The organism is Rhodanobacter koreensis (genome assembly GCF_054782855.1).
The window spans coordinates 793,531-849,269 of the sequence record NZ_BAAGRR010000012.1; the positions used below are offsets into that span (position 1 = coordinate 793,531).

57 protein-coding genes (2 of these 57 only partly in view) are annotated in these 55,739 nt (G+C 64.4%); 35 read left to right on the plus strand and 22 right to left on the minus strand.

Features of this window, described 5'->3' with window-relative positions:
- The 5 genes from ffh to rplS all read left to right on the plus strand — a co-directional run.
- On the plus strand, positions 1–978 hold the 3' portion of the coding sequence (gene ffh / locus ACYVKM_RS17270; RefSeq protein WP_460878845.1) for a signal recognition particle protein. 411 nt of this gene lie to the left of the window's left edge; only the last 978 of its 1,389 coding nucleotides appear in the window; the start codon falls outside the window, past its left edge; its stop codon occupies positions 976–978.
- 173 nt (positions 979–1,151) lie between these two features.
- The gene (gene rpsP / locus ACYVKM_RS17275; RefSeq protein ID WP_056386481.1) at positions 1,152–1,406 is read left to right on the plus strand and encodes a 30S ribosomal protein S16; all 255 of its coding nucleotides are present in this window, start codon (positions 1,152–1,154) and stop codon (positions 1,404–1,406) included.
- A gap of 11 nt (positions 1,407–1,417) precedes the next feature.
- Positions 1,418–1,939, plus strand: a complete 522-nt coding sequence (gene rimM / locus ACYVKM_RS17280) for a ribosome maturation factor RimM (protein ID WP_460878846.1) — start codon at positions 1,418–1,420, stop codon at positions 1,937–1,939.
- Between the two features lie 35 nt (positions 1,940–1,974).
- Entirely contained in the window at positions 1,975–2,748 is a 774-nt protein-coding gene (trmD, locus tag ACYVKM_RS17285) for a tRNA (guanosine(37)-N1)-methyltransferase TrmD (RefSeq protein ID WP_460878847.1), read from the plus strand.
- Positions 2,749–2,793: 45 nt separating this feature from the next.
- Entirely contained in the window at positions 2,794–3,189 is a 396-nt protein-coding gene (rplS, locus tag ACYVKM_RS17290; protein WP_460878848.1) for a 50S ribosomal protein L19, read from the plus strand.
- Positions 3,190–3,277: 88 nt separating this feature from the next.
- Here rplS and ACYVKM_RS17295 read toward each other — a convergent pair whose 3' ends face one another.
- The gene (locus ACYVKM_RS17295; RefSeq protein ID WP_460878849.1) at positions 3,278–5,320 is read right to left on the minus strand and encodes an EAL domain-containing response regulator; all 2,043 of its coding nucleotides are present in this window, start codon (positions 5,318–5,320) and stop codon (positions 3,278–3,280) included.
- A gap of 134 nt (positions 5,321–5,454) precedes the next feature.
- On the minus strand, positions 5,455–6,465 hold the full coding sequence (gene epmB, locus ACYVKM_RS17300) for an EF-P beta-lysylation protein EpmB (RefSeq protein WP_460878850.1): 1,011 nt from the start codon (positions 6,463–6,465) through the stop codon (positions 5,455–5,457).
- An 88-nt stretch (positions 6,466–6,553) separates the two neighbouring features.
- Between epmB and efp the strand changes: the two genes are divergently transcribed.
- The 7 genes from efp (at position 6,554) to folE2 (ending at position 12,536) form a co-directional block, all read left to right on the plus strand.
- A complete protein-coding gene (gene efp / locus ACYVKM_RS17305) occupies positions 6,554–7,135 on the plus strand; it encodes an elongation factor P (RefSeq protein ID WP_460878934.1) in 582 nt (193 codons plus the stop codon).
- Positions 7,136–7,345: 210 nt separating this feature from the next.
- Positions 7,346–8,677, plus strand: coding sequence for a TRZ/ATZ family hydrolase (locus ACYVKM_RS17310; protein ID WP_460878851.1), 1,332 nt, complete (start codon positions 7,346–7,348; stop codon positions 8,675–8,677).
- 14 nt (positions 8,678–8,691) lie between these two features.
- Positions 8,692–8,946: a YciI family protein gene (locus ACYVKM_RS17315; RefSeq protein WP_460878852.1), complete on the plus strand. Its 255-nt coding sequence runs from the start codon at positions 8,692–8,694 to the stop codon at positions 8,944–8,946.
- Positions 8,947–8,974: 28 nt separating this feature from the next.
- Positions 8,975–9,682, plus strand: a complete 708-nt coding sequence (gene ubiG, locus ACYVKM_RS17320) for a bifunctional 2-polyprenyl-6-hydroxyphenol methylase/3-demethylubiquinol 3-O-methyltransferase UbiG (RefSeq protein ID WP_460878853.1) — start codon at positions 8,975–8,977, stop codon at positions 9,680–9,682.
- Complete coding sequence (gene gph, locus ACYVKM_RS17325; RefSeq protein WP_460878854.1) at positions 9,679–10,359, plus strand: phosphoglycolate phosphatase; 681 nt, start codon at positions 9,679–9,681, stop codon at positions 10,357–10,359. The genes ubiG and gph overlap by 4 nt, the downstream gene beginning before the upstream one ends.
- Before the next feature lie 280 nt (positions 10,360–10,639).
- On the plus strand, positions 10,640–11,479 hold the full coding sequence (locus ACYVKM_RS17330; RefSeq protein WP_460878855.1) for an isoprenoid biosynthesis enzyme family protein: 840 nt from the start codon (positions 10,640–10,642) through the stop codon (positions 11,477–11,479).
- A 109-nt stretch (positions 11,480–11,588) separates the two neighbouring features.
- Positions 11,589–12,536 carry a GTP cyclohydrolase FolE2 gene (gene folE2, locus ACYVKM_RS17335; RefSeq protein WP_460878856.1) on the plus strand — a complete coding sequence of 316 codons (948 nt, stop codon included), beginning with the start codon at positions 11,589–11,591 and terminating at the stop codon, positions 12,534–12,536.
- Positions 12,537–12,785: 249 nt separating this feature from the next.
- On the opposite strand, the gene yidD is transcribed toward folE2, so the two are convergent.
- The gene (yidD, locus tag ACYVKM_RS17340) at positions 12,786–13,130 is read right to left on the minus strand and encodes a membrane protein insertion efficiency factor YidD (protein WP_460878857.1); all 345 of its coding nucleotides are present in this window, start codon (positions 13,128–13,130) and stop codon (positions 12,786–12,788) included.
- Positions 13,131–13,174: 44 nt separating this feature from the next.
- Between yidD and dksA the strand changes: the two genes are divergently transcribed.
- The gene (gene dksA / locus ACYVKM_RS17345; protein ID WP_460878858.1) at positions 13,175–14,353 is read left to right on the plus strand and encodes an RNA polymerase-binding protein DksA; all 1,179 of its coding nucleotides are present in this window, start codon (positions 13,175–13,177) and stop codon (positions 14,351–14,353) included.
- 96 nt (positions 14,354–14,449) lie between these two features.
- Here the strand turns inward: dksA and ACYVKM_RS17350 are convergent, their stop codons facing one another.
- Positions 14,450–14,896, minus strand: coding sequence for a SufE family protein (locus tag ACYVKM_RS17350; RefSeq protein WP_460878859.1), 447 nt, complete (start codon positions 14,894–14,896; stop codon positions 14,450–14,452).
- Positions 14,897–14,984: 88 nt separating this feature from the next.
- Positions 14,985–16,358, minus strand: coding sequence for a cysteine--tRNA ligase (cysS, locus tag ACYVKM_RS17355; RefSeq protein ID WP_460878860.1), 1,374 nt, complete (start codon positions 16,356–16,358; stop codon positions 14,985–14,987).
- 179 nt (positions 16,359–16,537) lie between these two features.
- Between cysS and ACYVKM_RS17360 the strand changes: the two genes are divergently transcribed.
- The 15 genes from ACYVKM_RS17360 to ACYVKM_RS17430 all read left to right on the plus strand — a co-directional run bounded on the left by ACYVKM_RS17360 (position 16,538) and on the right by ACYVKM_RS17430 (position 30,855).
- Positions 16,538–17,083: a glycine zipper 2TM domain-containing protein gene (locus ACYVKM_RS17360; RefSeq protein WP_460878861.1), complete on the plus strand. Its 546-nt coding sequence runs from the start codon at positions 16,538–16,540 to the stop codon at positions 17,081–17,083.
- Between the two features lie 325 nt (positions 17,084–17,408).
- A complete protein-coding gene (locus tag ACYVKM_RS17365) occupies positions 17,409–18,416 on the plus strand; it encodes an N-acetylornithine carbamoyltransferase (RefSeq protein ID WP_460878862.1) in 1,008 nt (335 codons plus the stop codon).
- 23 nt (positions 18,417–18,439) lie between these two features.
- A complete protein-coding gene (locus ACYVKM_RS17370) occupies positions 18,440–19,066 on the plus strand; it encodes an FMN-binding negative transcriptional regulator (RefSeq protein WP_460878863.1) in 627 nt (208 codons plus the stop codon).
- Positions 19,063–19,542 carry an OsmC family protein gene (locus ACYVKM_RS17375; protein WP_460878864.1) on the plus strand — a complete coding sequence of 160 codons (480 nt, stop codon included), beginning with the start codon at positions 19,063–19,065 and terminating at the stop codon, positions 19,540–19,542. The genes ACYVKM_RS17370 and ACYVKM_RS17375 overlap by 4 nt, the downstream gene beginning before the upstream one ends.
- A 28-nt stretch (positions 19,543–19,570) precedes the next feature.
- Positions 19,571–20,779, plus strand: a complete 1,209-nt coding sequence (locus tag ACYVKM_RS17380) for an argininosuccinate synthase (protein ID WP_460878865.1) — start codon at positions 19,571–19,573, stop codon at positions 20,777–20,779.
- Positions 20,775–21,224 carry a GNAT family N-acetyltransferase gene (locus tag ACYVKM_RS17385; RefSeq protein ID WP_460878935.1) on the plus strand — a complete coding sequence of 150 codons (450 nt, stop codon included), beginning with the start codon at positions 20,775–20,777 and terminating at the stop codon, positions 21,222–21,224. Before ACYVKM_RS17380 ends, ACYVKM_RS17385 begins: the two co-directional genes overlap by 5 nt.
- Positions 21,221–22,321, plus strand: a complete 1,101-nt coding sequence (locus ACYVKM_RS17390) for an acetylornithine deacetylase (RefSeq protein ID WP_460878866.1) — start codon at positions 21,221–21,223, stop codon at positions 22,319–22,321. The genes ACYVKM_RS17385 and ACYVKM_RS17390 overlap by 4 nt, the downstream gene beginning before the upstream one ends.
- Before the next feature lie 37 nt (positions 22,322–22,358).
- The gene (locus tag ACYVKM_RS17395; protein WP_460878936.1) at positions 22,359–23,624 is read left to right on the plus strand and encodes an acetylglutamate kinase; all 1,266 of its coding nucleotides are present in this window, start codon (positions 22,359–22,361) and stop codon (positions 23,622–23,624) included.
- Between the two features lie 3 nt (positions 23,625–23,627).
- Positions 23,628–24,584 (plus strand): N-acetyl-gamma-glutamyl-phosphate reductase, encoded by a 957-nt coding sequence (gene argC, locus ACYVKM_RS17400; protein ID WP_460878867.1) that lies wholly within the window; start codon positions 23,628–23,630, stop codon positions 24,582–24,584.
- Positions 24,585–24,639: 55 nt separating this feature from the next.
- Entirely contained in the window at positions 24,640–25,962 is a 1,323-nt protein-coding gene (gene proS / locus ACYVKM_RS17405; RefSeq protein WP_460878868.1) for a proline--tRNA ligase, read from the plus strand.
- A gap of 51 nt (positions 25,963–26,013) precedes the next feature.
- Positions 26,014–27,309, plus strand: coding sequence for an argininosuccinate lyase (locus tag ACYVKM_RS17410; RefSeq protein WP_460878869.1), 1,296 nt, complete (start codon positions 26,014–26,016; stop codon positions 27,307–27,309).
- A 12-nt stretch (positions 27,310–27,321) separates the two neighbouring features.
- Positions 27,322–27,684, plus strand: coding sequence for a cupin domain-containing protein (locus ACYVKM_RS17415; RefSeq protein WP_460878870.1), 363 nt, complete (start codon positions 27,322–27,324; stop codon positions 27,682–27,684).
- Positions 27,681–28,835, plus strand: coding sequence for a glutamate 5-kinase (gene proB / locus ACYVKM_RS17420; protein WP_460878871.1), 1,155 nt, complete (start codon positions 27,681–27,683; stop codon positions 28,833–28,835). Before ACYVKM_RS17415 ends, proB begins: the two co-directional genes overlap by 4 nt.
- Positions 28,832–30,094, plus strand: a complete 1,263-nt coding sequence (locus ACYVKM_RS17425) for a glutamate-5-semialdehyde dehydrogenase (protein WP_460878872.1) — start codon at positions 28,832–28,834, stop codon at positions 30,092–30,094. Before proB ends, ACYVKM_RS17425 begins: the two co-directional genes overlap by 4 nt.
- 350 nt (positions 30,095–30,444) lie before the next feature.
- Positions 30,445–30,855 carry a hemerythrin domain-containing protein gene (locus ACYVKM_RS17430; RefSeq protein WP_460878873.1) on the plus strand — a complete coding sequence of 137 codons (411 nt, stop codon included), beginning with the start codon at positions 30,445–30,447 and terminating at the stop codon, positions 30,853–30,855.
- 66 nt (positions 30,856–30,921) lie between these two features.
- On the opposite strand, the gene kynU is transcribed toward ACYVKM_RS17430, so the two are convergent.
- The 6 genes from kynU to ACYVKM_RS17460 form a co-directional block, all read right to left on the minus strand.
- Positions 30,922–32,199, minus strand: a complete 1,278-nt coding sequence (kynU, locus tag ACYVKM_RS17435) for a kynureninase (RefSeq protein WP_460878874.1) — start codon at positions 32,197–32,199, stop codon at positions 30,922–30,924.
- Between the two features lie 119 nt (positions 32,200–32,318).
- Positions 32,319–32,843 carry a hypothetical protein gene (locus ACYVKM_RS17440; protein ID WP_460878875.1) on the minus strand — a complete coding sequence of 175 codons (525 nt, stop codon included), beginning with the start codon at positions 32,841–32,843 and terminating at the stop codon, positions 32,319–32,321.
- Positions 32,840–33,874, minus strand: a complete 1,035-nt coding sequence (locus tag ACYVKM_RS17445; protein WP_460878876.1) for an amidohydrolase family protein — start codon at positions 33,872–33,874, stop codon at positions 32,840–32,842. The genes ACYVKM_RS17440 and ACYVKM_RS17445 overlap by 4 nt, the downstream gene beginning before the upstream one ends.
- A gap of 51 nt (positions 33,875–33,925) precedes the next feature.
- Positions 33,926–36,040 carry an FUSC family protein gene (locus ACYVKM_RS17450; protein ID WP_460878877.1) on the minus strand — a complete coding sequence of 705 codons (2,115 nt, stop codon included), beginning with the start codon at positions 36,038–36,040 and terminating at the stop codon, positions 33,926–33,928.
- A gap of 133 nt (positions 36,041–36,173) precedes the next feature.
- Positions 36,174–36,737: an elongation factor P-like protein EfpL gene (gene efpL / locus ACYVKM_RS17455; protein ID WP_460878878.1), complete on the minus strand. Its 564-nt coding sequence runs from the start codon at positions 36,735–36,737 to the stop codon at positions 36,174–36,176.
- Positions 36,738–36,858: 121 nt separating this feature from the next.
- Positions 36,859–37,626: an SDR family NAD(P)-dependent oxidoreductase gene (locus ACYVKM_RS17460; protein ID WP_460878879.1), complete on the minus strand. Its 768-nt coding sequence runs from the start codon at positions 37,624–37,626 to the stop codon at positions 36,859–36,861.
- Positions 37,627–37,879: 253 nt separating this feature from the next.
- Between ACYVKM_RS17460 and ACYVKM_RS17465 the strand changes: the two genes are divergently transcribed.
- Both ACYVKM_RS17465 and ACYVKM_RS17470 read left to right on the plus strand, forming a co-directional pair.
- Entirely contained in the window at positions 37,880–38,239 is a 360-nt protein-coding gene (locus ACYVKM_RS17465; protein WP_460878880.1) for an RcnB family protein, read from the plus strand.
- A gap of 347 nt (positions 38,240–38,586) precedes the next feature.
- On the plus strand, positions 38,587–39,012 hold the full coding sequence (locus ACYVKM_RS17470) for an RcnB family protein (RefSeq protein ID WP_460878881.1): 426 nt from the start codon (positions 38,587–38,589) through the stop codon (positions 39,010–39,012).
- A 70-nt stretch (positions 39,013–39,082) separates the two neighbouring features.
- Here ACYVKM_RS17470 and ACYVKM_RS17475 read toward each other — a convergent pair whose 3' ends face one another.
- The 7 genes from ACYVKM_RS17475 to ACYVKM_RS17505 form a co-directional block, all read right to left on the minus strand.
- The gene (locus tag ACYVKM_RS17475) at positions 39,083–39,652 is read right to left on the minus strand and encodes a GNAT family N-acetyltransferase (protein ID WP_460878882.1); all 570 of its coding nucleotides are present in this window, start codon (positions 39,650–39,652) and stop codon (positions 39,083–39,085) included.
- Positions 39,653–39,665: 13 nt separating this feature from the next.
- Positions 39,666–40,283 carry a YdeI/OmpD-associated family protein gene (locus tag ACYVKM_RS17480; protein ID WP_460878883.1) on the minus strand — a complete coding sequence of 206 codons (618 nt, stop codon included), beginning with the start codon at positions 40,281–40,283 and terminating at the stop codon, positions 39,666–39,668.
- Between the two features lie 9 nt (positions 40,284–40,292).
- Positions 40,293–40,793 (minus strand): GNAT family N-acetyltransferase, encoded by a 501-nt coding sequence (locus tag ACYVKM_RS17485; RefSeq protein ID WP_460878884.1) that lies wholly within the window; start codon positions 40,791–40,793, stop codon positions 40,293–40,295.
- A complete protein-coding gene (locus ACYVKM_RS17490) occupies positions 40,790–42,109 on the minus strand; it encodes a metal-dependent hydrolase family protein (RefSeq protein ID WP_460878885.1) in 1,320 nt (439 codons plus the stop codon). Before ACYVKM_RS17490 ends, ACYVKM_RS17485 begins: the two co-directional genes overlap by 4 nt.
- Positions 42,110–42,169: 60 nt before the next feature.
- The gene (locus tag ACYVKM_RS17495; RefSeq protein ID WP_460878886.1) at positions 42,170–43,069 is read right to left on the minus strand and encodes a hydroxymethylglutaryl-CoA lyase; all 900 of its coding nucleotides are present in this window, start codon (positions 43,067–43,069) and stop codon (positions 42,170–42,172) included.
- A 63-nt stretch (positions 43,070–43,132) separates the two neighbouring features.
- Positions 43,133–45,139 carry an acetyl/propionyl/methylcrotonyl-CoA carboxylase subunit alpha gene (locus tag ACYVKM_RS17500; protein ID WP_460878887.1) on the minus strand — a complete coding sequence of 669 codons (2,007 nt, stop codon included), beginning with the start codon at positions 45,137–45,139 and terminating at the stop codon, positions 43,133–43,135.
- A 114-nt stretch (positions 45,140–45,253) separates the two neighbouring features.
- A complete protein-coding gene (locus tag ACYVKM_RS17505; RefSeq protein ID WP_460878888.1) occupies positions 45,254–46,054 on the minus strand; it encodes an enoyl-CoA hydratase-related protein in 801 nt (266 codons plus the stop codon).
- 119 nt (positions 46,055–46,173) lie between these two features.
- Here ACYVKM_RS17505 and ACYVKM_RS17510 point away from each other — a divergent pair, with 119 nt between their 5' ends.
- From ACYVKM_RS17510 to ACYVKM_RS17520, 3 genes are read left to right on the plus strand one after another with little or no spacing between them, the layout of a single operon-like run.
- Positions 46,174–46,419: a FeoA family protein gene (locus ACYVKM_RS17510; protein ID WP_460878889.1), complete on the plus strand. Its 246-nt coding sequence runs from the start codon at positions 46,174–46,176 to the stop codon at positions 46,417–46,419.
- Positions 46,416–48,254, plus strand: a complete 1,839-nt coding sequence (gene feoB, locus ACYVKM_RS17515) for a ferrous iron transporter B (protein WP_460878890.1) — start codon at positions 46,416–46,418, stop codon at positions 48,252–48,254. Before ACYVKM_RS17510 ends, feoB begins: the two co-directional genes overlap by 4 nt.
- Positions 48,251–48,553, plus strand: coding sequence for a DUF6587 family protein (locus ACYVKM_RS17520; RefSeq protein WP_460878891.1), 303 nt, complete (start codon positions 48,251–48,253; stop codon positions 48,551–48,553). The genes feoB and ACYVKM_RS17520 overlap by 4 nt, the downstream gene beginning before the upstream one ends.
- Before the next feature lie 334 nt (positions 48,554–48,887).
- Here the strand turns inward: ACYVKM_RS17520 and ACYVKM_RS17525 are convergent, their stop codons facing one another.
- The 4 genes from ACYVKM_RS17525 to rpsT all read right to left on the minus strand — a co-directional run bounded on the left by ACYVKM_RS17525 (position 48,888) and on the right by rpsT (position 51,595).
- A complete protein-coding gene (locus ACYVKM_RS17525; protein WP_460878892.1) occupies positions 48,888–49,784 on the minus strand; it encodes a tetratricopeptide repeat protein in 897 nt (298 codons plus the stop codon).
- A 51-nt stretch (positions 49,785–49,835) separates the two neighbouring features.
- On the minus strand, positions 49,836–50,096 hold the full coding sequence (locus tag ACYVKM_RS17530; RefSeq protein WP_460878893.1) for a hypothetical protein: 261 nt from the start codon (positions 50,094–50,096) through the stop codon (positions 49,836–49,838).
- 68 nt (positions 50,097–50,164) lie between these two features.
- On the minus strand, positions 50,165–51,070 hold the full coding sequence (locus ACYVKM_RS17535) for an SEL1-like repeat protein (protein ID WP_460878894.1): 906 nt from the start codon (positions 51,068–51,070) through the stop codon (positions 50,165–50,167).
- A 261-nt stretch (positions 51,071–51,331) separates the two neighbouring features.
- Entirely contained in the window at positions 51,332–51,595 is a 264-nt protein-coding gene (gene rpsT, locus ACYVKM_RS17540; protein WP_072760571.1) for a 30S ribosomal protein S20, read from the minus strand.
- A gap of 341 nt (positions 51,596–51,936) precedes the next feature.
- On the opposite strand from rpsT, the gene ACYVKM_RS17545 reads away from it, so the two are divergent.
- Both ACYVKM_RS17545 and ileS read left to right on the plus strand, forming a co-directional pair.
- The gene (locus tag ACYVKM_RS17545) at positions 51,937–52,890 is read left to right on the plus strand and encodes a bifunctional riboflavin kinase/FAD synthetase (RefSeq protein WP_460878895.1); all 954 of its coding nucleotides are present in this window, start codon (positions 51,937–51,939) and stop codon (positions 52,888–52,890) included.
- A gap of 107 nt (positions 52,891–52,997) precedes the next feature.
- Positions 52,998–55,739 carry the 5' portion of an isoleucine--tRNA ligase gene (ileS, locus tag ACYVKM_RS17550; protein WP_460878896.1) on the plus strand. It continues 120 nt past the right edge of the window, so 2,742 of the gene's 2,862 nt are visible here — the first part of the coding sequence; the start codon lies at positions 52,998–53,000; its stop codon lies beyond the right edge, outside the window.

Below are 55,739 nucleotides of genomic sequence, written 5' to 3' on the forward strand. Positions count from 1 at the left end.
GACGTCTATCGTCCGGCGGCGATCGAGCAATTGCGTACGCTGGCCGAACAGGTCGGGGTGAAGTTCTTCCCGTCCGAGGCCGGTCAGGATCCGGTCGCCATCGCCAAGGCCGCCGTGGCTGCAGCCCGGCGTGAGGTGGTCGACGTGCTGATCGTCGATACCGCCGGCCGCCTGCACGTGGACGAGGCGATGATGGCCGAGATCAAGGCGTTGCACGCCGCGATCACGCCGATCGAGACGCTGTTCGTGGTCGACTCGATGACGGGCCAGGACGCCGCCAACACCGCCAAGGCGTTCAACGAGGCGTTGCCATTGACCGGTGTGGTCCTGACCAAGACCGACGGCGATGCGCGCGGCGGTGCCGCGTTGTCGGTGCGCTATGTCACCGGCAAGCCGATCAAGTTCCTCGGCGCCGGTGAGAAGAGCGATGCGCTGGAGCCGTTTCATCCGGATCGTCTGGCCCAGCGCATCCTCGGCATGGGCGACGTGCTGTCGCTGGTCGAGGAGGTCGAACGCAAGGTCGACCAGGACAAGGCACAGAAGCTGGCCCAGAAGGTGATGAAGGGCAAGCGTTTCGACCTGAACGACATGAAGGACCAGCTGGAGCAGATGGGCAACATGGGCGGCCTGGCCGGCCTGATGGACAAGCTGCCTGGCGTGGCCGGCCTGCCGGACAGCGTCAAGTCCAAGGTCAACGATGGCGAGATGAACCGGATGGTCGCGATCATCAACTCGATGACCAAGAAGGAACGCCGCCATCCCGATCTGCTGAACGGCTCGCGCCGCGCCCGCGTGGCACGAGGCTCGGGCACCCAGCCAGCCGACGTCAACCGCCTGCTCAAGCAGTACATGCAGATGGAAAAGATGATGTCCAAGCTGTCCAAGGGTGGCAGCAAGGGCCTGATGCGCCAGATGCGCGGTGCCATGAAGGGCATGGGTGGGATGGGCGGCATGGGTGGTTTGCCGCCACCGCGCTGATCAGTCCGGGCAGGATGGCCTGAAAATCGGGAAAGCATGCCTCGAGAAGAGGTTGCCATGGCCCTCGAACCCCATTCCCTATTCCCTTTTCCCGAAAAACCGCTAAAATGCCCCGTTTACCGCGCACGTCTCTCGTGCGCCTGCCGCTCATTCGGCAATTCTGGAGTTCTACTATGGTCAAGATTCGTCTTTCGCGCGGTGGCGCCAAGGGCCGCCCGTTCTACCACGTCGTTGTGACCGATCAGCGCAGCAAGCGCGACGGCCGCAACATCGAGAACATCGGCTATTACAACCCGGTCGCGTCGGGCAAGGACAAGCGCCTTGAGCTGAACGTCGAGCGTGTCAAGGAGTGGGTGGGCAAGGGCGCCCAGCTGACCGACAAGGTCGCCGCGCTGGTGAAGGAAGCCGGCAAGCAGCAGGCTGCCTGAGTACGGTACGTATGAGTGGTGCGGCAGCTGGTCGGCGCGTGCTGATCGGACGCATCGTCGGGCTGTACGGTGTGCAGGGCTGGCTCAAGATCGAATCCTGGGCTGAGCCGCGCATGCGGATCTTCGATTACCAGCCATGGCTGCTCGGTGCAGCGCCTGGCGCGGAGAAGGAGATCACGGGAGCAATGGGTCGTGCGCAGGGCAAGGGCATGGTGGCCCAGCTGCCCGGAGTGGACGATCGGGAACAGGCGGCAGCGTTGGTCGGTACCGACATCTATGTCGCCCGCGAACAGTTGCCCCCTCCTGCGAAGGATGAGTATTACTGGGTCGATCTCGAAGGGCTTGAGGTCGTCACCACGCAAGACGTGAAGCTGGGGCGGGTCAGTCACCTGTTCGCCACCGGTGCCAACGATGTCGTGGTAGTGAGGGATGGCGAGCGCGAGCGGCTCATTCCTTTCATCCAGGGTTCGTACGTGCGTTCGGTGGACTTGTCCGCAGGGCGCATGGTGGTGGACTGGGATCCCGAATTCTGACGTTGCATCGCATCGCGACAAGGGCTTGAGGATTCATGCGCATCGACGTCGTCACCTTGTTTCCCGACTTCGTGCGCCAGTGTGCCGCCGTCGGTGTGGTGGGCCGCGCTCAGCAACGCGAGTTGCTGCAGGTGGAAACCTGGAACCCGCGCGACTACGCCACCGACAAGCACCGCACCGTTGACGCCAGCTCGTATGGCGGCGGCCCCGGGATGGTGATGATGATCGAGCCGTTGCGCACGACCCTGGCAGCCATGCGCGAGGCTGTACCGGAACCGGTGCATCTGATTTATCTTAGTCCGCAGGGAGCGCGACTGACGCAGGGCAGGGTGGAGGCGTTGGCAAAGCGGCCGCGCATCGCCTTGCTTTGTGGGCGTTATGAAGGTGTGGACGAGCGTTTGCTGGCGCACGAGGTCGACGAGGAGCTGTCGATCGGCGATTATGTGCTGTCCGGCGGCGAGCTGGCTGCTGCGGTGATCATCGACGCAGTGGGTCGGTTGCAGGACGGCGCGTTGAACGACGCGCAGTCGGCCGAGCAGGATTCATTTTCGGATGGCCTGCTGGATTGCCCGCACTATGCGAAACCGGTGCACGATGCGCTGGGTTCCGTGCCGGAGGTGCTGTTGTCCGGTGACCATGCGGCGATTGCCCGTTGGCGCCTGAAGCAAGCACTGGGACGGACCTGGCTGCGCCGACCGGAGTTGTTGTCGCAGCGTGGACTGGATGCTGCATCCAGGGCCTTGCTGGATGAATTCCGTCGTGAACATGCTTCGCAAGAGCAGACACGACAAGACGATGCGACCGAGTGACGGCCGCAACATTGATATAGCAAACGTGAACCGAACAGGTGCGCCATGAACAAGATCATTGAACAGTTCGAATCCGAGCAGATCACCCGCCAGTTGCCGGAATTCAGCCCCGGCGACACCGTGGTGGTCAACGTGAAGGTGAAGGAAGGCAACCGCGAGCGCGTGCAGGCGTTCGAGGGCATCGTCATCGCCAAGCGCAGCCGTGGCCTGCATTCGGCCTTCACGGTACGCAAGATTTCGCACGGCACCGGCGTGGAGCGCGTGTTCCAGGCGCACAGCCAGGCGATCGATTCGCTCACGGTGAAGCGCAAGGGCAAGGTGCGCGGCGCCAAGCTGTATTACCTGCGTGGTCTGGAAGGCAAGGCTGCCCGCATCAAGGAAGATGTCGCTGCTGCTGCTGCCGCCAAGGCCAGCGCAAAGGCTGCCGCTGCCGCCGAGTAATCCTCGCTGCGGTTGTTCCGGTATTGAAAAGCCCGCGGAGCGATCCGCGGGCTTTTTGCTGCAGCCGTCTCGGGCAGGGCGTTCGCTATCAGTCCAGTCGTTGCGGCTGCTGCAGGAAGTTGCCCTGCACGAAATCCACGCCGCAAGCGAACAGCAGCGATGTGCTGGTGGCGTCCTCGACCCATTCGGCAATCGTCTGGCGCTTCAGTTCGCGCGCCTGCTGGCAGATCTCGGCGATCTTCTTCTGGTTTTCCGAGTGCTGCGGCAGTTCGGCCATGTAGCTGCGGTCGATCTTCAGATAGTCGGCATCGATGTGGTTGAGTATCTGGAACGAGTTCAGGCCCGAACCGAATTGTTCCAGGGCAAAACGGCCGCCCAGCTTCTTCCAGCCATTGACGAACTCCTGGGCCGGGCGCAGCAGGGTCATCACCTTGCTCTCGGTCATCTCCAGCACGAGCTGCCCGCGCTTCAGCGCCGCCTTGCGCAGCCGCTCGTCCAGCCAGGGCAGCAGCGTGTTGTCTTCCAGCGAAGCAGCAGTGAGCTTGATGAAGAACGTGGTCTGCTGGCCCTGGTTCTCGCGTGCCTGCAGCGCAGTGATGGCGCGGTTGAGTACCCAGCGGTCGATCGCGCCGGTGAGATTGTGCTTTTCGGCAATCGGCATGAAGAAGCCGGGCAATACCTCACCTTGCGGGCCGTTCATGCGCAGCAGGATTTCGGAATAGTCGCCTTCGGCATCCTGCAGGCTGATGGTCTGCTGGTGGTAGAGCACCAGGTCGTCCTGGGTCAGGGCCTTCTGCAGCAGATCCAGCCAGTAGCGGTCGCGCTCCTCGTCGGCCTTTTCGCGTGCGGCCGGGTCGTGCAGCTCCACCTTGCTGCCGCCGAGGCTCTGCGCTGTGCGCAGGGCTTGGCTGGCCTGGTTGAGCAGCAGCTCGGTGTTGGCGTTTTTCTCGCCAAGCAGGCTGCCGCCGATGCTGGCGGTGACCGTGATCGAACGCGTACCGGCATCGAAAATCTCGTTGCTGACGCTGTGCTGCAGCTTGGCGATCCATTCCCGGATCAGCTCGTCAGAGCGCGAGTCCAGCACTACGCCCAATGTGTGCTCGGCGAGCATGCCGGCGACATCATCGCTACCCAGCAGCATGCGGATGCGGTCGGCAAAGCCGGCCAGCAACTCATCGGCCTTGCCCAAGCCGATGCCGGCCACGATCGCGGCCCAGTTGTCCGGTTCGACCAGCAGCAGCGCCTGGCCCTTCTTGCCCTTGGCAGCCGCGGTAACGGCGTCGTCGATGCTGGTCAGCATGCGGGCGCGGTTGAACAGGCCGGTGACCGGATCGCGCTGCAGCTGTTCCAGCACGGCCTGATCGACCAGCTGGCGGCGGAACACGATCTGCAGACAGGGCTCGCCCTCGAACGTGGCGGGCGCAAATTCCACGGTGGCGTCGAACGCGCTGCCATCGGCCCGGCGTGCGTGCAGGGCGAGCTGCGAGGGCAGCTTTTCCTGTCGCGCATGCCCCCGCAGCAGCGCCTTGAACTCGTCCGCGTTGGCCGAGTCGATCATGTCCAGCACCGGCAGCCCGAGCAGATCGTCGAAACTGTCGTAGCCAAAGGTTTCCAGATAGGCGTGGTTGGCACGCACATGCATGCCTTCGTGCACGTAGGCGATCGCATCGGTGGAGGAATCCAGCAGCGCATCGCAGCGGCGCTCGGATTCACGCAGCGAGGTTTCCAGCCGGCGCACCTGGCGGCGTGTCTGAAGTGACTCGAATTCGCGCTGCAGCACCGCAATCAGCTGTTTTGGCTGGTTGCGTGAGGCTACACCGCGGACACCATGCACAAACATGTCCGCGATGACCTGGTTTTCGAAGTTGTTGACCAGACCAAGCAACGAATAGTCGCGCCCATACGCATCGAGCACTTTCACTGCCTCGGCCAGGCCAAGGCCGGTGACCGCCGGGTCGAACATCACCACGTCCGGCTCCAGCTCGTTCACCGCGGACTGCAACTGCTCGACGTTGGTGGCGCGAGCCGGCCGCACGGCGATGCCGGTGTTGCGCAGCAGGCTGATGATCTGCTCCGCCTCCTCAAGCGAGTTCTCGATGAAGAGGATCTTGATGACGTAGTCTTTTTTCATGGGGCGTTGAGCTGTCCGTTGATCACCGCGGGCTGGGCGAAGTGGCCTGCAGGGGAGTTCGCCTTCGTTGTTTGTAACGGATTCCGTCAATGGCCGCCAGCGAAAAACCGCACATCGGTGGCCATGCCCCGGATTTACAGCGGTCGCTTGGAGGCGTCACCACTCACCTCACGAACCAGTTTCGGCACCAGATAACCCGGCAGCCGCGCGCGCAATGCATCCATCAACGCCAGTGCGTGGGTATCGTTGACCTCGAAATGGGCGGCCCCCTGCACGCGGTCGAGTTGATGCAGGTAGTACGGCAGCACGCCGGCGGCGAACAGGCGCTCCGACAGGTTCACCAGGGTGTCCGCATGGTCATTGATGCCACGCAGCAGCACCGACTGATTCAGCAGGGTGGCGCCGGCATCACGCAACCGGGCGCAGGCCGCATCGACATCGGTGTCCAGCTCATGAGCGTGGTTGGTATGCAGTACGACCACTTTCTGAAGTGGTACGGCATCAAGCCAGGCCAGGAAGGGTTCGTCGATCCGTTCGGGCAGCACCACCGGCAGGCGGGTGTGGATGCGCAGGCGGATGACATGCGGCAGTTCGGCCAGGCCCTGGCTCAGTTCCTCCAGCTTGCTGGTGGCCAGTGCCAGGGGGTCGCCGCCGGACAGGATCAGTTCGCGGATCGAGTGATCCTCGCGTACGCGGGTCAGCGCCTCGCGCCACTGCCCGGCTGCCGCGATCTCCTCACCATAGGGAAAGTGCCGTCGAAAGCAGTAACGGCAATTCACCGCACAGCTGCCGCTGGCGATCAGCAGCGCGCGACCGTCGTACTTGTGCAGCAGGCCGTGCGCAGCCTTGGAGGCCATGTCACCCACGGCATCCGTGGTGAAACCTTCGGCGCGATCATGCTCAATCCGCTGCGGCAGCACCTGCAGCAGCAGCGGATCGGCGGGATCGCCGTGACGCATCCTCGCGGCAAATCCACGTGGCACGCGCAAGGCAAAGCCGGCATCGTCGGCGGGCAGGAGGTCGATGCGGTCGCCCAGACCCACGGTCCGCAGCAGCTCGCCAGCGTCAGTGATGGCGTCCCGCCACAGTTCGCGCCAGTCGGTGGCGGGTGAAGATAGGCGGGCACTGGGGCTTGCGGTTATCATGGCGGGCCTTGAGCGGGCCGTGGTGCCCGTGACAGATACCCATTTTAACCGCCCAGCGGGGTGGTTTTACCTTTGGAGCAGACAGCGCATGGCGACCCTTGGCCTCAATGATGTCAAAACGGGCAAGAAGATCCTTCACAACGGTGATCCGTGGATCATCACCGAAGCGGACTTCATCAAGCCGGGCAAGGGCCAGGCGTTCACCCGTATCCGTATCCGCAACCTGAAGGACGGCCGCACCACCGAGCAGACGCTGAAGTCCAGCGACTCCTTCGAGGAGGCGGACGCCACCGACACCGACATGCAGCTTTCGTTTATCGACGGCATCGGCAAGGACCGGGTGTGGCACTTCATGAACATGGAGACCTTCGAGATGGTGCCGGCATCCCTGGCGGCCATGGGCGACGCGTGGAAATGGCTCAAGGGCGAGGAGGAGTGTGTGATCACGCTTTTCAACGGCGGCATCATCGCCGTGCAGGCACCGAAGTTCGTCGAGCTGAAGATCACCGAGACCGACCCGGGCGTCCGCGGCGATACCTCGGGTGGCGGTGGCAAGCCGGCCACGCTGGAGACCGGCGCCGTCGTTCGCGTGCCGCTGTTTGTCAACCAGGACGAAGTCATCAAGGTGGATACCCGTACCGGCGAATACGACAGCCGCGTCGGCAAGTGACAAACCTCTGCTCGCGCCTCTGCCAGTTCGTCATCCCTGCGCAGGCAGGGATCCAGTAAGACACTCGTGCGAAGCACACAAAGCCTCGCAGTCACTGGATTGAGGCCTTTGCCGGAATGACGATCAAAGGCTAGCGACGAACAAGCATGGGGCGGCCACCGCGAGGTACCGCCCCTTGTCGTATCCGAATCGAGATAGAGCGAGTCCATGATGAACCAGATCGCACCGCAACCCATCGACCTGCTGATCGAGGCCCGCTGGGTGGTGCCGGTCGAGCCGCACGCCGTGGTGCTGGAGAACCATGCAGTGGCGGTGCAAGACGACCGCATTGTCGCGCTGCTACCGATTGCCGAGGCCCATGCCGCCTATGCGCCGCGCGAACGGGTGGAGCTTGGCGAGCACGCACTGATCCCGGGTCTGGTCAATGCCCATACGCACAACCCGATGACCCTGCTGCGTGGCCTGGCCGATGACCTGCCGCTGATGGCATGGCTGCAGCAGCACATCTGGCCGGCCGAGGCGAAGGTGATCGGGCCGGAGTTCGTGCGTGACGGTGTGGAACTGGCGGTGGCCGAGATGCTGCGTGGCGGCACGACCTGCGCCAACGAGAACTACTTCTTCCCTGATGTGATCGGCGCCACCTACCGCAAGCTCGGTTTCCGTGCGGTGGTGGGTTTGCCGGTGATCGACTTCCCCACGGCATGGGCAAGGAGCCAGGACGAATACTTCGAGCGCGCCGGTGAAGTGCATGACAGCTTCCGCGGCGATGCCCTGATCGGCACAGCCTTCGCGCCGCATGCACCGTATACGGTGTCGGACGAAAGCTTCGAGCGGATCCGCATGCTGGCCGACCAGCTCGACATTCCGGTGCACCTGCATACGCACGAGACCGCGCACGAGGTCGAGGAAGAAAAAAAGAAGAGTGGTCTGCGTCCGTTCCAGCGCCTGCAGAAACTCGGCCTGGTCAACGATCGCCTGATTGCGGTGCACATGACCCAGCTGACCGACGGCGAGATCGCCGCCTGTGCCGAAGCCGGCGTGTCGGTGGTGCATTGCCCGGAATCCAACCTCAAGCTGGCCTCCGGTTTCTGCCCGGCGGAAAAGCTGCGTCAGGCCGGTGTCAACGTGGCGCTGGGCACTGACGGCTGCGCGTCGAACAACGACCTGGACATGTTCGGCGAGATGCGTACCGCCGCGCTGCTGGCCAAGGCCGTCGCCGGGGACGCGTCCGCGTTCGACGCGGCCTACGCGTTGCGTGCCGCCACCCTCAACAGCGCCAGGGCGATTGGTCAGGAAGCAAAGATCGGTTCGATCGAAATCGGCAAGCAGGCCGACCTCACGGCTGTACGACTGAGTGACCTGGAAACCCAACCGCTGTTCCACGTTGCCTCGCAACTAGTCTACGCCACGGGTCGTCACCAGGTCAGTGACGTGTGGATCGCCGGCAAGCGCAAGCTGGCCAACCGCGTGCTGATCGACATGGACACCGACGCCATCCTCGCCCGTACCCGCGCCTGGCGCGAACGCATCATCGCTGGTTGAGCCGGAGGAAATCCGTGAACCGCTATCTCGTCATCCTGCTGCGCAAGCCGCATGTCGACCCAGCCATGGTATCGGCGCATCGTGACTTTCTCGCCGAACTGCGCGCCCAGGGCCGCAATGAAATGAACGGCCCGTTCGGTGACGGGTCCGGCGGTGCGTATCTACTGCGCGCGAACGATCTGGACGAAGCCATGGCCATCGTGCAGCGTGATCCGGCGCACACCAGTGGCGGTTGGGAGATCACCGTCCATGAATGGCAGGCCAGCTAGGCTGCCCGTACTTCTTGAGCACACGACCATGTCACAGACCGCCAATGTCAGTCCCGAGGAAATCGCCCGTTTCGACCAGCTGGCTGCACGCTGGTGGGATCCGGACGGCGAATCGCGTCCGCTGCACGACCTCAACCCGGTGCGCGCGGCCTATATCGCGGCACGCGCCGATCTGCGTGGTGCCCGCGTGGCCGATGTCGGTTGCGGCGGCGGCCTGCTGAGCGAGGCGCTGGCGCGCGCCGGTGCGAAGATCACCGGTATCGACCTGGGGCAGAAGGTGATCGACGTTGCCCGGTTGCATCTGCACGAGTCGAACCTCGACGTCGATTACCGCGTGCAATCCTCGGCCGAGCTGGCCGCGACGGAACCAGCCAGTTTCGACGCCGTATGCTGCATGGAACTGATCGAGCACGTGCCTGATCCGGCGGCACTGGTGCATGATCTGGCGACGATGCTGAAGCCCGGCGGTCGGCTGTTCATGTCCACCCTGAATCGCACGCCGGCCGCATTTGGCGCAGCCATCCTCGGCGCCGAATACATCATGCGCATGCTGCCGCGTGGCACCCATCACTACGCGCAATTCCTGAAACCGTCCGAACTTGCCCGGCTGTTGCGACGGGCCGGCCTGGAGTTGGAGGATGTCTCGGGACTGGGCTACAACCCGTTGCAGCGCAAGGCGTGGCTCAGCCGTCTCACCGCGGTCAACTACTTGCTCAGCGCTCACAAGCCAGCATGAAATCGCTACCGGAAAACATCCAGGGCGTGTTGTTCGATCTGGACGGCACCTTGCTCGACAGCGCGCCCGATCTGTATGCCGCACTGGTCGCGCAGTGTGTGGAAGAGGGCGTGCCGCCGCCGCCGTATGCGCCGGTGCGTGAAGTGGTTTCGCGTGGTGCACGTGCTGTCCTGCGTTGTGCCTTCGCCGATCGGGGCGAGCCTGCGCTTGCTGAACTGGTGCCGCGTTATCTCGAGTTGTACCAGCAGGTGATGGCACAGCAGACCAGCGCGTTCGAAGGCATCGACGACCTGCTCGCGCGGATCGAAGCGCAGGGTCTGCGCTGGGGCATCGTCACCAACAAGGCGGCCTTCCTCACCGACGAGCTGGTCAACCGTATCGGCTGGGCCAGCCGCGCCAGCTCGGTGGTGTCCGGCGATACGCTGCCGGTGAAGAAGCCCGATCCGGCGCCAGTGCTGCTGGCCTGCGAGCGCGCCGGCGTGGAGCCGTCGCATTGCCTGTTCGTCGGCGACGATCGCCGCGACATCCAGGCTGGCACGGCTGCAGGCCTTTACACGGTCGCGGTGAGCTGGGGCTATCTGGACGGTGGCGATCCGCACACCTGGGGTGCCGACGCGGTGCTGGATCATCCGGCCGAGCTGGCCGATCTGCTGCAATTGCAACCGGTCGCCGCATGATCGAGCTGGTCGAACAAAATGCCCTAGAGCGTGCTCATGATCTCCCCGTAGCCCGCGCCGGGAGCTGTTTGCGCGCAGGCCAAGGAAGAACGAGGGAGTGTACGTCGGTACACGACCGAATGATGACGCCGGCATGCGGGCAAACAGACCCGGCCCGAAGGGTTGCCGTTGAGTGGCCGCCATGCGGCGGCGCGCGGCTTGACCTGACGGCCAGTCAGGCGCTGCGCCACGCACCACCACCTGACGGCCACTCAACGGCAACGCGAGCTGCGGGGAGATCATGAGCACGCTCTTACTGCAGGGCTTCATCGACAAGTGGCTGGCAGTGCAGCCACAGCAGCGCGTGGCGCTGGCGTTTGTCGATGGCCGTCGCTATCCCGGCCACGTCGCGCTGGCCGCGCTGGAGCAGGAGCTGCTCGGCGCCGCCTACGGCATCCGCGAACCCCAGGTGGCGGTGGCCAAGCTCAACTGGTGGGCCGAGGAGCTGAGCGGTGCTGCTGCCAGCGGCGGACGGCATCCGCTGACCCAGGTGCTGTTCGATGACGAACGTGCGCACGCCATCGCCAGCGATCTCTGGCTGGCGCCGGTGCTGGCCGCGATGGCCCAGCTGGAGCAGGGCACCGCCGCGGACTTTCCTGCCCAGCTCGATGCCGCGATGCCGCTGCACGGTGCGCTGGCTGCACTGGAAACCGCCTGGTGGTACGGCAGCGCGGCGTTGCCGGCGCGCGCGGCACGGGTCGCCACACTCAATCACCTGCTCTACGCGCTGCTGCGACTGGAGCAGGACGCCGATCGCGACCGCCTGCCACTGCCGATGGCACGGCTGGCGCGGCACGGCCTGAGTCGCGCGCAACTGCGTGCACCCGGTGAGGCGCGGCAGCAGGCGGTCAAGGCGCAACTGGACGATTTGCTGGCCAGCTGGCGCGGATCAGCAGCTCTGGCCGGGCCGCTCAGCGTGTTTCGCGCACTGGAGTCGCGTCACGGCAGCAAGCTGGCGCAGCGTGCCGTCCATACGGGAGATGCTCTGGCCACCTTGCAGGCGGGACAGCCGCATGCCGGTCTGGCCACCGCGTTGCAGGCATGGCAGGCCGCGCGGGCGTGGCACCGGCAGTTGCCCTGACTCATGCAAGACGCAGTGTTTCCGCCGCGCCACTATTGTGCAGCGGACTGCCTGCCCCAAACTTGATGAACTTCACGGCGACCTACATCGTCGATGCCAGGATTTCCCCATGCCGAACCAGGAAAATACCGCCCGCCTGCTCCCCGACGTTGCCGTCCATGCGCAGCCGCATCTCGCCGGCGCGTTGGACTGGGTCGGCATGGCCGATATCCAGGTGCCGGTACGTTTCGATGCCGGTGACGGCGATGTGCAGCGCGCCAGCGCGAAGGTCGGTGCCTTCGTCAACCTGAAGCGGCCGGACAAGCGCGGCATCCACATGTCGCGGCTGTACCTGCAGGTCGAGCAGGCGCTGAGTACGCAGACCCTCACCGCCGATTCGCTGCACGCGTTGCTGCGCGGTTTCCTGGATTCGCACAAGGATCTGTCCGATCGCGCCTGCCTCAGCATCCATTTCGAGCATCTGGTGCGCCGCCCTGCCTTGCGCAGCGAAAACAGCGGCTGGCGTGCGTATCCCGTCTGCATCGAAGCCAGCCTCACCGGTGACGATTTTCTGCTCGAATTCGGCACCGAAGTGGTTTATTCCTCCACCTGTCCGGCCTCGGCCGCACTGTCGCGCCAGCTGATCCAGGACCAGTTCGCCAGCGACTTCGATGCCGCCAGGCCGATCGACCACGCGGCCGTGCTGGCCTGGCTCGGCAGCGAGCACGGCATCGTCGCCACCCCGCACGCGCAGCGCAGCGTGGCGCGCCTGCGCATTCGCCCCGTGGCCGGCGCCGGTTTCCATCTGATCGACCTGATCGACCGCGTCGAACACGCACTCGGCACGCCGGTGCAGACGGCAGTGAAGCGCGAAGACGAACAAGCCTTCGCGCTCGCCAACGGCGGCAATCTGATGTTCTGCGAGGACGCCGCCCGGCGCATCCAGAAGGCGCTTGATGCCGACGCCGCGCTCAGCGATTTCCACATCCGCGTCGAGCATCAGGAAAGCCTGCATCCGCATGACGCCGTGGCGTATGCGAGCAAGGGGATCGAGGGCGGTTACGGCTCGACGCCATAATCGCCCGTTGCACAAAGCAGGCATGGGCCGCCGGCTTTTGATTCCATGATGGTGCGACAAGCTCGGTTGGTAGTGACCACCTTGCTACTCGGTGGTCGACCGCCAGCCACACACATTGTCGCCAATCACCTGCTGGCCGGGGGGCGGCCATCGAGATCGCCAGCAATGGCCTCGATGTCGCCCTGCTTCACGCGCAGCTCGACATGGGAGCGGGTCTTGGTTGACGAGTTCGGCGTTCTTGATCGCCAGTCAATGGATATCGGGAGAATCTCCCTGGCAGCGACAGCGGGGATAATGGAAGTGTTCGGGTACCGGGTCCTCACCACCGGTGCACAGTGGCTGGCAGCGTAGCAGCCGCCAGCCGGCCAGCAGGCTGCCGCGCCATGGGCCGAAGCGCGCGACCGCAATCCGTGCATAATCGGAGCAACTGGGGTGGAATCGGCAGCGTTGTCCGAGCAATGGGCTGAGCCAGCGCTTGTACAAACGCAGCAACCACAGTATCAAGCGGGTCAGGAAATTCATGTTGCCGGAACGGCTTGAAGCATGTAAGTGGTACAAGTATTCCAGAAGCATGCTTGCCGGTGTAGAACACATGGGCTATAACACCCGGCCGCCACGGCCAAAAACGGTGAAGGGATATGGCGAAAACGACACGTAATTCGACTGCCACCAAGGCGCAGAAAGGGAAGACTCCGGCTACCAAGGCCGGTAAGCCGAAAGCAGCTGCCACAAAGGGGCGGACCGTGAAGAGCGCCAAGACACCCGCAAAGAAAACCGTGAGCAAACCAGTCGCCAAGGCGGCAGCGAAGAAAGTCGCGGCCAAACCGGCGAAACCGGTCGCCAAGCCGGCGCCCAAAAAGGTCGTGGCCAAGGTACAACCGAAAAAAGCCGCTCCGGGCAAGAAAGTCGTCGCCAAGAAGGTCGTGGCAAAAAAGCTTGCCGTCAAGAAGATTGCCGTCAAAAAGCCGGTGCTGAAGAAGGCTGCTGTCAAGGGCACCAAGGTCAAGAGCGGCGTCCTCAAGAAATCGACTGCGAAACCCGTCACCAAGCCAGTAGCCAAGAAAACCGCGGCGCCCGCCAAGCCGGCGGTGAAGCATGTCGCGAAACCGGCCAAGCCAGTTCATGTTGCAGCCAAGCCTGTTGCCAAACCGGCAGCCAAGGCTGCTCCCGCCCCGGTACCGGTCGTCAAAAGCGTATCCCCGTCACCCGCCAGCACCCTCTTCAAGGGCAAGGTGGCGAGTGCCACCGCCATGGTGACACCGCGAGCAGCTCCGGCTGCCGCGAGTCATGCCTCCTCTCACAAAAATCAGAAAAACTCGTCGTCCTCAATGAATAAACTTGCTGCAAAAAACCTCGACAACGGCATCACCCGGGAGGATGGGCGTTACGCGCTGCCGTCCACCAGTACGATCACCTTGCCCAAGGGCTATCACCCTTCGAGCAAAGAGGAGTACATGAACCCGATGCATCTGGCCTACTTCCGCAACAAGCTGCGCGACTGGCGCGATCAGCTGGTGGAGGAGTCGCGCCAGACCATGGAAAACCTGCGTGATGAAGTGCGTGATGTCGGCGATGAGGCCGAGCGCGCCACCCGCGAGACCGAGAACTCGCTGGAGCTGCGCACGCGCGACCGCTATCGCAAGCTGATCTCCAAGATCGACAAGGCGCTGCGCCGTATCGAGGAAGGCAGCTACGGTTTCTGCGAGGAAACCGACGAGGAGATCGGCATCGATCGTCTCGATGCGCGCCCGATCGCCACGCTGTCGCTGGACGCGCAGGAGCGCCGCGAACACCTGCAGAAGCAGATGGGCGACTGAATCGAACCGGTCGATTCACACGGATACGGATGAAGCAAAAACCCCGCATCGTGCGGGGTTTTTGCTTTTCATGGCCCGGGTGTGTAGCAGGCGAGGTTACGGTGCCGGGTCAGGCGCCAATGCCTGCGCCGCGTACCCCCTCAGTTTCGCCAGCATGGCAGCGAGGCCGTTCGAGCGGGTTGGCGAGAGGTGCTTGGCCAGCCCGATCGTGGCGATGAATTCCGGTTCGGTGGCAACGATTTCCTTTGCGCTGCGATCCGAATAGACGCGCAGTACCAAGGCGATCAGGCCGGACACGATGGCCGAGTCACTGATCGCCTCGAAGTGCATCTTCGAGGCATCGCCGCTGGGCACCAGCCAGACCATCGACTGGCAGCCGTGCACGCGGTACTGCTCGGTCTTCCCGGTTTCGGGAAACGCCGGCAATTGCTTGCCGAGGTCGATCAGGTACTGGTAGCGCTCGGTCCAGTCGCCGAAGAAGGCGAATTCCTCGGCGATGTCGAGTTGTGCCTGGGCGGCGCTGGAGGTGGCGATGACGTTCATGGGGGCATTATCGCGCAGCGCGCATGAACCCGTGAAATGGTTGCGCATCCGTCATTCCAGTCGGGGCCGGAATGACGGATGCGCAGTCTCAGCTTTTCTGCACGCTCCACCGGGTGCCCTGCGCGCCATCCTCGATCACGATGCTCATGGCGGCCAGTTCGTCGCGGATCGCATCGGCACGCTTGAAGTCGCGCGCGGCACGGGCACTGCGGCGCTCCTCCAGCAAGGCTTCGATCCGCGCGGCATCCACCGGCTGCTCGCCGCCGCGCTTGAACCACGCTTCCGCGTCCTGCTGCAGCAGGCCCAGCAGGGCTCCACCACCGAGCAAGGCGGCCTTTGCCTCGGCCGTGCCGGTCTGGCGTGCGGCATCGGCAAGCACAGCCAGCTCGGCCAGTGCCTGCGGCGTGTTGAGGTCATCGCACAGTGCCGCTTCCACCCCCGTGGGCACCGGCAGCGTCCCGGCGGGCAACTCGATATCGGCCAGATCGCGCAGCACGCGATACCAGCCGTCCAGGGTGCTCACGGCCTGCGCGATGGCACTCTCGGACCAGTCCAGCGGCTGCCGGTAGTGGCCGCGCAGCAGCAGCAGGCGCAGCGCCTCCGGCGCGTGAAGTTTCAGCAGTTCATGTACCAGCAGCACATTGCCCAGCGACTTCGACATCTTGCGGCCGTCGAAGGTGAGCATGCCGTTGTGCATCCACCAGCGTGCGAACAGCTTGCCGCCGTGCGCACAGGTGGACTGGGCGACTTCGTTCTCGTGATGCGGGAACAGCAGGTCGACACCGCCCGCATGGATGTCGATGGTTTCGCCCAGATGCGCTGCGCTCATCGCCGAGCATTCGATATGCCAGCCCGGGCGGCCGATGCCCCACGGACTGTCCCAGCCCGGCAGTTCAGGCGTCGAGGGTTTCCACAGCACGAAGTCGGCGGGATGCTTCTTGTAGGGAGCCACCTCGACGCGGGCGCCGGCAATCAGCTCCTCGGTATCGCGGCCGGACAACGCGCCATAGTCCGGATAGGTTCCGACGTCGAACAGCACATGGCCTTCCGCCGCGTAGGCATGGCCGCCGGCGATCAGGTTTTCGATCATCGTGATGATCTGCCCGATATGGGCGGTTGCGTGTGGCTCGATGTCGGGTGGCGCGATGCCGAGGCCAGCCATGTCCTCGCGGTAGGCCTGGGCGAACTTGCCGGTGATCGTGCCGATCTCGACACCTTGTTCCAGCGCGGCAGCGTTGATCTTGTCGTCCACGTCGGTGATGTTGCGGGCGTACAGCACCTGCGGGTAATGCCGACGCAGCAGCCGCGCCAGCACGTCGAACACCACCGGGCCGCGCGCGTTGCCGATATGCACGTAGTTGTAGACCGTGGGGCCGCACAGATACATCGTCACTCGTGCCGGATCGAGCGGTTCGAAAGCTTCGGTACGGCGTGTCCGGCTGTTGTAGAGAGAAATCGGCATGGAGGGGAAGTCCGCAGCGTGGGCCGCGCGCTTGCGGGGCGCGATCGGCCCGGCATATTAACAAGGTGTAAGCAGAATGGTTGCGTAAGGTTAACTCTAAGCCTGTATTCAGCGTGAATTTGCTGAAATGTGTTCAGTGCGTGCACAGGCACGTTTGGCGTTTCTGATGGGAGGTCGCAATGACCAAGTTATGGCTCTCCGCACTGGTTCTGGCCTTGATGGCTTCCAGTGCATATGCGCAGGATGCACGTTACCCGCCACCCGGTCCGCCCCCGGGCAGCGATGACAATGCCCACTATGGATGGGCTGACGTACTGCGCGCGGATCCTGTGCAGGGCGTCACGCGTACGAATGTCCCGCAACAGCAGTGCTATGACCAGCAGGTCGTGCAACACAACCCGGGCAACAGCGCGGCCGGTACGGTACTCGGTGCCGTGATCGGTGGTGTGCTGGGACACACGATCGGCAAGGGCGACGGTCGCACGGCGGCCACCGTGGGAGGCGCCGTGGTCGGAGGTGCGGTAGGCAACCGCGTGTCGGATCAGGGGGGCGATTACCAGACCACCCAGACCACCTGCAGCCAGGTCAATACGGTGAGCGAACAGCGCCGGATCATCGGCTATGACGTGGAATACCGTTATCGTGGCGAGGTGTATACGTCGCGGCTGAACTACGATCCGGGCGAGCGCCTGCGCGTGCGGGTGCAGGTCGATCCGGCTGACTGATCCACCACTCACATCGCCGCCTTCGGGCGGTGATGTCGTCAGGGGGTTCAAGATTTTGTTGCATGGCAGCGAAATTGCCGCCATCATGTGTGTCAACCATCTGGAACCCTGCATGTCCGCAGCCGTCTATACCGCCACCGTACTTACCAGCGCCCGCGCGGCTGCTGGCATGACGTCGCGTGCGCGCCGACCGTTGTATCGACATTCGGCCGGGTAGGCTGTCGCGCGCGTTTCATGTGTATCGACGATAAAACCCGGCCTGTGTGCCGGGTTTTTTGTTTTCGGATTTTGATTTCACGCGGCGGGAGCCGCAGGGAAAAGATCGATGACCATTCGCCACTTCCTCACCACCCAGGATTACAGCCGCGCCGAGATCGATGCGCTGCTGGAGCAGGCCGCCGCGTTCAAGCGCTCGCCGCGCGGCCAGCAGCTGGCCGGCAAATCCGTCGCGCTGATGTTCTTCAATCCGTCGATGCGTACGCGCACCAGCTTCGAGCTGGGCGCGTTCCACCTGGGTGGCCATGCGATCGTGCTGTCGCCGGGCAAGGACGCGTGGCCGATCGAGTTCGAGGTGGGCAGCGTGATGGACGGTGATACGGAAGAGCACATCGCCGAAGTGGCGCGGGTGCTGTCGCGTTACGTCGACCTGATCGCGGTGCGCGCCTTCCCGAAGTTCCAGGACTGGGCAGTGGATCGCGAGGACAAGGTGATCAAGGCGTTCGCGCAGTACGCCACCGTGCCGGTGATCAACATGGAGACGATCACCCACCCCTGCCAGGAACTGGCCCACGCGCTGGCGATGAAGGAACACCTCGGCAGCCTGCAGAACAAGAAGTACGTGCTGACCTGGACCTACCATCCGAAGCCGCTGAACACCGCGGTGGCGAATTCGGCGCTGTTGATCGCGACGAAGATGGGCATGGACGTGACCCTGTTGTGCCCCACGCCGGACTACGTGCTGGACGAGCGCTACATGGAGTTCGGACGTCTGAACGCAGAACAGAACGGGGGCTCGCTCAAGGTCAGCCACAACATCGAGGAAGCCTACACTGATGCTGATGTGGTCTACGCCAAGAGCTGGGGTGCGCTGCCGTTCTTCGGCCGCTGGGAGCAGGAGAAGCCGATCCGCGACGCGCACAAGCACTTCATCGTCGACGAGGCGAAGATGGCGCTGACCAACCACGGCCTGTTCAGTCACTGCCTGCCGTTGCGCCGGAACATCAAGGCTACCGACGCCGTGATGGATTCGCCCGCCTGCATCGCCATCGACGAGGCCGAGAACCGCCTGCACGTGCAGAAGGCGGTGATGGCGTCGTTGATGGCCGGTCGTTGAGATTCTTTCTTTAGGGAAGCTCCATGTACACACCCAGCTATTTCAAGGAAGCGCGAATCGAAGCCCTGCACGGGCTGATGCGTGATTTTCCGTTCGCCACGGTGGTGATCCATACGGATGCCGGGCTGGTAGCCAACCACCTGCCGTTCGAGCTGGTCGGCGACGACCTGCTGCATGGACACGTCGCGCGCGGCAATGAACTGCGGCAGGCGGATGGCGCCGAGGTGTTGCTGATCTTCCGCGGACCGGACGGCTATATCAGTCCGAACTGGTATCCGAGCAAGCACGAGACCGGCCGCGAGGTGCCGACCTGGAACTATGCGGTAGTGCATGTGCATGGCCGGCTGCGCGTGGTCGAGGATGCGGTCTGGCTGCGCAAGCTGCTGGAGACGTTGACCGATCGGCATGAGTCGGGATTGCCGGCGCCATGGAAGGTGTCGGATGCGCCCGCAGATCACATCGAGAAGTCGTTGCGCGGCATCGTCGGTCTGGAGATCGCGATCGACCGCATCGAGGGCAAGTTCAAGCTGAGCCAGAACCATCCCGAAGCCAATCGCCTCGGCGTGATCGGCGGTTTGCGGTTGCGTGATGGGGATGGCGACGCGGAACTGGCCGATCTCATGGCCGAACAAGAGGGTTCCCACTCGTGAGCAGCGGACATCGGCACCACTATCGCGTCGACGTGGCATGGACCGGCAATCTCGGCAGCGGCACGGACGGTTATCGCAATTACAGCCGCGACCACGAGATCCGCATCGTCGGCAAGCCGACGTTGGCCGGTTCATCCGATCCCACGTTCCGCGGTGACGCTGCCCGGCACAACCCGGAAGACATGCTGGTAACCGCGCTGTCCACCTGCCACATGCTGTCGTACTTGCACATGGCCACGGTGGCGGGCGTGGTGGTGACGGCCTATAGCGATGCTGCCGAAGGCACGATGGCGACCGAAGGCGATGGTGGTCGCTTCGTCGAGGTGGTGCTGCATCCCACGGTGACCATCAGTGCGGCCAGCGACCCGGCCAAGGCTGCGGCCGCACATGACGATGCGCACCATGCCTGTTTCATCGCCAATTCCATGAATTTCCCGGTGCGCTGCGAACCGCGCATCGTGATCGCATCTGTCTGATCAATTCTCTTTCCAGGATCTGCAAGCCATGAGCAAAGACATCGTTCTCGCGTTTTCCGGTGGTCTCGACACCAGTTTCTGCGTGCCTTACCTGAAAGAGCGCGGCTGGGCCGTGCACACGGTGTTCGCCGATACCGGTGGCGTGGATGCCGATGAGCGCGCCTATATCGAGCAGCGCGCCAAGGAGTTGGGTGTAGCCAGTCATGTCACTGTCGACGGTGGCCCTGCGATCTGGGAGGGCTTCGTGAAGCCGTTTGTGCAGGCGGGCGAGGGCTACCAGGGCCAGTACCCGTTGCTGGTTTCCGATCGTTACCTGATCGTCGATGCAGCGATCAAGCGCGCTGCCGAGCTGGGCACCCGCGCCATTGCGCATGGCTGCACCGGCATGGGCAACGACCAGGTGCGCTTCGACCTCACGGTGAAGGCGCTGGGCGACTACGAGATCGTGGCACCGATCCGCGAGATCCAGAAGGAGCACACGCAGACCCGCGCCTACGAACAGAAGTACCTGGAAGACCGCGGCTTCGGCGTGCGCGCCAAGCAGCAGGCCTACACCATCAACGAGAACCTGCTCGGCCTGACCATGTCCGGCGGCGAGATCGACAAGTGGCAGGCGCCGGGCGAGGGTGCGGTGGGCTGGTGCAAGCCGCGCGCCGAATGGCCGTCCAAATCGCTGCGCGTGAAGATCGGCTTCGTCAGGGGCGAGGCGGTGACGCTGGACGGCGAGAAGATCGCCGGTCACGTCATGCTGGCCAAGTTGAACGGCCTGTTCGCCCAGTATGGCGTCGGCCGCGGCATCTACACCGGCGACACCACGATCGGCCTGAAGGGCCGCATCATCTTCGAGGCGCCGGGCCTGACCGTGCTGCTTGCCGCGCATCGCGCGCTGGAAGAGGCGGTGCTGTCCAAGCAGCAGAACCGCTTCAAGCCCGAGGTGGCACGCAAGTGGGTGGAAATCGTGTACGAGGGTTTCTTCCACGATCCGCTGAAGACCGACCTGGAAGCCTTCCTTGCGTCGAGCCAGTCCACCGTCAACGGTGAAGTGATGCTGGAAACCGGCGGCGGCATCGTCAACGCCGTCGCGGTCGAGTCCAGGCATATCCTCAACGCCAAGGGGGCCACCTACGCGCAGTCGGCCGACTGGGGCGTGGAGGAGGCCGAGGGCTTCATCAAGCTGTTCGGCATGAGCAGCACGCTGTGGGCCGAGGTCAATCGCCCTGCGGGCAAGGGCGATTGACCGCATGGGCGCTTTGCAGATAACCACGGACAAGGAGCGGCTCGATATCGGGCTGATCCATCGTTTCCTCTCCACCGAGGCCTACTGGAGCAGCGGCATCCCGCGCGCGACGGTGGAACGGGCAATTGCCGGCTCGCTGTGCTTCGGCGGCCACCTCGACGGGCGTCAGGTGGCGTTCGCGCGGGTGGTTACCGATGGCGCCACCTTCGGCTATCTGGCGGATGTGTTCGTGCTGCCGGAACATCGCGGACAAGGCTATGCCAGGGCACTGACGGCGGCTGTCATGGCACACCCGCAACTGCAGGGGTTGCGCCGTTTCAGCTTGGCCACCAGCGACGCGCACGGGCTGTATGCCGCCTTCGGTTTCGCCGCACCGGCACAGCCGCAGACCTTGATGGAAAAACTCGATCCGGACGTCTACACAAGAGCGCCAGGCAGGCCATGAACCCGCTACTCCAATCCACACTGGAACATCTGAAGGCGCTGGTCGGCTTCGACACGCGCAATCCGCCGCGTGCGATCGGCACCGGCGGCATGTTCGATTACCTGCGTGCGCAACTGCCCGGTTTCAAGGTGAAGGTGACCGACTACGGCGCTGGCGCGGTGACCTTGCATGCCGTGCGCGGCGAGCCGAAGTACCTGTTCAACGTGCATATGGACACGGTGCCGGATTCGCCGCACTGGACGGCGAATCCGCACGAGCTGCGCGTGACCGCGGACAGTGCGATCGGCCTCGGTGCCTGCGACATCAAGGGCGCGGCGGCAGCCTTGCTCGCGGTGGCGAATGCCACCGACGGCCCGCTGGCGCTGCTGCTTTCCACCGATGAGGAAGCGAATGATCCGCGCTGCATTGCCGGTTTTCTCAGTGAACCGCATGAGTACCAGGCAGTCGTCGTGGCCGAGCCGACCAGGGCGGAAGCCGTACTCGCACATCGGGGCATCCAGTCGGTGCTGATGCGCTTCGTTGGTCATGCAGGCCACGCGTCGGGCGAACAGAAACCCAGCGACAGCGCGTTGCACCAGACGGTGCGCTGGGGCGATGCCGCGCTGGATTTCGTGGCCGCGCAATCGCACGAGCGCTTTGGCGGTCTCACCGGTCTGCGCTTCAACATCGGCCGCATCGAGGGCGGCATCAAGGTGAACATGATTGCGCCGACGGCGGAGGTGCGCTTCGGCTTCCGTCCGCTGCCGACGATGGACCCGGATCAGCTTTTGCAGCGCTTCCAGGCACTGGTGGAACCGCCGCCGGTGGAGTTCAGCGAAACCTTTCGTGGCGCCTCCTTGCCGGCCGGCGATACCGCTCGCGCCGAGGAACGCCGGCTGGCCGCACGCGACATCGCCGACGAACTGGAGTTGCCGATCGGCAACGCGGTGGACTTCTGGACCGAGGCGGCACTGTTCTCCGCCGCCGGCTACATCGCCTTCGTCTACGGTCCCGGTGACATCGCCCAGGCGCACAGCGCCGACGAATGGGTCGCGCTCGACCAGTTGCAGCAGTACGCAGAAACCATCTACCGGATCGTTGACAGTGGAAACGCATAAGCACACAAGAAAGACCATCGTGCGCCTGCTCTCGAGCATGGGTAGCGCGAAGGAGATCCAGCAGTATCTCAAGCGCTTCTCCGAACTCGATGCCAAGCGCTTCGCGGTGGTGAAGGTGGGTGGGGCCGTGCTGCGCGACGAACTGGCCGATCTCGCCTCGTCGCTGACCTTCCTGCAGCAGGTCGGGCTCACTCCGATCGTGCTGCATGGCGCAGGTCCACAGCTGGATGAGGAACTGTCCGCAGCTGGTATCGAGAAGCACACCGTAGGCGGTTTGCGCGTCACGTCGCCCAAGGCGCTCGGCATCGTGCGGCGCGTGTTCCAGCAGCAGAACCTGAAGCTGGTCGAGGCGTTGCAGTCGATGGACACGCGCGCCACCTCGGTAGCGACAGGTGTGTTCATGGCCAGCTATCTCGATCGCGATACCTACGGCCAGGTCGGCAAGGTGGAAAGCATCAATCTGGCGCCGATCGAGGCCAGTCTGCGTGCGGGTTCCATCCCGGTGATCGCCAGCCTCGGCGAGACCGACGAAGGACAGATCCTCAACATCAATGCCGACTTCGCCGCCAACGAACTGGTGCGCGTGCTGCAGCCGTACAAGATCGTGTTCCTCACCGGCACCGGTGGTCTGCTCGATGGCGAAGGCAGGCTGATCGATTCGATCAACCTGTCCACCGAGTACGAGCACCTGATGGAGCAGCCGTGGATCAATGGTGGCATGCGCCTGAAGCTGGAGCAGATTGCCGACCTGTTGTCCGGCCTGCCGCTGACCTCGTCGGTGTCGATCACCCGGCCGTCCGAACTGGCCAAGGAGCTGTTCACCCACAAGGGTTCGGGCACGCTGGTGCGGCAAGGCGAGCGGGTGCTGACCTTCGACTCATGGGAAGGTATCGACCAGGCACGGATGCGCACGCTGATCGAATCGAGCTTCGGTCGCATCCTGGTGCCGGATTATTTCGAACGCACGCGGCCACTGCGCGTCTACGTGAGCGAGAACTACCGCACCGCGATGATCCTCACCGAAGAAGGCGGCTTGCCGTATCTGGACAAGTTCGCCGTACTCGACGACGCACAGGGCGAGGGTCTCGGACGTGCCGTGTGGCAAGTGATGCGTGAGGAAAACCCGCAGCTGTTCTGGCGCTCGCGCCACGGCAACCCGGTCAACCCTTTCTACTATGCCGAATCGGATGGTTGCCTCAAGCAGCCGAATTGGAAGGTGTTCTGGTACGGCATCCACGATTTCGACACGATTGCCCGCTGCGTCGCGCATTGCGCACAGCGGCAGCCGACACTGACGGATTGAGTCATGAGCACGAACAGGAAAAGCATCGGCATCGTCGGCGCGCGCGGGCATACCGGCGCAGAACTGATCCGCCTGATCGCGGCGCATCCGGCGCTGGAGCTGGCCTTCGTCTCTTCGCGCGAGCTGGACGGGCAGCGGGTGGACGCACACGTGCCGGAGTACCACGGCGAACTGCGTTACAGCGCACCGGCACATGAAGACCTGCCAAGGCTGGGTGCCGACGTGGTGATTCTTGCCTTGCCCAATGGCAAGGCTGCTGCCTGCGTGGCGGCGTTTGACGAAGCCGGCATCGATCCGATGATCGTCGACCTGTCTGCCGATTATCGTTTCGATCCGGCCTGGTATTACGGCTTGCCGGAGCTGACCCGCGACAAGTGGCGCGGTGAGAGGCGGATCAGCAATCCGGGCTGCTACGCCACCGCGATGCAGCTTTCGATCGCACCGCTGAAGGATCTGCTGGCCGCACCGCCGGTGTGCTTCGGCGTCTCCGGCTATTCCGGTGCGGGCACCACGCCGTCGGACAAGAACGATCCGGACAAGCTGCGCGACAACCTGATGCCGTACGCGCTTACCGGCCACATGCACGAGAAGGAGGCGTCGTTCCGTCTCGGCGTACCGGTGGAGTTCATGCCGCACGTGGCGCCGCATTTCCGTGGACTCACCGTCACCACCAACCTGTATCTGTCGCGGCCGTTGAAGCGCGAGGACGTGCTGGCCCGTTTTCATGCGGCCTACGATCATGAAAAACTGGTGGCCGTGCTGGACGAGGCGCCCTGGGTGAGCCGTATCGCGCACCAGCACCACGCCGAGATCGGCGGTTTCGCCTTGTCGGCCGATGGCAAACGCGTGGTGATCGTGGCGACGCTGGACAACCTGCTGAAGGGCGCGGCGACGCAGGCGATGCAGAACATCAACCGCGCGATCGGTTGTGACGAGATGGCGGGCATTCCGCGACCGTGATGCGCCTGTGCGCGTCGCCACCGGTCTGCCCACTCACTCGTCAGGAACCTTCGCCATGCATCTGTCCCGCTACCTGCTTCCCACCCTCAGGGAAAATCCCGCTGAGGCGCAGATCGCCTCGCATCGCCTGATGCTGCGGGCCGGGCTGATCCAGCAGGAAGCCGCCGGCATCTACGCCTGGCTGCCGATGGGGCTGCGCGTGCTGCGCAAGATCGAGGGCATCGTGCGCGAGGAGATGGATCGTGCCGGCGCGCTGGAACTGCTGATGCCGACCCTGCAGCTGGCCGAGCTGTGGCGCGAGAGCGGCCGCTACGATGCGTACGGGACGGAGATGCTGCGCCTGCGCGACCGGCATGAGCGTGAGCTGCTGTATGGACCGACCAACGAGGAGATGGTCACCGACATCTTCCGCACCCATGTGCGTTCGTACCGTGACCTGCCGATGACCCTCTATCAGGTGCAGTGGAAGTTTCGCGACGAGCAGCGCCCGCGTTTCGGTGTGCTGCGCGGTCGCGAGTTCCTGATGAAGGACGGCTATTCCTTCGACCTGGATGAGGCCGGCGCGCGGCGTGCTTACCAGCGCATGTTCGTCACATATCTGCGCATGTTCGCCCGCATGGGCATTACCGCGATTCCGATGCGTGCCGAGACCGGGCCGATCGGTGGCGACCTGTCGCATGAGTTCCTGGTATTGGCCGAGACGGGTGAGTCGGCGGTGTATTGCGACCGCGATCTGCTGACGCTGCCGACGCCAGGGGACGACGTGGACTACAGCGGCGATCTCGATGCGTTGATCCAGCCCTGGACCACGCCCTACGCGGCGACCGGGGATGTGCACGACGCGGCGCGTTTCGAACGCGAGGTGCCGGACGAACGGCGTGTGCGTACGCGCGGCATCGAGGTGGGGCAGATTTTCTATTTCGGCACCAAATATGCCGAGCCGATGAAGGCGCGGATCACCGGCGGAGATGGCGTGGAGCGGCCGATCCACGGTGGCTGCTACGGCGTGGGGGTGTCGCGCCTGGTCGGAGCCATCATCGAGGCCAGCCACGACGAACATGGCATCGTCTGGCCCGATGCGGTGGCGCCATTTCAGGTCGGCCTGATCAATCTGCAGGTCGGTGACGCCACGAGCGATGCCGCATGCGAGACACTGCATGCGCAACTCGGTGCCGCCGGCCTCGATGTGCTTTACGACGATACCGGTGAACGCGCCGGCGGCAAGTTCAAGAACATGGACCTGATCGGCCTGCCGTGGCAGGTGATCGTCGGTCCCCGTGGCCTGAAGGACGGGAAGGTGGAGCTGAAGCGTCGCGCGACCGGTGCACGCGAGCTGTTACCCATCGATGCCGTTCTGGACAGGCTGGCATCGGCCTGAAGCATTCCCGCTTGAAGCAATCCCGGAAAGACGACCCTCAAGAAGACGATCATGACGCAACCACTCTGGCAGAAATCGAACATCAAGATCGACGCGCGCATCATGCAGTTTCTCGCCGGCGACGACGTGTTGCTGGATCGCGAGTTTTTCCTGCACGACATCACGGCCAGCAAGGCGCATGTGGAAGGGCTGGCCAACATCGGCGTGGTAAGCACCGATGAGGCCGTCGCGCTCAAGCGCGAGCTGGATGCGCTGGCTGGCGATTTCCGGTCCGGTGCCTTTGTGCTGGACGAGCGTTACGAAGACGGCCATTCGGCGATCGAGGCCCGGCTCACCGAGCGACTCGGCGATGCCGGGCGCCGGGTGCACACCGGGCGCAGCCGCAACGACCAGATCCTGGTCGCCACCCGGCTGTGGCTGAAGGACAAGCTCGCCGCGCTTGAAGTGCACTGCCGCGACATCGCGAAAGTCTGCCTCGAGCGTGCGGCACAACCTGCGCTGCCGTTGCCGGGCTATACCCATCTGCAGCGCGCGGTGGTGTCGTCCACGGCGATGTGGTTTGCCGGTTTTGCCGAAGGGTTCATCGACAACGCCTGGCGTGCAAGGCAAACCGCCGGCTGGATCGATGCGAACCCGCTCGGCACCGCCGCCGGTTACGGCGTGAACCTGAAGCTCGATCGCGAACATACCACCCAGGCGCTGGGCTTTGCGCGCATGCAGGTCAGTCCGATCTACGCGCAGCTGTCGCGCGGCAAGTTCGAGATGGCGGTGCTCGAGGCGATCGCCAGCGCACTGCTCGACCTGCGCCGGCTGGCGTGGGACCTGTCGCTGTTCACTACGGCCGAGTTCGATTTCGTGAAGCTGCCGGCGGAGTACACCACCGGCAGCTCGATCATGCCGAACAAGCGCAACCCCGACGTGGTGGAACTGCTGCGCGCCAGTTACGCCAGCGTCGCCGCTGCGCGCACCGAGATCGAGCAGCTGCTGTCGCTGCCGTCCGGCTACCAGCGCGACCTGCAGTTCTCCAAGGGCTCGCTGTTCCACGGATGCCGCCATGGTCTTGCTGCGCTGGAACTGGTGCCTGACCTGCTGGCACGCATGCAGTGGAACGAGGCGTCGATGCGGGCATCGATCGAGCCGGCGATGTACGCCACCGACGTGGCCATCGAGCAGGCCGCCGCCGGCGTGCCGTTTCGCGATGCCTATCGCGCGGCGGCGGAGGCAGCCAGTGCGGCCGGGCAGGGGCGTACGCCCGAGGGCAGCCTCGCGGCACGCGTGTCGCCGGGTGCAGGCCATGATTTGCGACTGGATCTGCTGCAGAAGCGGCTTGATCAACTGGAAGGCTAGACGGGAGACGGCATGGCCGCGATCAGCACGGGGAACGCCGAACACTACCGCTGGGGCGAGAGCTGCGATGGCTGGCATCTGCTCGCCGGCGATGACTTGAGCGTGATCGAGGAGCGTATGCCGCCTGGCACGGTAGAGCAGCGTCATCGGCATGCGCGGTCGCGCCAGTTCTTCTACGTGCTGCAGGGCGAGGCCATGCTGGAGCTGGACGGCACGCGGCATCGGCTGCAGCGCGGCGATGGCCTGCATGTGCCACCTGGCGCGGCACATCAGATGCACAACGAGAGCCTGAGCGACGTGCGTTTCCTGGTGATCTCCGCGCCGAAGAGTCACGGTGATCGCACGCCGGCTCCGCTGACGGAGGAGACCACATGAGCCTCCCCGCCGGGCTTTCCGAACAGGTGCTGCCACGCTGGCGCCGCGCCGTGCTGAAGGTGGGAAGCAACCTGCTCGCCGCCGACGGTGGTGGGCTTACGCCGCGTTACGCCGAGGCGCTGGCCGCGTTCATCGCTGCCAGTCACGCCGATGGCCGCCAGGTGGTGCTGGTGTCCTCCGGCGCCGTGGCGGCGGGTCGTGCGTTGCTGCGCGAGCGTCAGTCCGCCGGCGACGCACTGGTCGCGAAGCAGGCGCTGGCCGCCTTGGGCCAGGCGCCGATGATCGCGCTATGGCAATCGCTGTCGGCGCGGCCGGTGGCGCAGGTGCTGCTGACCCACGACGACCTGCGCAATCGCCGCCGCTATCTCAATGCCCGCGCCACCCTGCGTGAGCTGCTGACGCTGGATGTGCTGCCGGTGGTGAACGAGAACGACACGGTGGCGGTGGACGAGCTGAAGCTCGGCGACAACGACAACCTCGCCGCGATTGTCGCCGCGCTGGTCGATGCCGACCTGCTGTTGATCGCCTCCGATGTCGATGCACTGTACAGCGCCGATCCACGGTGTGATCCCGCCGCAACACCGATCGGCCATGTCGCTGCGCTGACACCGCAGATCATGGCGATGGCCGGTGGCAGCGGCAGTACGGTGGGCACCGGTGGCATGCGCACCAAGCTGGAAGCGGCCGCAAAGGCCGCCGCGGCCGGTATTTCCACCCTGCTGTTCAGCGGCCGTGACGCGGCGACCGTGCAGGCGTTGCGGCACGATCGCTTGCGCGGCACCCTGATCGCCGCCGCGAGCAGCCGCATGCAGGCGCGCAAATACTGGTTGCGGCATGCACCTGCTGCGCCGGGGCATATCCGCATCGATGCAGGCGCCGGGCAGGCGCTGGCCGGTGGCCGTGTCTCGCTGCTGCCGGGCGGGGTGCTCGGTGCGGATGGCGAATTCCATCGCGGTGATCTGGTGGAGATTGTCGATGCTGCCGGACGTCCGATCGCCCGCGGCCTCAGCCAGTACGGTGCTGCCGAGGTGCGCCGGTTGATCGGGCGGCACAGTCGCGAGATCGAAAGCGTGCTCGGTTACAGCTATGGGGCCGAGGTGGTCCATCGCGATGATCTTGCCATCGTAAGTGATGTGGAGACGGACGCATGAGCGGGATTCGCCAGCTTGCCCTGGCTTGCCGTGATGCCGCGCCGGTCATTGCCGCGCTCGGCAGCGAAGCCAAGCGTGCCTTGCTGCGCGACATGGCCGCTGCACTGGAGGCGCGGTCTGGTGATGTATTGGCCGCGAACGCGCGCGACATGCAGCTGGCGGAGGAAAAAGGCGTGCAGGGCGCCATGCTTGATCGCCTGCGATTGGACGCTCCGCGTGTCGCCGCCATCGCCAATGCACTGCGCGAAGTGGCTGACTTGCCTGATCCGGTCGGCGTGGTGACGCGTCGCGAGACACGGCCGAACGGCCTGTCCATCGAGCGCGTGCGCATTCCGCTTGGCGTGGTGGCGATGATCTACGAGGCGCGCCCCAACGTGACTGCCGACGCCGCAGCACTGTGTCTGATGGCCGGCAACGGCGTGATCCTGCGTGGTGGCTCGGAGGCACTGCATTCCAACAGCGCCATCGCCAAGGCCTTGTGTGGAGTGCTGGAATCCCATGGCATACCGGCGGCCGCGCTGACCCTGATCGAAGACCTGCGCCGCGAGACGATGATCGAGCTGCTCCAGCTCACCGACATCGTCGATCTCGCCATCCCGCGTGGTGGCGAAGGCCTGATCCGATTCGTCGCCGAGCACGCGCGCGTACCGGTGATCAAGCACTACAAAGGCGTCTGTCATCTGTATGTGGATCGCGCCGCTGACCTCGATCTGGCGCTGAACCTGCTGATCGACGGCAAGACCTCGCGTCCCGGTGTATGCAACGCACTGGAAACCCTGCTGGTGCATCGTGATGTCGCCGAGGTGTTTCTGCCACGAGCGGCCACAGCCTTGCACGAACGCGGCGTGGAGTTGCGCGGCGACGAGCGCAGCCGCGCGGTTGCGCCGGACATGCAGGTTGCCAGCGACGACGACTATGCAGCCGAATTCCTGGATCTGATTCTCGCTGTACGCGTGGTTGACGATCTCGATGACGCGACCGCGCATATCCACCGCTACGGTTCCGATCACACCGAAGTGATCGCCACCCGCGACGAGACCATGGCGCGGCGTTTCGTGCAGGCGATCCGTTCGGCTGTCGTCATGGTCAACGCCTCTTCGCGCTTCAGCGATGGCGGCGAACTGGGCCTCGGTGCCGAGATCGGCATTTCCACCACGCGCCTGCATGCCTATGGCCCGATGGGTGCCGAGTCGCTCACCGTGGAGCGTTTCGTGGTGCGTGGAGAAGGGCAGATAAGGCGTCCGTCAAGCCGGGTATGAGCGGCCTGCACGGTGCAGTTACTGCATCCGCATGCAGCCTTCGTCAAAGTCCATATGCGTGATTTCAGCGCTACCCGCTGGATGGATTGGCCGATGAATCCACAACATAGGCCAACAGACCAATAGTCGTCACGATGTTCCCCGTACTTGCCGCATGGATGTTACGGCGAACTTCCGGCGGATCGTGCGAAAACCAGGATCGACCTGCCCGCGGCTGCCATGCAGCGAAGCTGAAGCGCCTGCGCAAGACCGGGGTGATCACCGCCGAAGTCGCGGCCTGACTTCAAGTGCATGGCTTTCCTGCCGATAAACCCGATGGGGGAAAACCCCGGCAGCAAGGAAGACTGGGTGTGAATATCGACAAGTTCAAGCGTGAGCATGTGGATCTGCTCACGGCGGTAGCGACGTTGCGTGAGCTCGTGCAGTCTGGCGTGCATGAGCATGCGGAGGCGATACTCAAGCAGCTCTTCTCGATGAGCTCGGTGATCAAGCTGCACCTTGCTGCGGAGGATCGGGTGCTTTATCCGGCGCTGGCGAGTGCGGTCGACCCGCTCGTTGCGCAGACAGGCAAGCAGTTTCAGGCGGAGATGGGTGGCCTGGCGGCGGCTTACGCTGCATTTGCAACGCGATGGAATCTCGCCGGGAAAATTGCTGCCGATCCACAAGGCTTCAAGGATGACGCCAACGCCGTCTTCAGGGCGTTGCATGAGCGGGTACAGCGTGAAAACAGGGAGCTTTATCCGCTGGCGAAAGATATCTGAGCTAGCGTGCAGACAGGGCCGGCAAAAAGAACCTGAAGACTCTTGCGCCAGCCCTGGATCATGTGCTCATCGGATATCGTGCCAATGGCGGACCGCTTCGGCAAACGCCAGGCAGTCGGCAAAGCGGTTGTACAGCGGCGCGGGCGAGATGCGGATGACGTCGGGTTCACGCCAGTCGCCGATGATGCCGTGTCCCATCAGGTACTCGAACAATGAGCGGCCACGTTCGCGGCCGCCGATCACCCGGATCGACAGCTGCGCGCCGCGGCGCTGCGGATCGGCCGGGGTTACCACGTCGAGCACATCGGCCAGTTGTGCATGTACCAGCCATTCCAGATAGCCGGTGAGCTGCAGCGACTTCTCGCGCAGACGGGCCATGCCGGCGCGGCGGAAGATTTCCAGCGACGCGCGCAACGGCGCCAGTGCGAGGATCGGCGGATTGGACAGCTGCCAGCCATCGGCGCCAGCGGTGGGGACGAACTCGGGGCCCATCTGGAAGCGGGTGGTCTTGTCGTGGCCCCACCAGCCGGCGAAGCGCGGCAGCACGGCCTGCGCGTGGCGCTCGTGCACGAAGGCACCACCGACCGCGCCGGGGCCGCTGTTGAGGTATTTGTAGCTGCACCAGATCGCGAAATCGGCGTTGCTGTCGTGCAATTGCAGCGGCAGGTTGCCGACGGCGTGGGCGAGGTCGAAGCCCACCGTGCAACCGTGCTGATGTCCCAGCGTGGTGATTGCCTTGAGGTCGAACGCCTGGCCGGTGCGGTATTGCACGCCGGGCAGCATCACGAGTGCGATGCGCGAACCGTGTTCGGCCAGCGTGCGCTCGACCGCGGCCATGGAGATGCCGCCGTTGGGCTCATCGCCTGTCAGCTCGATCAGTGACGTGGCGGGGTCGAAGCCGTGGAAGCGGATCTGCGATTCCACCGCGTAACGGTCGGTGGGAAAGGCACCGGCTTCAATCAGGATGGCGTGGCGCTCTTTCGTCGGGCGATAGAAGCTCACCATCATCAGGTGCAGGTTCACGCCCAGGGTGTTCATCGCCACCACTTCGGACGGCCGTGCGCCGACCACGGTGGCGAGGTCGTCACGCACGAACTCGTGGTAGTCCATCCACGGCAGGCGGCCCTTGAAGTGGCCTTCCACACCCAGCTCGCCCCAGTAGTCGAGTTCCGCGTTGACCGCCTCGCGCACCGCGCGCGGCTGCAGACCGAGCGAGTTGCCGCAAAAATAGACACTGTCATGCCCTTCGTGTGGCGGGATCAGGAACTCGTCGCGGAACGCACGCAGCGGGTCGGCGGCATCCTGGGTGCGAGCCCAGTCGGCGGTGGCCTGGTAGTCGGGCATGGTGCTTCCTGATCGGTTTTTTTGTGGGAGCAGCTTCAGCCGCAATACTCTTCCATCCACTTTGCGAAAGCCAAGGCATCGCGGCTGAAGCCGCTCCCGCAGAAGGTGGCTGGGCTTGCTTACTTCAGGCGTGCGGCGATCGTGTCACAGCCCTTGTCGAATCCGGCCTCCCAGCCGGCGCCGGCCAGGCTGTGCGCGGGACGCACGCAGCGCAGCTGGATCGCATGGCCGTTCTTGAACCAGTAGTGCTCGACGTAGCTGAACTGGGCACCGTTTTCCTGCGCGCTGTAGAGGTTGCTGTTCGGCTGCGGGGGCACGGCGGAAATCTTGTAGCCGGGCAGTGCCATGGCTTTCGCGGTGGCATCGCTCCTGAACTGGTTGAAGCTGTTGACATCGCCGGCCTGGGCCACCGTCACCGTGATGCGGGCGAGGCTGGTTTTGCCGGTAGGCGAGGGATCGGGCACCTGGAACACGCGGGTTTCCGGATCGCCCTGGGTTTCCATGATGTCCAGCCAGCTGTCCGGCGTGCTGAAGCTGACGCTGCCGTCGGCCATGCTGACATCGGTGGCGTGGACGCGACCAGCCAGCAGCAAGGTGGTGGCCAGGGCGATGGCGAGGATCGCGGTACTGCGCAGAAAACTCATGCTGACTCCAGCGAGGTAGGGTCGGGGGCGAAGCGGTGCCGGGGCAGGCCCAGCCATTCCAGTGCGGTACCGTGAAACAGCCGGGCGCGGTCGGCTTCGTCCAGGCCCAGCGCCTCGATGCCGCTGCCGGGTTCCTGCTCGCCCAATGGGAAAGGATAGTCGGTGCCGAGCATCACCTGCCGGGCGCCCGTCACATCCAGCAGATAGCGCAACGCCAGATCGTCGTGCACGCAGGAGTCGAAATAGAAACGCTGGAGGTATTCGCGCGGGTTGCGCGGATTGTCGGTGGCGACCAGGTCCGGGCGCATCTTGAAACCATGCTCGATGCGGCCGATCGACGAGGGGAAACTGCCGCCGCCGTGCGCCAGCATCACGCGCAGTTTCGGCAGTCGCTCCAGCACGCCGCCAAAGGCGAGGCAGCACGCGGCGCGCGATTGCTCGGCCGGCATGCCGACCAGCCATGGCATCCAGTACTTCGGCATGCTGGCCATGCCCATCATGTCCCACGGATGCACCAGCACCGCGGCGCCGAGGTCGGCGGCAGCCTCGAAGAACGGGAACAGTTCCGGCGCATCCAGGTTCCAGTCGCCGCAATGCGAGCCGATCTGCACGCCTTGCAGGCCGAGCTCGTCGATGCAGCGCTCCAGCTCGCGGATCGCCAGATCCGGTGCCTGCAACGGCACCGTGCCGATGCCGGCGTAGTGGCGTGGATAGTCGCGGCAGATGCCGGCCATGTGGTTGTTCAGATGGCGGTGCAGCTCCAGCGCCTGGTGGCCTGGCGCCCAGTACGAGAACAGCACAGGCACGGTCGAGATCACCTGCACGTCGACGCCGAAGCGGGCGTAGTCGTCGATGCGGGTCTGCGGATCGAACGCCGAATCCCATACCTCGCGGAAGAACCGGCTGTCTTTGTAGATGCGGTGTCGCCCGTCGGTGTGGGTCATCACCGGAAAGCGGTCGTCGCCGTACTTGGCCGCCAGATTCGGCCAGTCACGGGGCAGGATGTGCGCGTGGGTATCGATCTTGAGCATCCGCGCAGTGTAAAACCTCTGCGTGCCGGCGTCGCGTCAGATGCCTGGCTGTCAGGGCTGCCCGTGGCTGCCCTGCGAAACGGTGATGCCCGCGGCGGGTTCCTGGCGGGCACGGTTCACCACGTATGCCAGTGTGTCGACGTTGTCGACCAGGCGGTCGCTGAGTCGTGTCAGCAACTCCGCGGTAGCGTGGTCATCGACGCCCTGCAGCAGGGTCATCAGGGTGCGTTGCCGGGCACGCAGGTCCGGCAGGACATCCATGCTGCGCTGTTCGCGCAGTGCTGTGGCGATGGTCTGCACGGTGTCGGCGGACTGCTCGATGAAGTGGCCGATCTCGGCTCTTGCAGGCAACGCGGCGAGGTCGTCGATCATCGCTTCCAGGGTCATCGCGGTGCGTGCCAGCCGGTTGCCGTTGGCGAACAGTGCGCGGGCCAACGCGAGCAGTTCAGGCGGCGTGGCCGGCTCGGTGCGCATGCGGTCGATCGAGGCCTGCGCATTGGTGCGTGCAGTGCGTGCCGCACTGCGTGTCTCATGCTGGGCATGGCGCTGGTCGGGCCGTGCCAGCGCGCGCAGGTAGCTGGCATAGGCATCCAGCATCACGGCCAAGGCGGCACGCGCACGGCCGCGTTCCCAGGTCGGCCATGCCACATAGGCGAGCAGGGCCATGCCGCAGCCAAGTGCGGTGTTGATCACCCGGTCCATCACGGCCAGACCGGAGTTGACGCCTTCGAACGAAAGCAGGATCACCACGGTGCCGGTCAGGGCGGCCACCGCGATGCCATAGTGCGCCGTGGCCAGATAGCGGAACGCCATGCACAGCGCCGCCATCAGCGCCAGATGTGCCCATGGTTCGCTGGGCGTGATGTGCAGCAGCGCCGTGGTGAGCACGAGTCCGAGCACCGTACCGAGTACGCGCAGCAGGCCGAAATTGAAGGTGGCAGCAAAATCCGGCCGCAGCACGATCGCTGCCGTCATCGGCAGCCAGTAGCCGTGCGGCAGCTGCAGCAGCCGTGAAATCCACAATGCGGCGCTGAGGCAGACCGCCATGCGCAAGGCATGCCGGAACGCTACCGACCGCGGCGTGAGGCTGGCGCGCAGCGTGGCCCAAGCGGAACTGCTGCGCAGCGCCTGGGGGAGCTGCGTTTCCGCCGCGCTGGCGCGCAGTTCGCCGCGGCTGCCGGCCCAGTCGGCGTTGCGTACTGCCGCCGCCAGCTGGCCGGAGAGTGCATGGATGTGCGTGGTCAGGCTGTCGCGGCTGTCGCGGACGTCGAGCAAGGCGCGTTCGCTGGCTTGCAGGGTCTGCAGCGCGCGTGCGGCCTGCTCGGGTGGTTCAGCCTGTTCCAGCGCATCGGCGATCGCCGCCAGTACTCGGGCAGCATCGTCACGGAACATCGCGTGGATGGACGGAGTGGCATGCAGTTCGGCCATCGCGGTGAGTTCCAGCCGGATGCGCTCGGCCAGCTCCAGCAGTACACCGAATGCCTCCATCGCGCGGCCATGGGCGCGGTGCCGGCCGAGCAGGGTCTGCTGCAGGGTGGTCATCGCCTCGGTCAGTGCCGGTACCTCGGCATCGTCATGCGCCTGCTGTCTGGCCAGTGCGGCCAGGCCGGCATAGACCAGGGCCAGTGCATGACGCTCCGGCAGATAACGCTGCCACGGCCACGCCGCCAGCGAGAACAGCGTTAGCAGCAGACCGCCGCTGAAGATCAGCACGGCACCGCTCAGCGCACCGACCAGCGAGGTCGGCGTCGACGCCGTGATCACCAGCAGGATCATGCTGGTCATGCCGACCCGAGCGGTATCGGTGCCGAACACCACCAGCAGGCCGCCGAAGAAACCGCATGCAGCGGTGGCGAGCAGGATCGGCAGCAGCTGACCGCCGATCAGAAAGCCGCACAGCGAAGCTACACCGGCCGCCAGCGAGGCCAGCAGCAGCTGGCGCATGCGCTGGCGATACGGCCCCGGCTGGTCGGAAAACATCGTATCCAGCGCGCCGGCGCCGATGGCCAGGCCGACCTCCGTGTACCCCGTGGCCAGCCCGATACCCAGCGGCAGGATCACCGCCGCGGTATTGCGCAATACCACCTGCCACGGCACGTCCGGCCGCTTGATCGCGGTCAGGCTTTCGATCGCATGGGCGCGTAGCGAATAACCGCTGGAGGACATGGGGCGAGAAATGAGTGGGAGGAGCGAGTATGGCAAAGGCTGCAGAAGTTAAGTGGAGTGGAGTGGAAAACGAGAGGAGACCGGCCTCGCTTCCCACCCGTTGCTCACTCCTCCCCGTTTGTCACTCCTGCGCTCAGGCGCGGCCGGCGAACTCGCCGGTGAGCGTGTTGACCCACACCTTCTCGTCATTGCTGATGTACTCGGGCACCTGGATCTCGATGCCGGTGTCGAGCTTGGCCGGTTTGGTGCGTTTGGTGGCGCTGGAGCCTTTCATTTCCGGCGCGGTGTCGACCACGGTCAGGATCACGCTGCTCGGCACCTGCAGGCCGACCGGAGCTTCGTCGATCACCTGCACGTAATAGCCCTCGATGCCTTCGACGATGTAGCCGGCGTTGTCGCCGACCAGTTCGGACGAGAGCAGGTACTGGGTGTAATCCTCGGCATCCATGAACACGAACGCGCCGTCGTCCATGTACGAGAAGTTCGCTGCACGACGGACCAGGTCCATTTCGCGCAACTCGTCGTCGGCGCGCAGGCTGAGGTCGAACTTGCGCCCGCCGGGGATCGAATACAGGGTGAAGCGGAAGGTGACGTTGCCACCCCGCGCGCTCGGCGAGCTGCGCTCGATGTCGCGCACCTGGTAGACGGTGCCGTCGTGTTCGACCACGTTGCCTTTCTTGACGTCGGAAGCTTTCATAAGTCAGAAGTGAGTTCAGAGGAGTGAGGAGTGAGGAGTGAGGAGTGAGAGAAGATCAGCGGGATGTGGTGGAGAGGGGATGAGGTGAGCTTTCTCTCACTCCTCTCCACTCACTCCTCGCTTACTTGGGTTGCAGCCGAACGGCGCCATCGAGACGGATCGTCTCGCCGTTGATGTAGCGGTTGCCGAGAATGAAGGCGACGGTGGACGCGAACTCGTCCGGCTTGCCCAGGCGCGACGGGAACGGGATCGAGGCGCTCAACGACTGCTGCACGGCTTCCGGCATGCCGTCGACCATCGGCGTCCAGAAGATGCCCGGCGCGATCGTCGCCACGCGGATGCCGAAGCGTGCCAGCTCGCGTGCCATCGGCAGGGTCATGCCGACCACGCCACCCTTCGAGGCGGAGTAGGCGGCCTGGCCGATCTGCCCTTCGTAGGCGGCGACGCTGGCGGTGTTGATGATCACGCCGCGCTCGCCATCCTCACCGGCCTCGTTGCCCTGCATCAGTGCCGCGCCGGCCTTGGCCACGTTGAAGCTGCCGACCAGGTTCACCATCACGGTGGTGGCGAAGGTGTTCAGCGGCATCGCCCCTTCCTTGCCCAGCACCCGGCCGGCACCGAGGATGCCGGCGCAGTTCATCACCACGTTCAATCCGCCCATGGCGTCCCGTGCGGCGGCCACGTTCGCGACCACACCATCCTCGGAAGTGACGTCGGTGCGGAAGAAGCGGGCGGCGTCACCCAGTTCCTTCGCAGCGGCCTGCCCCTTGTCCTCATTGACGTCGAACAGCGCCACCTGGCCGCCATGCGCGACGAGATGTTGTGCCACGGCATGGCCGAGGCCGGAGGCGCCGCCGGTGATGATGGCCTTGACCTGATTGAGCTGCATGCGGGTTGCCCTTCTGATGCCTGAAACAACCATGGTAACCGAGAGGCATGGCGTCCACGAAGCTGGCGATAGCCAAACGTGAAGGCCATTCACGGAAATATTCACGCGGTGTTGGGGGCTAAGCGGCGATGTTGCCGGCAGGGCAGCGATGCCTCGACCCGGGTTCTGCCCGGGCGACCGTGTCAGGCAGTCCCGGGAGCTTGCAGTGGCAAGCCTCCCGGGTTCTTGAACCATCACAAAACGGAGCACGTTTATGAAGAAGCAATGGGGTACATGGCTGATCTGCAGTGCGTTGTTGATGTCCACCTCGGCCGTGGTGATGGCCCAGCCTCAAGGTCAGGATCATCGGGACCAAGGTCATCAGGATCAGGGTCATCAGGACCAGAATCATCGCAGCATGTACGAGCGCGGGCACAGCGAGGGCTGGTACAAGAAAGGCGGTCACATGCCTGCCGAGTACCGTGGCGGTTCCTATGTGGTGAGCAACTGGCAGAGCGAGCATCTGCGGGCACCGCCGCGTGGCTACCACTATGTGCGCAGTGACAACGGCGATTTCATTCTCGTCGCCATCACGACCGGTGTCATTGCCGGCATCATTGCTGCGCACCATTGATCCGTCACCTGCATCTGACAATGTGGCGAACGTAAGCGACAGGCCCATCGAGAGATGGGCCTGTCGTGCGTAGGCAGACCTGATCCCGAACAAGGTTGGCAAACGCAGGGCGCGATGAGGTATTGCACCCGTGGCATGGGCGTATATGCCTTGCCCTGGAAAGCAGGCATATTTGCCGAGCCAATGCATCGGCTGCCGCGTGCCTGTGCAAGCGCCTTGAGGCAGCGTTCAGCCTGGCAGATGGTTCGATTGGCTGCGTTCAGTAATGGGAAGTCAGGCTTTGATCGCGGCAGCCGTCAAGGTGTCCGGTACAGCCAGCGCCTCTTTAACGATACAGGGAGAAATGAATGAAAAAGCATCTGACCTTACTTGCCGGTGGACTGATGGTGATCGGACTGGCTGCGGTTGCGGCCCCCGCCCCGCAACGCGGCGACCAGGGCCAGCAGGACAACCAGGATTGGCATGACCATCATGACAAGCACGATGACCGCGGGGATCATGGCCACGACCGGGGGCACGATGATCATCGCGGCTATGACGACCATCGTGGCTATTATGTGAGCCACGACCGTGGCCGGCATGAGGGTTGGTACAAGAAGGGTGGCTATGTACCGGCCGAGTATCGCGACCGTCGCTATGTGGTCGACGACTGGCGTGTGTATCACCTGCGCCAGCCACCGTATGGCTATCACTACGTACGTGGCGACGATGGCCAGTTCCTGCTGGTGGCGGTTGCCACGGGCGCCATTGTGGACATCCTGTTGTCCCATTGATGCGGGGAACGCGGTCGATCCGGTCCGGCTGCGACCGGTCGGATCGACTGCCGGTCGCACGGTCCGGTTGCTAGGCTGTGCGATCCAGCAGTGACTGCAGATGCGGTCCTGCCAGCCGGGCGAATGACGTCACTGCCGGTGGTGGATTCAGCGAGGCCTGAAGCTCCTTCTGCCAGACACCCACGTCCCACCATCGCCCCAGCTTGTAGCCGCACTGGCGCCACACGCCAGCGGCGGTGAAACCCATCGCTTCGTGCATCGCCACGCTGACCGTGCCGGGCAGGGTGATCACGCCGACAGCTTGGTTGATGCCCTGCATGCGCATCACATCCAGCAACGTGCTGTAGAGTCGTCGGGCAATTCCACGACGGTGTGCGTCGGCATGTACGTAGATCGAGGTTTCGGCGATCCAGTCATACGCGGCCCGTTCGCGGAAGCGTCCGGCATAGGCATACGCCAGCACGTCGCCGGCTTCCTCCCAGACCAGCCACGGATAGTGTTGCAGGCGGCTTCGGATGCGTTCGCGCATCGCATCGATACCGGGTAGTTCGGTTTCGAACGTGGCTACACCGTCGGTGACCGAGGGTGCGTAGATCGCATGGACGGCGGCGGCGTCTTCATCGCGGGCGATGCGGATCATCGGGTCGGTGCCTTCAGCATGTCAGGTATTTCCAGTTACGCGGCTTGCCTTCGGCCAGCCATTCCAGTGTGGTGGCGATGCGTTTCTTCCGGGTGGTGTCGGTCTTGGCCTCGCTGATCCAGTCGACGTACTCGCGTTGCGCGCTGGGGCTGAACCCTTCGTAGGTCTTGCGTGCTGCGGCATGTTTTTTCTGTGCGAGCAGGGAGGCGAGATCATCCGGCAGGGTCGGCGCCGGTTTGGGCGCGGCTTTGGGGCGTGTCAATTTCACTCCGGCGTCATTCAACGCCATCGCCTTTTTGATATGGGTGGTGAGCTCGCGCTTGCTCGGCAGATCCTTGATGGAGGTGAGTTTGCCGAACTGGCCCATGCCCTTGTCCGTCCGGCCATCGTCCGTGTGGTCGGCGATCACTTTGCCGCCATGCCAGAAACCGAAGCCGCAATGCTGCTTGAAGGCACCCATGAAACACAGCGGCTGGCCCTTGTAGACAAAGAACGGCATGCGCCACTTGATGTCTTCGTTGGCCTCGGGGCAGGCCGCATGCACGACAGCGCGCAAATGTCCCAGGATCGACTGGGCGAAAGGCGGGACCTTGGCGATGTACGCATCGACGCGTGGATCATGCTGGGTCATGACGAATGCTCACAGTTCGAGAATGAAGAACCGGTCGCAACTGAAATGACCGGTGCCACCCATCGGTGCGCATAGCGGCATGAAACCGCTGCGCTTGTACAGGGCTTGCGCCGCATCCATGCCAGTCAGTGTTTCCAGATAACAGCGACGAAAGCCTCGCGCGCGTGCCGCATCGAGGCAGCGCTGCATCATCGCCGCACCGGCGCCGATGCCGCGGGCCTCGGGCAGGAAATACATCTTGCGCAATTCGCATACGTCCGGCTCGGCATTCTCCAGTGGCGCGACACCGCCGCCACCGATCACCACGCCATCGCGTTCGACCACGAAGTAGGCGCAACGTGGATGCGCATAGGCTTCGTACATGCCATCCACTTCCGCATCGTGGATCGCGAAGCCGGGCCCGTCGGCGCCGAATTCTGGCATCACGCGGCGGATGATGGTGGCCATCGAGGGGTTGTCGCCGGGTTCGATCGGGCGGATCAGGAAGCTTGAATTCAAGGTGGAGTTCATGGATTGGCTGCAGGGCTGCGGTAAGGGACGCCACTCTTCATCACGAAGACCGGGTGCTGCAAGGCGTCGATATGCGTGCTGGGGTCGCCCTGGAACGCGGCGAGATCGGCATACAGACCGGGTGCGATACGGCCGAAGTGCTGCGACTGGCGCAGGATGCCGGCCGCGACATTCGTGGCGGCATGCAGCGCCTGTGCCGGTGTCATGCCATCGGCAACCATCGCGGCGGGCTCGCGCCAGTTCTCGCCATGGGCGAACACGCCAACGTCGCTGCCGTTGCCGATCGTCACGCCAAGCTTCAGCGCGGTACGGAACGCGCGCTCGGCATCGCGCATGCGCAGCGTCGGTTCGCTCTTGCCCGGCACGTAATGCTCGAAATATTCGGCGGTGGATTCGACCGCGGTAAGTGTCGGTTCGTATGCCGTGCCGTGCTGCTTCAGCAGTTTGAACGTGGCTTCGCTGGCGCCATAGCCGTGTTCGATGCTGTCCACGCCGGCTTCCACCGCCATGCGCACGCCGGCATCGGTGGCAGCATGCGCGGCAACCGGTCGGCCGGACAGGTGTGCCGTGTCAACGATCGCCTTCAGTTCCGCCGGTGTGAACGTCGGCGCACTGGCGCCATCCGGACCGACGCGATAGTCCGCGTACAACTTGATCCAGTCTGCTCCACGGCCGGCCTGCTCGCGCACCGCGGCCATCGCCGCATCGACGCCGCTGACCTCCTGCGCACCGCCGGGCAGTTCGATGTCCGGGCGGAAGCCACGCGGACCGGGGCCGTAGCTGGCAGTGGCGACGATCGCGCGGGTCGCCACGAAAAGCCGCGGCCCCGGAATCAATCCTTCCTCGATGGCACGTTTCACCGACACATCGGCGTAACCGGCGCCCTCGGTGCCCAGGTCGCGCAAGGTGGTGAAGCCGGCGAGCAGGGTGGCCTTCGCATGTGCGGCGGCCTCCAGCGTGCGGTAATCCTGCGGCTCGGTCAGCACCTGGTCGTTCCACAGCGTCTCGTTGTACGGATGCAGGAACAGGTGCGAATGGAGATCGATCAGGCCGGGTGTGAGCGTGGCTCCCGGCAACTCGACGTGTCTCGTACCGGGCGGCGCAGCGATCGATGCGGCCGGACCGACCGCGGCGATCGCACCGTCGTGTACCAGCACGGCCCAGCCGGCGTGCGCCGCATCGCCATCGCCGGTCCACACGCGATCGGGGAGCAGCAGCCAGTCACCTTTGGGTGCTGCAGCGAAAGCGGGCAGGGCGCACAGCAGGAGCAGCAGCGCCACCGTGTTCCACCATCTGATCACCAGGTTTCTCCGCATCATGGGGCCCCTTCGGTCGAGGCCCGATGATAGCGATGCCGCGTGGCTTTCCGCGAGTCGTCAGACCGCGGTGCGGGCACGGGTGACGCGGCTGGCGGTGTCCTTGTGCAACTGCGCGGCCAGCCATGCGCCGGTAGCGACCAGCAGGTCGAGGTCGATGCCGGTGGTCATGCCCATGCCATGCAACATATATGCGACATCCTCGCTGGCGACGTTGCCGGTGGCGCCCTTCGCATACGGGCAGCCGCCGGTACCGGAGACCGAGCTGTCGACCACGCGCACACCTTCTTCCAGGCAGGCGAGAATGTTTGCCAGCGCCTGACCGTAGGTGTCGTGGAAATGCACGGCCAGCGCGGACATGGGCACTTCCTGCGCCACGGCATGCAGCATCGCGCGCGCCTTCGCCGGCGTGCCGACGCCGATGGTGTCGCCCAGCGAGATTTCGTAACAGCCCAGTTCATACAGCCGGCGTGCGACGCGTACGACATCCTTTATCGGCACCTCACCCTGATACGGGCAGCCGAGCACGGTGGAGACATAGCCGCGTACCTTCACCTCGTCGGCCTGTGCGTGTTCGATCACCGAGACGAAGCGTGCGATCGACTCGTCGATCGAGGCGTTGGCGTTCTTCTGGCTGAAAGCCTCCGACGCTGCCGTGAAGACCGCGACCTCACGTACGCCGACCTCACGTGCACGCAAGTAACCCTGCTCGTTCGGCACCAGTACGGGATAGCTCACACCGGGTACCTTGCGGATGCCGGTGAAGACCTCGGCCGCATCAGCCAGCTGCGGTACCCACTGCGGGCTGACGAAGCTGGTCGCCTCGATCGTGGTGAGGCCGGTCGAGGAGAGACGATCGATCAGCGCGATTTTCACGTCAGCCGGTAGCAGGGTCTTCTCATTCTGCAGGCCGTCACGGGCACCGACTTCGACGATGCGGACGTAATTGCTGGAAGTCATGACAGGCTCCGCGGATCGGATTGGGCCGCCATTCCAGCTTGCGCCGGGATGACGGCAGGAAGGTCAGGCGTCGGCGAAACGCACGAGCACGACATCGGCCTCGACGAATTCGCCCTGCGCGGCATTGATACTTTCGATGGTGCCGGCACGTGGCGCCTTCAAGGCCAGTTCCATCTTCATCGCCTCCATCACCAGCAGCTCCTGGCCCTGTTCGACGATGTCACCGGTCTTCGACTTCACGAGCACAATGCGACCGGGCATCGGCGCAATGATCTGGTTGCCGCCGACGGCATCCTTCGACTCCCACGCGAACGCGGCAGCGCGGCTGAAGCCATGGCGCTGGCCATCCGCATCGTGCAGCAGCACACGAGTTGCATCGGCACGCAGTGGCACGCGCAACGCTTCGCCGTCGAAGCGGGCGCTCAGACTGCCGTCGCCCAGGCGCGCACCGAGCACTTCGCAGGTCGCCGCGCCGTGGCTCAGTCGATAGGCGCCATTGTGGCCGTGCGCCTCGATGTCGTAGCGACGCTCACGCAACGTCAACGCGATGATGCGCTTGCCGGCGTGGCCGATGCGCCAGGCGTCGGCCCGCGCCCATGGCGAGTATGGGTCAGTCGCGGCGGTGCCGACATTGAGTTCGTCGTGGAGCAGGGCGGCCGTGGCAGCGGCGAACAGCACCTGGTCGGATGGCGCGACATCGCCGACCAGGAACTCTTCCAGATGACCGTCCAGGTAGCCGGTGTCGATGCGGCCTTCGACCACCGCCGGATGACGGGCCAGCCGTTCGAGAAACGCGATGTTCGACTTCGGGCCGACGATCTCGCTCGCGGCCAGTGCCTCGCGCAGTCGCTGCAGCGCCTGCATGCGGTCGGTATCGAACACGATCAGCTTGGCGATCATCGGGTCGTAGAAGATCGTCACCGTGTCGCCTTCGATCACGCCGCCGTCGAGGCGCACATGTTGCGACGGTGCAGGCAGGCGCAGGGTCTGCAACTTGCCGGAGCCGGGCAGGAAGTTCTGGTCCGGATCCTCCGCGTACAGGCGCACCTCGATCGCGTGGCCGTGCGCGCGCACCTGTTCCTGCCGCAACGGCAACGGCTGGCCAGCCGCAATGCGCAGCTGCCATTCGACCAGGTCCAGTCCCAGCGTAAGCTCGGTGACCGGGTGCTCGACCTGCAGCCGCGTGTTCATCTCCATGAAAAAGAACTCGCCCGGCTTTCCATCGGGATCTTGTGCGACGATGAATTCCACCGTGCCCGCACCGACATAGTTCACCGCCTTGGCGGCAGCGACGGCGGCCGCACCCATCGCGGCGCGGCGTGCGGTGTCGAGGAACGGCGATGGCGTTTCCTCCAGCACCTTCTGGTAGCGGCGCTGCGCAGAGCATTCGCGCTCATTGAGGTGGATCACGTTGCCCTGGGTATCACCGAACACCTGGAACTCGATATGTCGTGGATGTTCGACGTAGCGCTCCAGGATCACTCGTGTGTCGCCGAACGAGCTGGCCGCCTCGCGTTGCGCCGAGGCGAGTGCGTCGTCGAATTCGGCAGCGCTGCGCACGATGCGCATGCCCTTGCCGCCGCCACCCGAGGCGGCCTTGATCATCAGCGGGAAGCCGGTCTTGCCGGCCTGCTCGGCGAGAAAGGCGGCGTCCTGGTTTTCGCCGTGATAGCCCGGTACCAGCGGCACGGCATGCTGTTCCATCAGAGCCTTGGCGGCGGCCTTGGAACCCATCGCATCGATGCTCTCCGGCCTCGGGCCGATGAAGATGATGCCGGCATCGGTGCAGGCACGGGCGAAGCCGGTGTTCTCGGACAGGAAGCCGTAGCCGGGATGGATCGCCTGCGCGCCGACCTTCTTCGCCACGTCAAGAATGACGTCGCCACGCAGGTAGGAATCGGCCGGGCGGGAACCGCCGATCGGCCACGCCTCGTCGGCCAGGCGCACATGCTGCGCGTCCCGATCCGCCTCCGAGTACACCGCGACGGTATGGATGCCGAGACGGCGGCAGGTGCGGATCACGCGGCAGGCGATTTCACCACGGTTGGCTATCAGTACGCGCTCGAACATGCGGAATCCTTGAGGCCGTTCGTTTCGATGCAAAGCCATTCAAATTAGCAGATTGCCGAGCCGCCGCCGATGCGCGGCGCAGCATGACGCGGCATTTCCGGTTACCGGCAGCGCCTATGGCGTGGACTGGCCAACCCACGCCGGAGCGCGCTTGTCGAGGAAGGCGCCGAGCCCGTGCTGGCCTTCCGGCGAGACGCGCAGGCGAGCGATCAGTTCGGCGTTCTCGGTGTCGATACGTTCGGCCTCGGCCCGCTCGGCACCGCCGATGCGCAAGGCCAGCTGCTTCGCCTCGCGCTGGGCCAGCGGCCCGGCCTTGGCCAGCAAGTACAACTGGCGCTCGATCGCCTCGTCCAGCTCGGCGGCGGGTACGGCGGCGTGCAGCAGGCCGATGCGCGCAGCAGTGGTGGCCTCGAACACCTCGCCGGTGATGAACAGCCGGCGCGCTTCGCGCAGGCCGATCGCGGCGATCACGTACGGCGAGATCACCGCCGGCACCAGCCCCAGTTTCACCTCGGACAGCGCGAACTTGGCCGTGTCGACGCCGATCGCGATGTCGCAGCAGGCAACCAGGCCGACGCCGCCGCCATAGGCCGCGCCGTTGACCCGCGCTACGGTCGGCTTGGACAGGAACTGCAGGTTGCGCATCAGTCGCGCCAGACGCAGCGAGTCCTCGCGGTTCTCCTGCTCGCTGGCGCCGGCCATGCCTCGCATCCAGTTCAAGTCGGCGCCGGCGGAGAAGCAGCTGCCATGGCCGCTCAGTACCACCGCATGCACCGCCGGATCGGCCTCGGCCTGGGCCAGCGCCTCGGTGAGCGTGGCAATCAGGGCATCGTCGAATGCGTTGTGGATCTGCGGGCGGTTCAGGGTGAGCCAGGCCACGCTGCCGCGGCGCTTGCTGAGGATGGAATCGGTCATCGGTTGTCCCGGCTGCAAATAACGTGATGATAAACGCAGCGCAGGGCGGTGACCGGGTGTGATGCAGCGGAGCGGACAAAGGACTACAATGCGAACAATTCTTATTTGTGAAGCCGCCCGTGCGTCTGTCCGAATTGCCCAAAGGTGCCCCCGCCGTGGTCGACCGCGTGCACGATGCGCATGCCGCGGATCCGATTGCGCAGCGCCTGCGTGACCTCGGTTTCGTCGATGGCGAGCCGGTGCGGGTGGTGGCGATCGGGCCGATGGGCGGCGATCCGGTATTGATTCAGATTGGTTACACCCGCTTTGCACTGCGCCGTGCCGAGGCGGCCCGGATCAGTGTGCGTACCGAGGTGGCCGCATGAGCGCCTCGACCCTGCGGATCGCCCTGGTCGGCAACCCGAATTGCGGCAAGACCGCCTTGTTCAACCTGCTCACCGGTGGCCGGCAGAAGGTGGCGAACTACGCCGGTGTCACGGTGGAACGCAAGGAAGGCCGCTTTGCCGCGCCGTCCGGCCGTGTACTGCAGATCCTGGATTTGCCGGGTACCTACAGCCTGGAGGCGAACAGTCCGGACGAGCAGATCACCCGCGACGTCTGCGCCGGCAATTACCCGGGCGAGGTGGTGCCGGATCTGATCGTCTGCGTGGCTGATGCCACCAACCTTCGTCTGCACCTGCGTTTCGTGCTGGAAGTGAAACGCCTCGGCCGGCCGGTGGTGCTGGCGTTGAACATGATGGACACCGCGCGTCAGCGCGGCATTGTCATCGACGTACCGGAACTGCAGCGCCGACTCGGCCTGCCGGTGGTGGAAACCGTTGCGGTGAAGCGTGGCGGAGCCAGGGCCTTGATCGAGCGGGTCGATGGCGAGGTGCCGGCGGCTGCACCGGCGCAGCCGGACGACGCCGACAGCCGGGCCGACCTGCACGCGCAGGTGCGCGAATTGCTGACCGCGACGGTGACGATGCCGCGTGCCACCGCGGCGCTCGACGACGCGCTCGACCGCTGGGCACTGCATCCGGTATTCGGATTGGCCATCCTGGCGGTGGTGATGTTCCTGGTGTTCCAGGCGGTCTATGCGGCCGGCAAGCCGATGAGCGATGTGATCGGTGACGGCTTTGGCTGGATGGGTGGTCATGTCGCCACGCTGCTGCCGGCTGGACCGCTGCAGAGCCTGGTTGTCGATGGCCTGTTCGGTGGCCTGGGCACCGTACTCGGCTTCCTGCCGGTCATCCTGGTGCTGTTCCTGTTCATCCTGGTGCTGGAGGAATCCGGCTACCTGCCACGCGCGGCGTTCCTGCTCGACCGCCTGATGCTGTCGGTGGGGCTGACCGGGCGCTCGTTCATTCCGCTGCTGTCGAGCTTCGCCTGCGCGATCCCCGGCATCATGGGCACACGCAGCATCCAGGACCCGCGTGACCGTCTGGCGACGATCCTGATTGCACCGTTGATGACTTGCTCGGCACGCTTGCCCGTGTACGCCTTGCTGATTGGTGCCTTCATTCCGCTGCGTCACGTGTTTGGCGTGTTCAACCTGCAGGGCATCGTGCTGTTTTCTCTGTACCTGGCGGGCATCCTCGGCGCAATGGCGGTGGGCTGGGTGATGAAGCGTCTCCGCCGCGACAAGAGCGAGCATGCACTGCTGATGGAGCTGCCGTCGTACCGGATGCCCAAGCTGCGCGACGTGGCGATAGGTCTGTACGAGCGTGGCGGGATTTTCCTGAAGCGCCTGACCGGTGTGATCCTGGGCCTGACCGTGCTGATGTGGTTCATCTCCACCTTCCCGTCGCCGCCGGCGGGCGCGCCCGGGCCGGCCATCAATTACAGCTTCGCCGGCTACATCGGGCGTGGCCTGCAATACATCTTCGCGCCGATCGGCTTCAACTGGCAGATCAGCCTGGCGCTGATCCCGGCCTTCGCCGCGCGCGAGACCGCAGTGGCGGCGCTGGCCACCGTCTATCTGGTCGGCGGTGAAGCCGCCGGCGGCCTGGGTCATGCGCTGGCAGGACAGATCTCGCTGGCCAGTGCGCTGTCGCTGCTGGTGTGGTTCGCCTATGCGCCGCAGTGCATGTCGACCCTGGCGGTCATCCGCCGCGAAACCGACTCCTGGCGCAACGTGGCGATCTCCTTCAGTTACATGTTCGGCATGGCTTACGCCGCGTCGTTCATCGTCTACCAGGTGGCGAGGATGCTGACATGAGCACCGGCCTGCTGCTGCAATACGTGGTGATCGGCCTGATCGTGCTGGCCAGCGCGCTGATCGTGTTCCGCAAGCTTGCGCCGCAACTCAGCAACCGCTGGCTGGCGGCGGCTTCGATCCGCTTCAGCCGACCGGAGCGCAGTGCATGGCTGCGTGCCTTCGGGCAACGTCTGCAGCCGAAGCAGGCCACCGGCAATTGCAGTGACGGCTGCAGTACTTGCGGTGCGTGTGGGCCCAAGCCTCCGGCTGCGGCGCGGACGGGGGTGATGCCGCTGGAGTTTCGTTCACGGGCCAAATAAAGCGGCTTTATAGCCACAAGTATTTCGCTGTCGACAGATGGCTATTCCTCCATTAGGGATGGTCTGAATAAGCCTTTGCCCGTCATTCCAGCGAAAGCTGGAATCCAGCGTCTTCAGTGACTTGCAACGGCACTGGATCCCAGCTTTCGCTGGGATGACGAGTTATTCAGACTATCCTTAGGCGCCGTGAAACATGGGCTGACGCCCGTTCAATCAAGCGAAGACGTAAATGTCGGCAGAAGTGATCTGGCGTACTTCACCTTAGAATCTGTGTGTGGGTCGCCGATGCCGCGCTGTTTCCTGCTCCTGAACCCATACGCGAAGCCGGTGCAACTCAAGATGGGTTGCCGCTCCCTGTCGTAACGGAATCAGTCGATTTCTTGGCGCTGACCGCATCCTTCTTCTTGACCGGGGTCAGGGGCTCGACCGTTACGGTTCCGGTGGCGCCAGGTAGCCACTTGAATTTCGGGTCGTATGGGTTGTTGCTGGCCCGCAGTTGCTGGTAGGCGATGGAGCCGTCCGTGACATGACCCCCATTGATCTCGAAGCCCGAGGAAATGACGCCCCCACCATCGTGGACATCGTAGTACGGGGATCCCATGTGGTTTGGGTCATCAGCAATGGCGCCCACTATCAAGTGGCTGGCGGACGACCCCACGCGCGAGCCGGTGGCGGAGGCGAGGACCTCGTGCCAGCGGGTCTTGGCGCGTGCCAGCGCCACCTTGTCGCCGTACGTCGGCAGCAGCTCGGCCATGATCACATTGGCCTGGTTGAACTGCGCATCGTTCAGGTGCGCGTTGATCAGGTCGCGCGCCTTGACGTACTGCGGATCGTTGCGTTCGGCGGCCAGGGCCATCCATGCCAAGGCACGCGGCAGATCCACCGGGGTGCCCTGGCCATTCAGATACATCACGGCCAGGTTGTACTCCGCCGGTTTGTAGGCCCACGACGCAGCGACCTTGTACATGGCGATGGCGTGCGCATAGTCCTTCTGCTGGACCGCATACGCACCAAGGTAGAAGAAATATACGCCGGGCCGGCCATCAGATTCCGGTGTTTTGAAGCTGGGCGTCTGCACTCGACCGGTGTCGGCGTCCGAATCGTAGCGTGGCGCCGCATGGCTGGTTGGCGCTGGAGGGCTGGTATTGGTGCTGTCCTGCGCCTTTCCGATGCCGGGAAGGATAAATGCAGCGACTGCGAAAAGAATCGGCGGGGCGAACAAACGAGTCATCATGGCAAGCACTCCTTGATCGATACGCAAGTCTGCGTGGGGACGCTACGCTTATGCAGGAGGCTGCGCAATCAGCCGACACGTGCAACTTGTAGTCATGTCGTTCGGTGGTATGGGGCGTGCTTGCCCGTTGGCGTTGAGGGGAAATGCTTGGGCATAAAAAAAGCCAGCATGCACCAGTTCGCGGAGCTTCGCATTGCGGCGGCTCTGTGCAGCGGGCGGCCTGGTCTTGTCGAGCAGGTCGCGGGCAGCGTAACGATCTATCACCGGCGGAGCGGTGATGAACGCTGCGATGGCGCGGGTGTTGGCCATGTCTTCTGCCTTTCGGCGGAAGACATGAATAACCTTGTTACAACACGCAAGCCGCGCGTAGGCTCGACTCAGGGATTGGAGTTGCTTGTCGGTGGTGTGTCGCTTGAAGTGGCGGATTTTTCCGCGTCACTCTTGCTGACCGGGGTCAGTGGCTCGACCGTGACCGTCCCGGTGGCGTCGGGATGTCGCTCGAATTTCGGGTCGTACGGGTTGTTGCTTTCACGCAACTGCTGATACGCGATGGCGCCATCCGTCTGATAGACCCCCGCTACTTCGGCCGCGTTGGTTGAGGTGTGGCCACCATCGTGGACATCGTAGTTCGGCGACTGCATGTGATTCGTGGCCCCTCCGACGGCGCCGACCTCCACATGACCCGCTGCCGACCCCACGCGCGTGCCGGTGACGCTTGCGCGGACCTCGCGCCAGCGGGTCTCGGCACGGGCCAGCGCCACCTTGTCGCCATACGTCGGCAGCAGCTGGGCCATGATCACATTGGCCTGGTTGAACTGCGCATCGTTCAGGTGCGCATTGACCAGGTCACGCGCCTTGACGTACTGCGGATCGTTGCGTTCGGCGGCCAGTGCCATCCATGCCAGCGCACGCGGCAGGTCCACCGGGGTGCCCTGGCCACTGAGATACATCACGCCCAAGTTGTATTCCGCCGGCTTGTAGGCCCACGACGCGGCGACCTTGTACATGGCGATGGCGTGCGCATAGTCCTTCTGCTGGACCGCCTGCGCGCCGAGGTCGAAATAGTATTCACCAGGCCGACCATCGGCTTCCGGCGTGTTGAAGGCGGACGACTGCACCCGGCCGATGTCGGTGTCTGAATCGTAGAGTGGCGCCACATGGCTGGCAGGTGCTGGTGGGCTGATGTTGGCGGGTGTCGTACTGTCCTGCGCCTTTCCGATGCCGGGAAGGGCAAGTACGGCGATGGCGAGAAGAAGGGGCTGGGCGGACAAGCGAATGGTCATGGCAATCATTCCCTAATTGATGCACAGGCTTGCCAGTCGACGTTACGCTTTTGCAGGAAGCTGCGCAAACAGATGCATCAAGCAACCCTTGCCAGCAGTTGGTCGGTACAGACATGCATGCGGGACATGCTGCTGCGGCGGCATTCCCCAGGCAGGGAAAATCGGCTGGCACCAGCCTGCATTTCATTTCTGACAAATCATTTCCGACAAAAAAAGCCGGCTTGCGCCGGCTTTTCGTGCAACTCGAATCGCGCTCCCGGCTTATGCCAGTTCGCGGATCTTCGCGTTGAGGCGGCTCTTGTGACGGGCGGCCTTGTTCTTGTGGATCAGGCCGCGAGCGGCGTAACGATCCATCACCGGCTGGGCGACGGTGAACGCGGCGATGGCGCCGGCCTTGTCCTTGGCCTCGATGGCCTTGACGACCTTCTTCAGGGCGGTACGGACCATGGAGCGGGCGCTGATGTTGCGCAGACGGCGCTGTTCGGACTGGCGCGCGCGCTTCTTCGCGGACTTGATGTTGGCCAAGGTAGAACTCCGGAATGCAGTGTTGAGGTTGGAAAAAGACGCCAATTATGACGGCGATTTGCCGTTGCGTCAATCATTTAGGTGGCTGACCGGCAGCCTGTGTCCGGCCTGTGCGTAATGGGGTGCCCACGAACCCGTATTCTGCCATATCCAGGCCGCCTCCCGAATTTCGCAGCCGACCGATTTGCGTCCCGTCACCGCGGGGAGCCTGGCGGCCATCGTGGACGGCGAAGGCGATGGCATCGCATGCAGCTAGGAGGTGGCGGGTCCCATGTCGATCCATGCCGTATCCGGTATTCATGCGATTCTGATGCCGCCGTTGTGCCCGTTATACTCACGCGATGATGAGACTTTCCAGGGATGTCGCGGGCCCTTGCCTGGCACCGCGTGGCAGCGTGATCGCGATCGGTGCGTTCGATGGCCTGCATCGCGGGCATCAGGCGCTGCTGGCGAAGGTGCGTGAACGTGCACAGGTGCTCGATTGCACGCCCATTGTGGTGAGTTTCGAGCCGTTGCCGCGTGCGTTCTTTTCCATCGAGCCCGTGCCACGGCTGTCCAGCGTGCGCGAAAAGCTCCGTGGTTTTGCCGCCGCCGGCATGCAGCACACCTTGTTGTTGCGTTTCAACGCGGCGTTGACGGCGATGTCGGCCGAGGATTTTGTTCAACGCGTGCTGGTGGAACGGCTGGTTACGCGGGAGGTGTGGGTAGGCGGTGATTTCCGCTTCGGCCACAAGCGTGCCGGCGATGTCGCCCTGCTGGAGCGGATGGGCGCGCAACTGGGCTTTGCCTCCCGCACGATGCCGGCGGTTCAGCTCGATGGCGCCCGCGTCTCGGCCAGCCGGGTGCGCATGCTGCTGGCTGCCGGCGAGTTTGCCGGCGCCGTGCCGCTGCTTGGCCGCCCGTTTGTGATCGACGGCAAGGTCGAATACGGCAACCAGCTCGGCCGCACGCTTGGTTATCCCACCGCCAATATCCACCTGCAGCAGCGGGTCAGTCCGATCCACGGCATCTTCGCGGTGCGTGTGGGCCTGGGTGAAGGTGAGTGCAGTTGGCCCGGCGTCGCCAGCCTCGGTGTGCGGCCGACCGTGAACGAGGTCAGCGAGCCCTTGCTGGAAGTGCACCTGTTCGACTTCGACGGCGACCTGTACGGCCAGCGCATGGCGGTGGAGTTCGTGGCCAAGCTGCGCGACGAGCAGAAGTTCGACGGGCTGGAGCCGCTCAAGGCGCAGATGGCGCTGGATTCGCGCATGGCGCGCGAGCTGCTGGGAATGAATCCGCGGCTGGTCGAAGCCTGAGTGGCGACAAGCGGTATTCCGGTAGGCGCGTCAATCCATTAAGTTTGAACTCTTTGGTCCGCTGGCTAGCTGGCGGGCGGCAACACTTCAGTAACGGCATCCAGGCAATGACCCACGATTACAAGAACACGATCAACCTGCCGCAGACGGACTTCCCGATGCGCGGCGACCTGCCGAAGCGCGAGCCGGCTTGGCTGGCCGAGTGGGAGCGGATCGACCGCTATGCGCAGATCCAGCAGAAGACTGCTGATCGCGACAACGTCTTCGTGCTGCACGACGGCCCGCCGTATGCGAACGGCTCGATCCACATCGGCCACGCGGTCAACAAGATCCTCAAGGACATCACGGTCAAGTCCAAGCTGCTGGCCGGCCATCGCGCACCTTACGTGCCGGGCTGGGACTGCCACGGCCTGCCGATCGAGATCGCGGTCGAGAAGAAGTTCGGCAAGCCGGGCGACAAGCTCGATGCCGCTGCGTTCCGGCAGAAGTGCCGCGAATACGCCGCCGAGCAGGTCGATGCGCAGCGCACCGACTTCAAGCGGCTCGGCGTGCTCGGCGACTGGCAGCGGCCGTACCGCACGATGGATTTCAGGTACGAAGCGGACATGCTGCGCGCGCTGGCGCACATCGTGTCGAACGGGCACGTGGTGCGCGGCGCCAAGCCGGTGTTCTGGTGCTTCGACTGTGCCTCGGCGCTGGCCGAGGCGGAGATCGAGTACGGCGACAAGGTCTCGCCCGCGGTCGATGTGTCCTATGACGCCGTCGATGCCAAGGCTCTGGCGGCGAAATTTGGTGTGGATGCTGGCGATGCGATCGTGGCCATTCCGATCTGGACCACCACGCCGTGGACGCTGCCGGAAAGCCTGGCGGTGTCGCTCGGTGCCGAGCTCGAATACGCGTTGATCGAGGGCCCGTCGCGTGATGGCCGGCGTGTTCTGCTGGTCATCGCCAGTGCGCTGGTCGACAAAGTCGCGCAGCGTTATGGCCTGGAGCAGGCGACCGTCCATGGCCATGCGCCCGGACGGACGCTGGAAGGCCTGAAACTCAAGCATCCGTTCTACTCGCGCGAAGTGCCGGTGATCCTCGGTGACCATGTCAGCGCCGAAGACGGTACCGGCGCCGTGCATACGTCGCCCGACCACGGTGTCGAGGACTTCGTGGTGGCGCGCGAGTACGGCATCGGCCTGCTCAACTACATCGAGCCGCGCGGTACCTATCGGGTCGATACGCCGGCCGCGGGGGACACCGAGCTGGGCGGCATGCATATCTGGAAGGCCAACGATGCGATCGTCGAGGTGCTGCGCCAGCGCGGTGTGCTGCTTGCGTTCGCGAAGATCGAGCACAGCTACCCGAATTGCTGGCGCCACAAGACGCCGGTGATCTACCGCACGACACCGCAGTGGTTCATCAGCATGGAACAGGCGAAGCTGCGCGAGACGGCGCTCGCCTCGATCAAGGATGTGCGCTGGGTGCCGGGCTGGGGGGAAGAGCGTATCGCCGGCATGGTCGCTGGTCGGCCTGACTGGTGTATCTCGCGCCAGCGTACCTGGGGCGTACCGATCGCCTTGTTCGTGCACAAGGCGACGCAGGAGCCGCATGCGGATTCCGTCGCGCTGCTGGAGCAGGTCGCGAAGAAGGTGGAGCAGGGCGGCGTCGATGCATGGTTCACGCTGGATCCGGCCGAGCTGCTCGGCGACCAGGCGAAGGATTACGAGAAAGTCACCGACGTGCTGGACGTCTGGTTCGATTCGGGCGTGACGCACTTCGCGGTGATCGGCCAGCGCCCTGAACTGCAGCAGGGTACGGCTTCACAGTACAAGGTGATGTACCTCGAAGGCTCCGACCAGCATCGCGGCTGGTTCCAGTCCTCGCTGCTCACCTCGTCGGCCATTCATGGTCGCGCACCTTACGACGATGTGCTCACTCACGGCTTCGCGGTCGACGCGAACGGTCGCAAGATGTCCAAGTCGCTCGGCAACGTGGTCGCACCGCAGAAGGTGATGGACACGCTCGGCGCCGACATCCTGCGGCTGTGGGTGGCTTCGGCCGACTACCGCAACGAGATGACCGTTTCCGACGAGATCCTCAAGCGTGTATCGGACAGCTATCGTCGTATCCGCAATACCGCACGTTTCCTGCTCGGCAACCTGGATGGCTTCGATCCGTCCAGACATCTTGTCCCGGTCAAGGACAGCCTGTTGCTGGACCAGTGGGCGATCCAGCAGGCGTACGACGTGCAGCAGGCCGTGCTGGCTGCGTACGAGCGTTACGACTTCCCGGAGATCGTGTCGCGCGTGCAGAACTTCTGCACCAACGAGCTCGGCGCGCTGTATCTGGACATCACCAAGGACCGGCTCTACACCATGCCGACCGACAGCCACGGCCGACGCAGTGCGCAAAGCGCGATGTACCGCATCGCCGAGGCGCTGGTGCGCTGGCTGGCACCGATCCTCAGCTTCACCGCCGAGGAAATCTGGCAAGCCCTGCCAGGCCAGCGCGGCGACAGCGTGCTGTTCGAAACCTGGTACGACGGTCTCGTTGCCACCCAGAACTCGCCAGAACAACGTCGTTACTGGGCCGACCTGCTGGCGATCCGCGACACCGCCTCGCGCGTGCTCGAAGGCATGCGCAAGGCCGAACAGATCGGTGCGGCGCTGGAAGCGAAGCTGATGATCCACGCCGATGCTGCGACGGTGGCACGTTATGCACCGACGGCGGATGAACTGCGCTTCTTCTTCATCACCTCGGAGCTGCGCCTCGATCTCGCCGGTGGGCAGCCAGACGATGCGGTACTGACTGAGCTGGAGGGCGCCGATGTGTGGGTGTCGGCCACGGTCAGTGATGCCGCC

Bases quoted from the DNA above. Each gene is read 5' to 3' on its own strand.
- rpsP (WP_056386481.1), top strand. From the start codon at position 1,152: ATGGTCAAGATTCGTCTTTCGCGCGGTGGCGCCAAGGGCCGCCCGTTC.
- rimM (WP_460878846.1), top strand. From the start codon at position 1,418: ATGAGTGGTGCGGCAGCTGGTCGGCGCGTGCTGATCGGACGCATCGTC.
- trmD (WP_460878847.1), top strand. From the start codon at position 1,975: ATGCGCATCGACGTCGTCACCTTGTTTCCCGACTTCGTGCGCCAGTGT.
- rplS (WP_460878848.1), top strand. From the start codon at position 2,794: ATGAACAAGATCATTGAACAGTTCGAATCCGAGCAGATCACCCGCCAG.
- ACYVKM_RS17295 (WP_460878849.1), bottom strand. From the start codon at position 5,320: ATGAAAAAAGACTACGTCATCAAGATCCTCTTCATCGAGAACTCGCTT.
- epmB (WP_460878850.1), bottom strand. From the start codon at position 6,465: ATGATAACCGCAAGCCCCAGTGCCCGCCTATCTTCACCCGCCACCGAC.
- efp (WP_460878934.1), top strand. From the start codon at position 6,554: ATGGCGACCCTTGGCCTCAATGATGTCAAAACGGGCAAGAAGATCCTT.
- ACYVKM_RS17310 (WP_460878851.1), top strand. From the start codon at position 7,346: ATGAACCAGATCGCACCGCAACCCATCGACCTGCTGATCGAGGCCCGC.
- ubiG (WP_460878853.1), top strand. From the start codon at position 8,975: ATGTCACAGACCGCCAATGTCAGTCCCGAGGAAATCGCCCGTTTCGAC.
- gph (WP_460878854.1), top strand. From the start codon at position 9,679: ATGAAATCGCTACCGGAAAACATCCAGGGCGTGTTGTTCGATCTGGAC.
- ACYVKM_RS17330 (WP_460878855.1), top strand. From the start codon at position 10,640: ATGAGCACGCTCTTACTGCAGGGCTTCATCGACAAGTGGCTGGCAGTG.
- folE2 (WP_460878856.1), top strand. From the start codon at position 11,589: ATGCCGAACCAGGAAAATACCGCCCGCCTGCTCCCCGACGTTGCCGTC.
- yidD (WP_460878857.1), bottom strand. From the start codon at position 13,130: ATGTGTTCTACACCGGCAAGCATGCTTCTGGAATACTTGTACCACTTA.
- dksA (WP_460878858.1), top strand. From the start codon at position 13,175: ATGGCGAAAACGACACGTAATTCGACTGCCACCAAGGCGCAGAAAGGG.
- ACYVKM_RS17350 (WP_460878859.1), bottom strand. From the start codon at position 14,896: ATGAACGTCATCGCCACCTCCAGCGCCGCCCAGGCACAACTCGACATC.
- cysS (WP_460878860.1), bottom strand. From the start codon at position 16,358: ATGCCGATTTCTCTCTACAACAGCCGGACACGCCGTACCGAAGCTTTC.
- ACYVKM_RS17360 (WP_460878861.1), top strand. From the start codon at position 16,538: ATGACCAAGTTATGGCTCTCCGCACTGGTTCTGGCCTTGATGGCTTCC.
- ACYVKM_RS17365 (WP_460878862.1), top strand. From the start codon at position 17,409: ATGACCATTCGCCACTTCCTCACCACCCAGGATTACAGCCGCGCCGAG.
- ACYVKM_RS17370 (WP_460878863.1), top strand. From the start codon at position 18,440: ATGTACACACCCAGCTATTTCAAGGAAGCGCGAATCGAAGCCCTGCAC.
- ACYVKM_RS17380 (WP_460878865.1), top strand. From the start codon at position 19,571: ATGAGCAAAGACATCGTTCTCGCGTTTTCCGGTGGTCTCGACACCAGT.
- ACYVKM_RS17390 (WP_460878866.1), top strand. From the start codon at position 21,221: ATGAACCCGCTACTCCAATCCACACTGGAACATCTGAAGGCGCTGGTC.
- ACYVKM_RS17395 (WP_460878936.1), top strand. From the start codon at position 22,359: ATGGGTAGCGCGAAGGAGATCCAGCAGTATCTCAAGCGCTTCTCCGAA.
- argC (WP_460878867.1), top strand. From the start codon at position 23,628: ATGAGCACGAACAGGAAAAGCATCGGCATCGTCGGCGCGCGCGGGCAT.
- proS (WP_460878868.1), top strand. From the start codon at position 24,640: ATGCATCTGTCCCGCTACCTGCTTCCCACCCTCAGGGAAAATCCCGCT.
- ACYVKM_RS17410 (WP_460878869.1), top strand. From the start codon at position 26,014: ATGACGCAACCACTCTGGCAGAAATCGAACATCAAGATCGACGCGCGC.
- ACYVKM_RS17415 (WP_460878870.1), top strand. From the start codon at position 27,322: ATGGCCGCGATCAGCACGGGGAACGCCGAACACTACCGCTGGGGCGAG.
- proB (WP_460878871.1), top strand. From the start codon at position 27,681: ATGAGCCTCCCCGCCGGGCTTTCCGAACAGGTGCTGCCACGCTGGCGC.
- ACYVKM_RS17425 (WP_460878872.1), top strand. From the start codon at position 28,832: ATGAGCGGGATTCGCCAGCTTGCCCTGGCTTGCCGTGATGCCGCGCCG.
- kynU (WP_460878874.1), bottom strand. From the start codon at position 32,199: ATGCCCGACTACCAGGCCACCGCCGACTGGGCTCGCACCCAGGATGCC.
- ACYVKM_RS17440 (WP_460878875.1), bottom strand. From the start codon at position 32,843: ATGAGTTTTCTGCGCAGTACCGCGATCCTCGCCATCGCCCTGGCCACC.
- ACYVKM_RS17445 (WP_460878876.1), bottom strand. From the start codon at position 33,874: ATGCTCAAGATCGATACCCACGCGCACATCCTGCCCCGTGACTGGCCG.
- ACYVKM_RS17450 (WP_460878877.1), bottom strand. From the start codon at position 36,040: ATGTCCTCCAGCGGTTATTCGCTACGCGCCCATGCGATCGAAAGCCTG.
- efpL (WP_460878878.1), bottom strand. From the start codon at position 36,737: ATGAAAGCTTCCGACGTCAAGAAAGGCAACGTGGTCGAACACGACGGC.
- ACYVKM_RS17460 (WP_460878879.1), bottom strand. From the start codon at position 37,626: ATGCAGCTCAATCAGGTCAAGGCCATCATCACCGGCGGCGCCTCCGGC.
- ACYVKM_RS17465 (WP_460878880.1), top strand. From the start codon at position 37,880: ATGAAGAAGCAATGGGGTACATGGCTGATCTGCAGTGCGTTGTTGATG.
- ACYVKM_RS17470 (WP_460878881.1), top strand. From the start codon at position 38,587: ATGAAAAAGCATCTGACCTTACTTGCCGGTGGACTGATGGTGATCGGA.
- ACYVKM_RS17475 (WP_460878882.1), bottom strand. From the start codon at position 39,652: ATGATCCGCATCGCCCGCGATGAAGACGCCGCCGCCGTCCATGCGATC.
- ACYVKM_RS17480 (WP_460878883.1), bottom strand. From the start codon at position 40,283: ATGACCCAGCATGATCCACGCGTCGATGCGTACATCGCCAAGGTCCCG.
- ACYVKM_RS17485 (WP_460878884.1), bottom strand. From the start codon at position 40,793: ATGAACTCCACCTTGAATTCAAGCTTCCTGATCCGCCCGATCGAACCC.
- ACYVKM_RS17490 (WP_460878885.1), bottom strand. From the start codon at position 42,109: ATGCGGAGAAACCTGGTGATCAGATGGTGGAACACGGTGGCGCTGCTG.
- ACYVKM_RS17495 (WP_460878886.1), bottom strand. From the start codon at position 43,069: ATGACTTCCAGCAATTACGTCCGCATCGTCGAAGTCGGTGCCCGTGAC.
- ACYVKM_RS17500 (WP_460878887.1), bottom strand. From the start codon at position 45,139: ATGTTCGAGCGCGTACTGATAGCCAACCGTGGTGAAATCGCCTGCCGC.
- ACYVKM_RS17505 (WP_460878888.1), bottom strand. From the start codon at position 46,054: ATGACCGATTCCATCCTCAGCAAGCGCCGCGGCAGCGTGGCCTGGCTC.
- feoB (WP_460878890.1), top strand. From the start codon at position 46,416: ATGAGCGCCTCGACCCTGCGGATCGCCCTGGTCGGCAACCCGAATTGC.
- ACYVKM_RS17520 (WP_460878891.1), top strand. From the start codon at position 48,251: ATGAGCACCGGCCTGCTGCTGCAATACGTGGTGATCGGCCTGATCGTG.
- ACYVKM_RS17525 (WP_460878892.1), bottom strand. From the start codon at position 49,784: ATGACTCGTTTGTTCGCCCCGCCGATTCTTTTCGCAGTCGCTGCATTT.
- ACYVKM_RS17530 (WP_460878893.1), bottom strand. From the start codon at position 50,096: ATGGCCAACACCCGCGCCATCGCAGCGTTCATCACCGCTCCGCCGGTG.
- ACYVKM_RS17535 (WP_460878894.1), bottom strand. From the start codon at position 51,070: ATGACCATTCGCTTGTCCGCCCAGCCCCTTCTTCTCGCCATCGCCGTA.
- ACYVKM_RS17545 (WP_460878895.1), top strand. From the start codon at position 51,937: ATGATGAGACTTTCCAGGGATGTCGCGGGCCCTTGCCTGGCACCGCGT.